The 56,621-nt window shown below is 59.6% G+C and carries 54 protein-coding genes and 1 riboswitch (2 of these 55 only partly in view); of the genes, 14 read left to right on the top strand and 40 right to left on the bottom strand.

The features are described from left to right. The 8 genes from cobT to cobO all read right to left on the bottom strand — a co-directional run. Positions 1-709: the 5' portion of a nicotinate-nucleotide--dimethylbenzimidazole phosphoribosyltransferase gene (cobT, locus tag PSJE_RS05915; protein ID WP_090453924.1), read on the bottom strand. The gene continues 347 nt to the left of window position 1, outside the view; only the first 709 of its 1,056 coding nucleotides appear in the window; the start codon lies at positions 707-709; the stop codon falls past the left edge of the window. Beyond that, complete coding sequence (gene cobU, locus PSJE_RS05910) at positions 706-1,227, bottom strand: bifunctional adenosylcobinamide kinase/adenosylcobinamide-phosphate guanylyltransferase (RefSeq protein WP_090453922.1); 522 nt, start codon at positions 1,225-1,227, stop codon at positions 706-708. Before cobU ends, cobT begins: the two co-directional genes overlap by 4 nt. 148 nt (positions 1,228-1,375) lie before the next feature. Then, a complete protein-coding gene (locus PSJE_RS05905) occupies positions 1,376-2,827 on the bottom strand; it encodes a cobyric acid synthase (RefSeq protein WP_090453920.1) in 1,452 nt (483 codons plus the stop codon). Beyond that, on the bottom strand, positions 2,824-3,816 hold the full coding sequence (gene cobD, locus PSJE_RS05900; RefSeq protein ID WP_090453918.1) for a threonine-phosphate decarboxylase CobD: 993 nt from the start codon (positions 3,814-3,816) through the stop codon (positions 2,824-2,826). Before cobD ends, PSJE_RS05905 begins: the two co-directional genes overlap by 4 nt. After that, the gene (cbiB, locus tag PSJE_RS05895; RefSeq protein WP_090453916.1) at positions 3,809-4,717 is read right to left on the bottom strand and encodes an adenosylcobinamide-phosphate synthase CbiB; all 909 of its coding nucleotides are present in this window, start codon (positions 4,715-4,717) and stop codon (positions 3,809-3,811) included. Before cbiB ends, cobD begins: the two co-directional genes overlap by 8 nt. Beyond that, the gene (bluB, locus tag PSJE_RS05890) at positions 4,714-5,364 is read right to left on the bottom strand and encodes a 5,6-dimethylbenzimidazole synthase (RefSeq protein WP_090453914.1); all 651 of its coding nucleotides are present in this window, start codon (positions 5,362-5,364) and stop codon (positions 4,714-4,716) included. Before bluB ends, cbiB begins: the two co-directional genes overlap by 4 nt. After that, positions 5,361-6,698 carry a cobyrinic acid a,c-diamide synthase CobB gene (locus PSJE_RS05885; protein WP_090453913.1) on the bottom strand — a complete coding sequence of 446 codons (1,338 nt, stop codon included), beginning with the start codon at positions 6,696-6,698 and terminating at the stop codon, positions 5,361-5,363. The genes bluB and PSJE_RS05885 overlap by 4 nt, the downstream gene beginning before the upstream one ends. Beyond that, positions 6,695-7,306: a cob(I)yrinic acid a,c-diamide adenosyltransferase gene (gene cobO, locus PSJE_RS05880; protein WP_057715808.1), complete on the bottom strand. Its 612-nt coding sequence runs from the start codon at positions 7,304-7,306 to the stop codon at positions 6,695-6,697. The genes PSJE_RS05885 and cobO overlap by 4 nt, the downstream gene beginning before the upstream one ends. Positions 7,307-7,388: 82 nt before the next feature. Continuing rightward, positions 7,389-7,622: riboswitch (cobalamin riboswitch) on the bottom strand. Between the two features lie 153 nt (positions 7,623-7,775). Between cobO and PSJE_RS05875 the strand changes: the two genes are divergently transcribed. Together PSJE_RS05875 and PSJE_RS05870 are read left to right on the top strand one after the other, a co-directional pair. After that, positions 7,776-8,360 carry a hypothetical protein gene (locus tag PSJE_RS05875; RefSeq protein ID WP_090453912.1) on the top strand — a complete coding sequence of 195 codons (585 nt, stop codon included), beginning with the start codon at positions 7,776-7,778 and terminating at the stop codon, positions 8,358-8,360. 66 nt (positions 8,361-8,426) lie between these two features. Beyond that, positions 8,427-9,740: a PQQ-dependent sugar dehydrogenase gene (locus tag PSJE_RS05870; protein WP_090453910.1), complete on the top strand. Its 1,314-nt coding sequence runs from the start codon at positions 8,427-8,429 to the stop codon at positions 9,738-9,740. Positions 9,741-9,881: 141 nt separating this feature from the next. Here the strand turns inward: PSJE_RS05870 and PSJE_RS05865 are convergent, their stop codons facing one another. The 6 genes from PSJE_RS05865 to PSJE_RS05840 form a co-directional block, all read right to left on the bottom strand. Next, positions 9,882-10,535 (bottom strand): O-methyltransferase, encoded by a 654-nt coding sequence (locus tag PSJE_RS05865; RefSeq protein ID WP_090453908.1) that lies wholly within the window; start codon positions 10,533-10,535, stop codon positions 9,882-9,884. Between the two features lie 18 nt (positions 10,536-10,553). Then, positions 10,554-11,090 carry a C40 family peptidase gene (locus PSJE_RS05860; protein WP_057715812.1) on the bottom strand — a complete coding sequence of 179 codons (537 nt, stop codon included), beginning with the start codon at positions 11,088-11,090 and terminating at the stop codon, positions 10,554-10,556. A gap of 165 nt (positions 11,091-11,255) precedes the next feature. Next, a complete protein-coding gene (locus tag PSJE_RS05855) occupies positions 11,256-11,888 on the bottom strand; it encodes a C40 family peptidase (RefSeq protein WP_008017885.1) in 633 nt (210 codons plus the stop codon). A gap of 222 nt (positions 11,889-12,110) precedes the next feature. Beyond that, entirely contained in the window at positions 12,111-12,815 is a 705-nt protein-coding gene (hda, locus tag PSJE_RS05850) for a DnaA regulatory inactivator Hda (protein ID WP_007984552.1), read from the bottom strand. Positions 12,816-13,045: 230 nt separating this feature from the next. Next, on the bottom strand, positions 13,046-14,119 hold the full coding sequence (locus tag PSJE_RS05845; RefSeq protein ID WP_090453906.1) for an AI-2E family transporter: 1,074 nt from the start codon (positions 14,117-14,119) through the stop codon (positions 13,046-13,048). Positions 14,120-14,155: 36 nt separating this feature from the next. After that, positions 14,156-15,214 (bottom strand): DUF2066 domain-containing protein, encoded by a 1,059-nt coding sequence (locus PSJE_RS05840; RefSeq protein ID WP_090453905.1) that lies wholly within the window; start codon positions 15,212-15,214, stop codon positions 14,156-14,158. A gap of 384 nt (positions 15,215-15,598) precedes the next feature. Between PSJE_RS05840 and purM the strand changes: the two genes are divergently transcribed. The 5 genes from purM to PSJE_RS05815 all read left to right on the top strand — a co-directional run bounded on the left by purM (position 15,599) and on the right by PSJE_RS05815 (position 19,571). Beyond that, positions 15,599-16,657, top strand: coding sequence for a phosphoribosylformylglycinamidine cyclo-ligase (gene purM / locus PSJE_RS05835; RefSeq protein WP_090457782.1), 1,059 nt, complete (start codon positions 15,599-15,601; stop codon positions 16,655-16,657). Continuing rightward, positions 16,657-17,307, top strand: coding sequence for a phosphoribosylglycinamide formyltransferase (gene purN, locus PSJE_RS05830; RefSeq protein ID WP_090453903.1), 651 nt, complete (start codon positions 16,657-16,659; stop codon positions 17,305-17,307). Before purM ends, purN begins: the two co-directional genes overlap by 1 nt. Before the next feature lie 8 nt (positions 17,308-17,315). Continuing rightward, positions 17,316-18,029 (top strand): DUF3108 domain-containing protein, encoded by a 714-nt coding sequence (locus tag PSJE_RS05825; RefSeq protein WP_057715817.1) that lies wholly within the window; start codon positions 17,316-17,318, stop codon positions 18,027-18,029. A 202-nt stretch (positions 18,030-18,231) separates the two neighbouring features. After that, entirely contained in the window at positions 18,232-18,648 is a 417-nt protein-coding gene (locus PSJE_RS05820) for an OsmC family protein (RefSeq protein WP_057715818.1), read from the top strand. A 62-nt stretch (positions 18,649-18,710) separates the two neighbouring features. Next, positions 18,711-19,571, top strand: coding sequence for a pirin family protein (locus PSJE_RS05815; protein ID WP_057715819.1), 861 nt, complete (start codon positions 18,711-18,713; stop codon positions 19,569-19,571). A 284-nt stretch (positions 19,572-19,855) separates the two neighbouring features. On the opposite strand, the gene PSJE_RS05810 is transcribed toward PSJE_RS05815, so the two are convergent. The 4 genes from PSJE_RS05810 to PSJE_RS05795 all read right to left on the bottom strand — a co-directional run bounded on the left by PSJE_RS05810 (position 19,856) and on the right by PSJE_RS05795 (position 23,563). Further along, positions 19,856-20,584, bottom strand: coding sequence for a dienelactone hydrolase family protein (locus PSJE_RS05810; RefSeq protein ID WP_090453901.1), 729 nt, complete (start codon positions 20,582-20,584; stop codon positions 19,856-19,858). Positions 20,585-20,651: 67 nt separating this feature from the next. Beyond that, positions 20,652-22,556: a molecular chaperone HtpG gene (gene htpG / locus PSJE_RS05805; RefSeq protein ID WP_090457780.1), complete on the bottom strand. Its 1,905-nt coding sequence runs from the start codon at positions 22,554-22,556 to the stop codon at positions 20,652-20,654. 81 nt (positions 22,557-22,637) lie between these two features. Beyond that, positions 22,638-23,090 (bottom strand): PaaI family thioesterase, encoded by a 453-nt coding sequence (locus tag PSJE_RS05800; RefSeq protein WP_090453899.1) that lies wholly within the window; start codon positions 23,088-23,090, stop codon positions 22,638-22,640. Continuing rightward, entirely contained in the window at positions 23,087-23,563 is a 477-nt protein-coding gene (locus tag PSJE_RS05795) for a PaaI family thioesterase (RefSeq protein ID WP_090453897.1), read from the bottom strand. Before PSJE_RS05795 ends, PSJE_RS05800 begins: the two co-directional genes overlap by 4 nt. Positions 23,564-23,721: 158 nt before the next feature. On the opposite strand from PSJE_RS05795, the gene PSJE_RS05790 reads away from it, so the two are divergent. Continuing rightward, positions 23,722-23,985 (top strand): hypothetical protein, encoded by a 264-nt coding sequence (locus tag PSJE_RS05790; RefSeq protein ID WP_090457778.1) that lies wholly within the window; start codon positions 23,722-23,724, stop codon positions 23,983-23,985. A gap of 67 nt (positions 23,986-24,052) precedes the next feature. Here PSJE_RS05790 and PSJE_RS05785 read toward each other — a convergent pair whose 3' ends face one another. The 12 genes from PSJE_RS05785 to sdhC all read right to left on the bottom strand — a co-directional run bounded on the left by PSJE_RS05785 (position 24,053) and on the right by sdhC (position 38,535). Beyond that, positions 24,053-24,454 carry an MAPEG family protein gene (locus PSJE_RS05785; RefSeq protein ID WP_057715823.1) on the bottom strand — a complete coding sequence of 134 codons (402 nt, stop codon included), beginning with the start codon at positions 24,452-24,454 and terminating at the stop codon, positions 24,053-24,055. Beyond that, a complete protein-coding gene (locus PSJE_RS05780; protein ID WP_090453895.1) occupies positions 24,454-25,191 on the bottom strand; it encodes a DUF599 domain-containing protein in 738 nt (245 codons plus the stop codon). The genes PSJE_RS05785 and PSJE_RS05780 overlap by 1 nt, the downstream gene beginning before the upstream one ends. Positions 25,192-25,463: 272 nt before the next feature. Next, positions 25,464-26,777 carry a branched-chain amino acid transport system II carrier protein gene (brnQ, locus tag PSJE_RS05775; RefSeq protein ID WP_057715825.1) on the bottom strand — a complete coding sequence of 438 codons (1,314 nt, stop codon included), beginning with the start codon at positions 26,775-26,777 and terminating at the stop codon, positions 25,464-25,466. 402 nt (positions 26,778-27,179) lie between these two features. Next, positions 27,180-28,061 (bottom strand): succinate--CoA ligase subunit alpha, encoded by an 882-nt coding sequence (gene sucD / locus PSJE_RS05770; protein ID WP_007919877.1) that lies wholly within the window; start codon positions 28,059-28,061, stop codon positions 27,180-27,182. Next, complete coding sequence (gene sucC, locus PSJE_RS05765; protein WP_007919879.1) at positions 28,061-29,227, bottom strand: ADP-forming succinate--CoA ligase subunit beta; 1,167 nt, start codon at positions 29,225-29,227, stop codon at positions 28,061-28,063. Before sucC ends, sucD begins: the two co-directional genes overlap by 1 nt. A gap of 196 nt (positions 29,228-29,423) precedes the next feature. Then, positions 29,424-30,860, bottom strand: coding sequence for a dihydrolipoyl dehydrogenase (lpdA, locus tag PSJE_RS05760; protein ID WP_007998079.1), 1,437 nt, complete (start codon positions 30,858-30,860; stop codon positions 29,424-29,426). Between the two features lie 98 nt (positions 30,861-30,958). After that, a complete protein-coding gene (odhB, locus tag PSJE_RS05755) occupies positions 30,959-32,179 on the bottom strand; it encodes a 2-oxoglutarate dehydrogenase complex dihydrolipoyllysine-residue succinyltransferase (protein WP_056721685.1) in 1,221 nt (406 codons plus the stop codon). A gap of 42 nt (positions 32,180-32,221) precedes the next feature. After that, positions 32,222-35,053: a 2-oxoglutarate dehydrogenase E1 component gene (locus tag PSJE_RS05750; RefSeq protein WP_090453893.1), complete on the bottom strand. Its 2,832-nt coding sequence runs from the start codon at positions 35,051-35,053 to the stop codon at positions 32,222-32,224. A 253-nt stretch (positions 35,054-35,306) separates the two neighbouring features. After that, entirely contained in the window at positions 35,307-36,011 is a 705-nt protein-coding gene (locus tag PSJE_RS05745; protein ID WP_008063297.1) for a succinate dehydrogenase iron-sulfur subunit, read from the bottom strand. 11 nt (positions 36,012-36,022) lie between these two features. Further along, a complete protein-coding gene (sdhA, locus tag PSJE_RS05740) occupies positions 36,023-37,795 on the bottom strand; it encodes a succinate dehydrogenase flavoprotein subunit (protein ID WP_057715828.1) in 1,773 nt (590 codons plus the stop codon). 3 nt (positions 37,796-37,798) lie between these two features. After that, complete coding sequence (sdhD, locus tag PSJE_RS05735; protein WP_008049683.1) at positions 37,799-38,167, bottom strand: succinate dehydrogenase, hydrophobic membrane anchor protein; 369 nt, start codon at positions 38,165-38,167, stop codon at positions 37,799-37,801. After that, positions 38,161-38,535: a succinate dehydrogenase, cytochrome b556 subunit gene (sdhC, locus tag PSJE_RS05730; RefSeq protein WP_057715829.1), complete on the bottom strand. Its 375-nt coding sequence runs from the start codon at positions 38,533-38,535 to the stop codon at positions 38,161-38,163. The genes sdhD and sdhC overlap by 7 nt, the downstream gene beginning before the upstream one ends. Positions 38,536-38,899: 364 nt before the next feature. Here sdhC and gltA point away from each other — a divergent pair, with 364 nt between their 5' ends. Further along, entirely contained in the window at positions 38,900-40,189 is a 1,290-nt protein-coding gene (gene gltA / locus PSJE_RS05725) for a citrate synthase (protein WP_007977501.1), read from the top strand. A 732-nt stretch (positions 40,190-40,921) separates the two neighbouring features. Here gltA and PSJE_RS05715 read toward each other — a convergent pair. The 3 genes from PSJE_RS05715 to PSJE_RS05705 all read right to left on the bottom strand — a co-directional run bounded on the left by PSJE_RS05715 (position 40,922) and on the right by PSJE_RS05705 (position 44,024). After that, positions 40,922-42,580 (bottom strand): cation acetate symporter, encoded by a 1,659-nt coding sequence (locus tag PSJE_RS05715; protein WP_090453889.1) that lies wholly within the window; start codon positions 42,578-42,580, stop codon positions 40,922-40,924. Next, on the bottom strand, positions 42,577-42,888 hold the full coding sequence (locus PSJE_RS05710; protein ID WP_057715832.1) for a DUF485 domain-containing protein: 312 nt from the start codon (positions 42,886-42,888) through the stop codon (positions 42,577-42,579). Before PSJE_RS05710 ends, PSJE_RS05715 begins: the two co-directional genes overlap by 4 nt. A 284-nt stretch (positions 42,889-43,172) precedes the next feature. Continuing rightward, positions 43,173-44,024, bottom strand: coding sequence for a glycine betaine ABC transporter substrate-binding protein (locus PSJE_RS05705; RefSeq protein WP_057715833.1), 852 nt, complete (start codon positions 44,022-44,024; stop codon positions 43,173-43,175). Between the two features lie 287 nt (positions 44,025-44,311). On the opposite strand from PSJE_RS05705, the gene PSJE_RS05695 reads away from it, so the two are divergent. Beyond that, a complete protein-coding gene (locus PSJE_RS05695) occupies positions 44,312-45,907 on the top strand; it encodes a glycoside hydrolase family 17 protein (protein ID WP_090453887.1) in 1,596 nt (531 codons plus the stop codon). 126 nt (positions 45,908-46,033) lie between these two features. Here PSJE_RS05695 and PSJE_RS05690 read toward each other — a convergent pair whose 3' ends face one another. Further along, on the bottom strand, positions 46,034-46,402 hold the full coding sequence (locus tag PSJE_RS05690; RefSeq protein ID WP_057715835.1) for a hypothetical protein: 369 nt from the start codon (positions 46,400-46,402) through the stop codon (positions 46,034-46,036). A gap of 225 nt (positions 46,403-46,627) precedes the next feature. Between PSJE_RS05690 and PSJE_RS05685 the strand changes: the two genes are divergently transcribed. Continuing rightward, complete coding sequence (locus PSJE_RS05685) at positions 46,628-47,926, top strand: serine/threonine protein kinase (protein ID WP_057715836.1); 1,299 nt, start codon at positions 46,628-46,630, stop codon at positions 47,924-47,926. Beyond that, on the top strand, positions 47,919-48,707 hold the full coding sequence (locus PSJE_RS05680) for an MlaA family lipoprotein (RefSeq protein ID WP_057715837.1): 789 nt from the start codon (positions 47,919-47,921) through the stop codon (positions 48,705-48,707). Before PSJE_RS05685 ends, PSJE_RS05680 begins: the two co-directional genes overlap by 8 nt. A gap of 147 nt (positions 48,708-48,854) precedes the next feature. On the opposite strand, the gene PSJE_RS05675 is transcribed toward PSJE_RS05680, so the two are convergent. After that, entirely contained in the window at positions 48,855-49,769 is a 915-nt protein-coding gene (locus tag PSJE_RS05675) for a DUF808 domain-containing protein (RefSeq protein ID WP_057715838.1), read from the bottom strand. Between the two features lie 134 nt (positions 49,770-49,903). Between PSJE_RS05675 and PSJE_RS05670 the strand changes: the two genes are divergently transcribed. Further along, positions 49,904-50,509: a TetR/AcrR family transcriptional regulator gene (locus PSJE_RS05670; protein WP_057715839.1), complete on the top strand. Its 606-nt coding sequence runs from the start codon at positions 49,904-49,906 to the stop codon at positions 50,507-50,509. Between the two features lie 71 nt (positions 50,510-50,580). On the opposite strand, the gene PSJE_RS05665 is transcribed toward PSJE_RS05670, so the two are convergent. The 3 genes from PSJE_RS05665 to kynU form a co-directional block, all read right to left on the bottom strand. Further along, positions 50,581-51,990, bottom strand: coding sequence for an amino acid permease (locus PSJE_RS05665; protein ID WP_090453885.1), 1,410 nt, complete (start codon positions 51,988-51,990; stop codon positions 50,581-50,583). A 74-nt stretch (positions 51,991-52,064) separates the two neighbouring features. After that, a complete protein-coding gene (locus tag PSJE_RS05660; RefSeq protein WP_090453883.1) occupies positions 52,065-53,378 on the bottom strand; it encodes an OprD family porin in 1,314 nt (437 codons plus the stop codon). A gap of 105 nt (positions 53,379-53,483) precedes the next feature. Next, positions 53,484-54,734, bottom strand: a complete 1,251-nt coding sequence (gene kynU / locus PSJE_RS05655; protein WP_090453881.1) for a kynureninase — start codon at positions 54,732-54,734, stop codon at positions 53,484-53,486. Positions 54,735-54,943: 209 nt separating this feature from the next. On the opposite strand from kynU, the gene PSJE_RS05650 reads away from it, so the two are divergent. Next, entirely contained in the window at positions 54,944-55,417 is a 474-nt protein-coding gene (locus tag PSJE_RS05650; RefSeq protein WP_057398413.1) for an Lrp/AsnC family transcriptional regulator, read from the top strand. 102 nt (positions 55,418-55,519) lie between these two features. Here PSJE_RS05650 and PSJE_RS05645 read toward each other — a convergent pair whose 3' ends face one another. After that, positions 55,520-56,533: an AraC family transcriptional regulator gene (locus tag PSJE_RS05645; protein WP_090453879.1), complete on the bottom strand. Its 1,014-nt coding sequence runs from the start codon at positions 56,531-56,533 to the stop codon at positions 55,520-55,522. A 22-nt stretch (positions 56,534-56,555) separates the two neighbouring features. After that, positions 56,556-56,621, bottom strand: partial view of an amino acid permease gene (locus PSJE_RS05640; RefSeq protein WP_090453878.1) — the 3' portion only. Its footprint extends 1,338 nt past the window's final position; only the last 66 of its 1,404 coding nucleotides appear in the window; its start codon lies off the right edge, out of view; it ends in the stop codon at positions 56,556-56,558.

Below are 56,621 nucleotides of genomic sequence, written 5' to 3'. Positions count from 1 at the left end.
TGAACAGGGTCTGCAAGGCATCGCCACGCTGCGCGCCATGCAATGCCAGGGCGCGCTCGATGACCTGGGCCTTGTGGCTGACACCTTCGGCATTGAGCCCGGTGCCAGGCCCGGTCAAATGCACCACCGGGCAATCGAGTAGCGCACACGCCAATGCACTGGCAGCGGTGGTGTTACCGATGCCCATTTCGCCACCGATAAACAACTGCGCACCGGTGGCAATTGCCCGCTGCACGCTGTCACGACCGGCCTGCAAGGCGAGTTGCCCCTGGGCCTGGGTCATGGCCGGTCCCTGTACAAAATTCGCGGTGCCGGGGCCGACATTCAGATGGCGCACGCCCGGCAGGTTTAGCGACGGCGTCACCGTGCCAAGATCCACCACCTCAAGGGAAGCGCCCAGTTGCCGCGCCAGCACGCTGATCGCCGCGCCACCGCTGACGAAGTTGAGCAGCATCTGCCCGGTGACTTCCTGGGGAAACGCCGACACGCCCTCGGCGACGACGCCATGGTCGCCGGCAAAAATCGCGATCCACACCTGCTCCAGGCTTGGCTTGACCCGCCCCTGCAATCCCGCCAGCTGCACCGCCAGCGCTTCCAGCTGACCGAGGGAGCCGGCCGGCTTGGTCAGTTGCTGTTGCCGTGCCTGGGCCTGTTCGACCGCTTGGGTATCGACCGGCTTGCACGGGTTCAGCCACCAGGATTGAGTCATAACGCAGTTCCTTTCAGAGTCAGGGGCAGGCCGGCGACGGTCAGTACGACACGCTGACAACGCTCAGCCAGAGCTTGATGCAGCCAACCGGCTTCATCGACATAGCGGCGAGTCAATTCGCCCAGCGGCACGACACCCATTCCGGTCTCGTTGCTGACAAAAATGATTTCACCCGGCAGCGACGCCAGGCAGTCCAGCAAGGCATCACGCTCGGCGTGCAAGCGCTCGGCATCGTCGAGCATCAGCAGATTGGTCAGCCACAGGGTCAGGCAATCCACCAGTAGGCAACGGTCGACACGGGCGGACTCACGCAGCACCCGGGCCAGTTCCACCGGTTCTTCGATCAAGGCCCATTCGGCAGGACGACGGGCCCGGTGATGGGCCACCCGCTCGCTCATTTCTCCGTCCAGTGGCTGGCTGGTGGCGATGTAGGTCACGGCCAGGGCGCTGTCGATGGCGAGTTTTTCAGCCAGGCGACTCTTGCCGGAACGGGCGCCGCCGAGGATCAGTTGGAGCATTGCTTATTCCTTAAAATCTTCGGGGAGGCGACGGCCCTCATCGCGAGCAAGCTCGCTCCCACAATTGATCCAGGCTGAACATACATTTTGATTACACCTCATAACCTGTGGGAGCGAGCTTGCTCGCGATGGGGCCGCAACAGCCACCTCAGAACCCACAGAGCTGACGCAGCAGAGAAGTATCCAGATGCTTCTCCACCAGATCCGCCAGCCGCTCGATATCACGCTCGCGCAAGGCGTGGTAATCCACCGCCTGCACATCCTGCAACCCGGCCCAGCGCAGCAGTGCACTGCACGCCGCCGGCGATTCGAACAGCCCGTGCAGGTAGGTGCCGAAAATCTGCCCGTCGGCACTTTGCGCACCATCACAGCGGCCGTCATCCAGATGCACGGCGGCATGTTCCAGGGCCGGTCCGGTGGTCACGCCGGCATGAATTTCATAGCCCGCCACCGACGCATCTTCCAGCGCCAGGCGACCACGCACATTGCGCAACTGCTTCTCTTGTTCGAGCTGGGTCTGGAACGCCAGCAGCCCCAAACCGGCACTGGAACCCGGCGCACCTTCGAGGCCCAGCGGGTCATGTACCTGCTCACCGAGCATCTGCAGGCCGCCACAGATCCCCAGCAGTTTCCCGCCGTAACGCAGATGCCGGGCGATGGCGGTGTCCCAGCCGTTGGCTCGCAGGTACGCGAGGTCGCTGCGCACACTTTTCGAGCCGGGAAGGATAATCAGGTCGGCGGGCGGAATCGCCTGGCCGGGGCCGATGAATTGCAGGTCCACTTGCGGATGCAGGCGCAGCGGATCGAAATCGGTGTGATTGCTGATGCGCGGCAGCACCGGCACCACCACCTTGAGCACCTGTTCGGCTTTATCGGTCTGGCGTTGATCGATGCCGTCCTCGGCCTCCAGGTGCAGATCCATCACGTAGGGCAGCACGCCGATCACCGGTTTGCCGGTGCGCTCTTCAAGCCAGTCCAGACCGGGTTGCAGCAACGCGATATCACCACGAAAACGATTGATGATGAAGCCTTTGACCCGCGCCTGTTCGCTCGGCGACAGCAGTTCGAGGGTGCCTACGAGATGGGCAAAAACCCCGCCGCGATTGATATCGGCGATCAGCAGCACCGGGCAATCCACCGCTTCGGCGAAGCCCATGTTGGCGATGTCCCCGGCCCGCAGATTGATTTCCGCCGGCGAGCCCGCACCCTCGACCATCACCAGCGGATACGCCGCGCTCAAGCGCTCGTGGGAGGCCAGCACCGCTTGCATGGCGATGGTTTTGTAGTCGTGATAGGCGACCGCATTCATGGTCGTGACAGCGCGGCCATGGATGATCACCTGGGCACCGGTGTCACTGTTGGGCTTGAGCAACACCGGGTTCATGTCGGTGTGCGGTTCGAGGTGCGCGGCCTGGGCCTGTACCGCCTGGGCGCGGCCGATCTCGCCACCGTCGGCGGTCACCGCGCTGTTGAGGGCCATGTTCTGTGGCTTGAACGGCACCACCCTGACGCCCTGACGCGTGACCCAGCGGCACAACGCGGTTACCAGCGTGCTTTTACCGGCATCCGATGTGGTGCCCTGCACCATCAGCGTGGTCATTGGTTTTCCTTGGCGAAATCGTCGAACGCCAGCGCCAGTCGTACCCAGGCGATTTCGTCACCGGGCAAGCCGAATCGCAGGCTGCTGTTGTGCGTGAACAACCGCAGGAGAATGCCGCGCTGGGCCATGAATTCATGCAGCTCTTCGGCGCGCTCGGTGATCAGCCACTGGAACAGCGCACAACCGCCCTGGGGCTCGAAGCCGTGCTGTTCGAGCAACGACGCAAGGCGCTCGCTGGCCTCTTCGGTGCGCACCCGTTGCCGCGTTTGTCCCTCGGTATCGCGCAGACAGGCCTGGCCCACTACCCGGGTTGCCCCGCTCACGGCCCACGGCCCCACTTGTTCTGCCAGCAACTTGAGCAACTTGCGCTCGGCCAGCACAAACCCCAGGCGCACACCGGCCAGGCCGAAAAACTTGCCGAAGGAACGCAAGACGATCAATCCGACTTGATGGGCAAACGGCGCCAGGCTCAGTTGCGGCGTGTTATCCATGAACGCTTCGTCCACCACCAGCCAGCCACCGCGCTGCGCCAGTCGCGTGTGCCAGTCGAGCAGCCGACTGGGAGTGAGGCTCAGACCCGTGGGGTTATTCGGATTGACCACCACCAGCACGTCGAAACTGTCGATAAAGAAGTCGACTTCCTGCTCCAGCACTTCACGCACGATGTAGCCGTTGCGACGCCACGCTTCGGCGTGCTCGGCATAACACGGCGACAGTACGCCGACCTTGCCCGCCCGACGCAATCGCGGCAGCAGTTGAATCGCCATTTGCGAGCCGGCCACCGGCAATGCCTGCAAGGTGCCGTAGTAATCACAGGCGGCCTGCTCCAGACCGTCGTCCGTCTCCGGCAAACGGGCCCAGGCCCGCAGCGGAATATCCGGCACCGGAAACGGCCAGGGCGCAAGGCCGGTGGACAGGTCCAGCCAGTCGGCTTCATCTATGCCGTATTCGAGCGCCGCCTTGCGCAGTCGCCCACCGTGCTCAAGCATAAAATTCGGCCCCCAGGCAGAGAATCAGCAGCCATAACCATACCCCGCGCTGGACCAATTGCCAGCCCCGGTCAATCGAGTCGGCATCCGCCGGCACACCTTCGCCCAACTGCGGACGCTGATGCAGTTCGCCGTGATAAATCGCCGCCCCACCCAATTCGACACCAAGGGCACCCGCCCCTGCCGCCATCACCGGGCCGGCGTTCGGGCTATCCCAGGTCGGGGCCTGGGTGCGCCAGCATTTCAATGCCAGCCGGGTTTTGCCCAGCAGCGCGTATGTCAGTGCCACCAGGCGCGCAGGAATGTAATTGAGTACGTCGTCGACCTTCGCCGCCGCCCAGCCGAACCGTTCGAAGCGCTCATTGCGATAACCCCACATCGCATCCAGCGTATTGCTCAGGCGGTAGAGCACCACGCCCGGCGCGCCCGCCACGGCAAACCAGAACAACGCTGCGAACACCGCATCGCTTCCGTTTTCCAGTACCGACTCGGTAGCGGCACGGGCAACTTCGGTTTCATCCAGTTCGCTGGTCTGGCGGCTGACCAGATAGCTCACCCGCGTGCGCGCCGCTTCCAGGTCATTACTGCGCAGGGCCTTGGCCACAGGCGTGACGTGCTCACCGAGGCTGCGCATGCCGAGGGCGCAATAGAGCGCGAGAATCTCGACGATCCAGCCGACATAAGGCGCCCAGGAGAATGCCGTGGCCAGTAGCGTCAGTGGCAACACGGCAATCACCCACGCGGTGACGCCATGGCTGCGCCAGCCGCGACCGCCGCCGTTGAAACGTTGCTCGATGCGCTCGGCAAAACGGCCGAACGCCACCAGCGGATGCCAGCGTTTGGGTTCACCCAGCAGCGCATCCAGCGCAACCGCGGCGACACTCAACAACGCCACACTCATTGACTCACTCCCCAATAATTTTCATACAGCAATTCATGTAGCGGACGCGCCTGCGCCCAGCCTTCGAGCACCAGCATCGGCGCCGGATAGAACTCTTTGACCGGCCCCAGGCACAGCACGGCCAACGGCTTGGCACCCGGCGGCAATCTCAACAGGTCCGCCAGTGCCTGTGGTTCGAACAGCGACACCCACCCCATGCCCAGCCCTTCGGCACGGGACGCCAGCCACAGGTTCTGGATCGCGCAGGACAACGAAGCCATGTCCATTTCCGGCAGCGTGCGGCGGCCGAAGATATGCTGCTCGCGGTCATCCATCAGTGCGGCGACCAGCACCTCGGCGCAATCGTTGATGCCTTCCACCTTGAGCTTCATGAACTCATCGCTGCGCTCGCCAAGGGCTTCGGCGGTGCGGATGCGTTCTTCTTCTACCAGGGCCTGGATTTGCCCGCGCAAGGCGCGATCGCTGATGCGGATGAAGCGCCAGGGCTGCATCAGGCCGACACTGGGGGCCTGATGCGCGGCTTCGAGCAGACGACGGAGCAATTCGGGCTCGACGGTGCCGCCGCTGAAGTGGCGCATGTCGCGGCGCTCGGCGATGGCGCGGTACACCGCCGCGCGCTCGGCTTCGGAGAATGCGTTGTCGCTCATGGCCTCTTCGCGAGCAGGCTCGCTCCCACAGGGTTTTGGTCAGGCGCAAACAGCGCGGCAATCGCCGAGGGGTTCGACGGAAAATAAAAGTGCACGTAAGAGGCAGTCATCCGCCCCTCACGGTAGACCGCCTCCGCTCCGCGCCCGCCGTTAGGGCTCAAGCCACGGGCAATCGGCGCCAGTTCAGTGGTGGTCAGCGAATGGTGATAGGTGTGCCCGCGCAGCGAGCCTTCCGGCAGTTCCACCGCTTGCAAAGCCAGCGCTGCCAGGCGCTTTTGCATGACCGCATCACCAGCCAGCAAGCCAACCAGTTCGGCGCGAGTGCCTTCGACATCGGTCAGGGAGTCGAGCAGATACAGCATGCCGCCACACTCGGCGAGCAACGGTTTGCCTGCCCGGTGGTGGGCGCGGATCGCATCGAGCATCGCGGTGTTTTGCGCCAGCGCAACATGGTGCAGTTCCGGGTAGCCGCCCGGCAGATACAGGCTGTCCGCCTGCGGCAACGCACGGTCGCGGATCGGTGAGAAGAATGACAACTCGGCGCCCATCGCCCGCAGCAGATCCAGGCTCGCGCCGTAGGTGAACGCAAAGGCTTCATCGCGGGCGACGGCAATGCGTACACCGGCCAGCAGCGGTTCGGCCGCGATGACATCAGGGGCGGCGAATTCGACTGCCGGTGGCAGCGCGACCTCGCAACTGCTGGCCAGGGCATCGGCTGCCGCGTCGAGGCGCAGGTCGAGATCGTTCAACTCACTGGCCTGCACCAGCCCCAGGTGCCGGCTCGGCAATTCGATCCCGGTTTCCCGGGACAGCGCGCCGTACCAGCGCAACCCCTCAGTCAGGCTGCCTTCGAGCAGTTGCGCGTGGCGCTGCGTGCCGACACGATTGGCCAGCACGCCGGCAAACGGCAAGTCCGGCTGATAACGCGCCAGCCCCAGGGCCAATGCGCCAAAGGTCTGGGCCATGGCGGTGCCATCGATCACCCCCAGCACCGGTACACCGAAATGCCGCGCCAGATCGGCGCTCGACGGCGTACCGTCGAACAACCCCATGACGCCTTCGATCAGGATCAGGTCGGCTTCAGCGGCGGCTTCCCACAGCAACCGGCGACTCTCCTGCTCGCCGACCATCCACATGTCCAGCTGATACACCGGCGCACCGCTGGCGCGCTCGAGGATCATCGGATCGAGAAAGTCGGGCCCGCACTTGAACACTCGGACCTTACGCCCCTGATTGCGATGCAATCGGGCCAGTGCCGCGGTGACGGTGGTCTTGCCCTGGCCAGAGGCCGGCGCGGCAATCAGTACCGCCGGACAGTGCCGAGGCTGACTCACAATTCGACGCCTTTCTGCGCTTTGATCCCGGCTTGAAAGGCGTGCTTGATCACGCCCATTTCGGTGACGGTGTCAGCCATCTCGATCATCTCCGGCTTGGCGGCACGACCGGTGACCACCACGTGTTGCATCGGCGGCCGGGCCTGCAAGTCGCTGAGCACTTGATCGAGATCGAGGTAGCCGTGCTTGAGAGCGATGTTCAGCTCATCGAGCACCACCAGACCGATGGACGGATCGCGCAGCAGTTGCTGCGACACTGCCCAGGCCGCTTCGGCGGCGGCGATGTCGCGCTGGCGGTCCTGGGTTTCCCAGGTAAAGCCTTCGCCCATCACATGAAAACGCACCTGCTCGGGAAAGCGCCGGAAGAACAACTCCTCCCCCGTACTGTTGCGGCCCTTGATGAACTGCACCACGCCGCATTGCATGCCGTGCCCCATGGCGCGGGCAAGCATGCCGAAGGCCGAACTGCTCTTGCCCTTGCCGTTGCCGGTCAGCACCAGTAGCAGGCCACACTCGTTCGGGGAATTGGCGATGCGCTCGTCGATCACGGCTTTTTTGCGCTGCATGCGCGCCAGGTGGCGTTCGTCACGATCGGGGGTATCAGTCATGGGGGAGCTCTCCGTTGAGGCAGGAATAACGGCGGGCAGGCACAAGAATAGAAGGCAACAAGCCTGGCATCGCCCACCGTGATGCCGCTGGATGAATCAGGCCGGTCTCCGGGCTCATGAGTGGCCGCGGGGCCAGACCGTGCGCCTTCCCGCATCAAATCGACACAGTGGCATCACACACAGTTTTCACTCATTTACCGTTGCGGGGGCAGCGCCGGAATTGCGGGCCTTCGACCAACAGAAGGACTCACTCACCGGCTTCCCTGTTTCACTCTGTCGACCCAAGCCACAGAGCACCTGAAACAAGCCGCGAAGGTTAGAGGGTTGGGGGTGGAGCGTCAATTAAAGCCGGGAGGCCATCGACCGAATAACTGCCATCAATCAATAAACTGACGTCAATCTTGTGCCACGCTCCCAGCAGTGATATCAAAGAGCCACAAACTCACAACACAACAACAAGGGTGAGCCCATGCAAGGCATGATCATCAGCAATCCAAAGCTGGAATTCCTGCGCCCGGTGCTCGAACGCTGGTTCGAATGCATCGACCGTTACAACGCCGTCCGCGGTGATGGCGACACACCGTACTGGCACGACGAGAAGGCCAACCTCGGACTGCTGTCTGCCGCCGCCTGGATGGCCGAGATGGTCACGCTGCAACAGACGCCCACCCGCAAGCAGACCGAAGAAGGCGAACGCAACAGCCGCGCCGACCTGCTCCTGGCTTCACCCGAAACCCGCGCCTACATCCAGACCAGCCAGCGCTGGCCACGGGTCAACAGCCTCAATCTGACCCAGGCCCTGCTCGACATCGCCAGCGATGCCAAGCGCCTGAGCCACGCCAGCGACCTGAAACTCGGCTGCCTGTTCGTCGCCCCGCAAAAAGCTCAGCAGGGCGCCACACCGGAAGAACTCCAGGACATGGTCGACGACCTGCAAAAGGAACACACCTGCGCCGTTGCCTGGTATTTCCCTTATGCCTACCGCAAGTTGCGCAACGAAGCCGGCAACTATCACCCCGGCATAGCAGTGCTGTTCAAGGAGGCACGTGGCTAAGGGTTGAACCATCGGACGACAACGCGCCTCTATGATTAGAACAAGGCACTCATAGGGAAGACCCGCATGCGCACGCCCCCGCTCGTTCTCGTTATCGCGTTCTGCGGAGGGCTCGCCGCTTGTGGCGGGACCGCCCGCCTGCAAGTCTCCGACGGCACCGGTCCTTCGCCTCAACTGCCAGAACCCGACAAAACCCTGATCCCGATCGTGAACATCGCCCCGGCCATCGGCTGGCCGCAGGGTGCGAAGCCCATCGCCGCCAATGGCACCCAAGTGGCCGCTTTTGCCGAAGACCTGGATCACCCGCGCTGGCTTTATGTACTGCCCAATGGCGATGTGCTGGTGGCGGAAACCAATGCCCCTCCCAAACCCGAAGACGGCAAAGGCATTCGCGGCTGGATCATGAAGAAATTCATGGGGCGTGCCGGAGCCAGGGTGCCCAGCGCCAACCGCATCACCTTGCTGCGCGACAAGGACCACGATGGGGTCGCGGAAACCCGCACGGTGTTTCTGCAAAACCTCAACTCGCCCTTCGGCATGACCCTGGTCGGCAATGACCTGTATGTGGCCGACACTGATCGCCTGCTGCGCTTTCACTATGAAAGTGGCGATACGCAGATCAAGTCACCGCCGGCAAAAGTGGTCGACCTGCCGGGCGGCCTGCTGAATCACCACTGGACCAAAAACGTCATCGCCAGCAAGGACGGCAGCAAGCTGTACGTCACCGTGGGTTCCAACAGCAACGTTGCGGAACACGGCATGGACAAGGAAGAAGGTCGCGCGGCGATCTGGGAAGTGGATCGCGCCACCGGCCAGCAGCGGATCTTCGCGTCCGGCCTGCGCAACCCCAACGGCATGGCCTGGGAACCGCACAGTGGCGCGCTGTGGACCGCGGTCAACGAACGGGATGAAATCGGCAGCGACCTGGTACCGGACTACATCACCTCGGTGAAAGACGGCGCATTCTATGGCTGGCCGTACAGTTACTACGGCCAGCATGTCGATATTCGCGTCGAGCCGCAAAACCCGGACCTGGTGGCCAAGGCTATCGCTCCGGACTACGCCGTCGGCCCGCACACGGCATCACTGGGCCTGACCTTCGCTGAAAACAGCAAACTGCCGCCGCCCTTCACCCAAGGGGCATTCATCGGGCAGCACGGCTCGTGGAACCGCAAGCCGTACAGCGGCTACAAAGTGATTTTCGTGCCCTTCCGCGCCGGCAAGCCGGTCGGGAATCCGGTTGATGTGCTCAGCGGGTTTCTCAATGGCAAGGAAGAAGCCATGGGCCGCCCGGTGGGCGTGGTGATCGACCGACAGGGTGACCTGTTGGTGGCCGATGATGTGGGGAACAAGGTGTGGCGGGTGTCGGCTGCCAGATAACACCATCCCGGATGAACTCAGAACCCTGTGGGAGCGAGCTTGCTCGCGATGAGGCCGGCACATTCAACATCGATGCTGACTGACCTACCGCTATCGTCGGAACGCCGCCCGGAGCAAGCTCGCTCCCACAGGATTTCCAGCTCAGCGTTTGCGGCAGAGAGTCAACCCATCCCCCAACGGCAACAACGACAGATCCACCCGCGCATCGTCCTTCAACGCCCGGTTGAGCGCCTGGATCGCCCGGGTGTCCGCGCTCTCGGGACTGGTCTCGAGCACGCGCCCGCTCCATAGCGTGTTATCGAACACCGCCAGCCCGCCGACCCGCAGCAATCGCAGGGCGTGCTCCAGATAAGCCGGGTAGTTGGCCTTGTCGGCATCGACGAAAATCAGATCGAACTGGCCTGGCTGGTCCAGCTTGCCGAGGGTTTCCAGCGCAGGTGCCAGACGCAGATCGATGCGTCCGGCCAGCCCGGCTTCCTGCCAGTAACGCAGGGCCGTGGCGTTGTAGTCGCCGGGGATATCACAGCAAATCAGCGAACCCTCAGCGGGCAATGCCGCCGCCATGCACAGTGCGCTGTAACCGGTAAAGGTGCCGACTTCGAGCAAACGCCTGGCCCCCGTCAGTTTCACCAGCAAAGCAAGAAACTGCCCCTGCTCAGGAGCCACCTGCCAGCGTGCCATCGGCAGCGCCTGGGTCTCATCGCGCAAGCGCTTGAGCAGAGGCGTTTCGCGCAGGGAAACATCGAGCAGGTATTGGTACAGGGCGTCGTCGAGATTGAGCGTGCGAGCAGTCATGACCACCAGCTCCGGAGGTTATGGATTGCGCGCCAAATGTTCAGGCTGCAGAACACGCTTGGCGCTCAGGTAAGCTTTTTGCCAATACGCCTTGGACAGGCTGTCGAGCTTCACGGTGCCGCCGGTGGCCGGCGCATGGACGAAACGCCCCTCTCCCACATAGATGCCAGCATGACTGACCTGGGAACCGCCATTGGTGGCAAAGAAAAGCAGGTCGCCGGTCTGCAAGCCGTCCTTGCCCACATTCGCCGCTTGCATGGAGATCATCTCGCGCGTGGTACGCGGCAAGGCAATACCGGCGACATCGCGGTACACATAAGCGATCAGGCCGCTGCAATCAAATCCGGAATCCGGCGTATTGCCGCCCCAGCGATAAGGCGTGCCCACCAGACCGAGCGCGCGAAACAGCACGTCTTCCGCTTCGGGCGAAAAAGCTTGTGAGGAACCAAATACGATGGGAGCGCGAACCACCGGCGCAGGAGGCGGTGTGCGGCTGGCGCAGGCACTGAGCAGCGCTGCGAAGAACATGATTGCGAGGCGGGCCGACGTCGTCATAAGCAGAACATCCTGATCTGGCTGCGGCTTTTTCTGCGGGGAGCGCAGAAAAGAAAACCGCCTGCGTGGGACGCAGGCGGTTTGCCATCATTTGTAGATCAAGATTCTAGCGGCTACACGACAAACTTCAAGTAAGACTTTAAGTTCGCCTTACAAATTGTCCGCTTATTTGCGTGCAGTGACGATTGGCGACGCGTTAGGTGCCATTGCCAGGGCGCGCTTGGCTTCGATGAAGGTCTTGCTCCAGTAGCTGTCGCCCAGGCTATCGATGCGCACACCGCCGCTGCGGCGGCTGCTGGAGTGGATGAACTGATTGTCACCCAGGTAGATCCCGGCGTGACTGACGCGACCACGACGACCGTTGGTTGCGAAGAACAGCAGGTCGCCCGGCTCAAGCTTGCTGCGCGAGACCAGCGGAGCGTCCACGTTGATCATTTCGCGGGTGGAGCGCGGCAGGTTCATGCCCGCTTCTTCGCGGAACAGGTAACCGATGAAACCACTGCAATCGAAGCCGGCTTCAGAAGTACCGCCGAAACGGTAGCGGGTACCGATCAGGGACATGCCACGTTCGAGGATGCTGTCGGCCAGGACCGGAAGCTGGTAGGACTTGCCGCCAGCGAAGTCTGCGAGTTCTTTTTCGGTAGCCAGCTCTTCCTGAAAGAGAGCGGAAGACTGGGCGGTGACCGAGTTTTGAACCTGTTGTTGCGGAGCTTGCTGGGCCACTGGAGTGTGGGCAGCGCAACCGAACAACAGGGTAACGAGTGCGAGAGGCACGAGGGGTGCGAAGCGATTTAGCATGGGCACGACCGTGGCTGAAAGTTGTAAAGAAGCCGAGACTATGCCCGCTATCAACCTCATTTGCAAATTCAATCGATCTTTTTGTGACTTATCCGTTTCTCGTTTACATCTAAGCGCTTAAGCCCATTTTAAACACACACGCGGCCTGCAACCTTGCAGGAAAGCGGGATTTCTGGCGCCTGAAATATGCCGAAACGGCTAAACGCCCCGGTTTCAGCGGGTTTACCAGCCGAGGGTTTCTTTCAAAAACGGGATTGTCAGCTTGCGCTGAGCCTGGAGGGAGGCTTGGTCGAGGCGCTCGAGCAACTCGAACAGCGCACTCATGCTGCGGGTACCGCGAGTCAGAATGAAATGCCCGACTTCATCGGTCAGATGCAGACCGCGACGGGATGCGCGCAATTGCAGGGCACGCAGTTTGTCCTCATCGGACAGCGGACGCATCTGGAAGATCAAGGCCAGGGTCAGGCGGGATTTGAGATCCGCCAGCTTCACCGGCAGCTCCCGAGGGGATGTCGACGCGGCAATCAGCAAGCGCCGACCGCTGTCGCGCAAGCGATTGAACAGATGAAACAGCGCCTCTTCCCAATCTGCTCGTCCGGCGACCACCTGCAAATCATCCAGGCAGACCAGCTCGTACTGTTCGAGGTTGTCGAGGATTTCAATGCCGCGATCGAGCAGCTCGGCCAACGGCAGATACACCGCCGGCTCGCCCAATTGCTCGAAGCGCAGGCAGGCGGCCTGCAACAGGTGCGTACGCCCTACCCCGTCCTTGCCCCAAAGGTAGATCAGGCTTTCGGTCCAGCCGGCGTCGGCTTCGCACAGCCGCTCGACATAGCCGAGTGCAGCGGCATTGGCGCCTGGGTAGTAGTTGATAAAGGTGGCGTCGTCACGCAGACGCACACCTAGGGGCAGCTGAATCGGTTTCATGCTGACTGAACAGTTCCAAAGGAACCGTTAGTGGCCTCTGTGTAAAGTTTGCGAAGTTTATACCCGTGAAGCGGACCGCACAATGCGACAGACCACAAGCAAAATCAAAGGTTTGCGTTAATGCATTGGTTTTGTGACAGATTCTTTGGCGGTGCATGTGACAGTCGGGCGACGCCGGCAGGCTGATCCGGTACGAACCCGGGCAGCCCGCCATCGGCTATCGCCGGCCCTTACACCTGCGGCTCGTCGGCCCTCCCGTAGATATCAGAATCCTTATACAAATCATGCACATGGCGCACCAGCACCATGATCACCGCAGCGACCGGCAATGCCAGCAGCACACCGGTAAAGCCAAACAGTTCACCACCGGCCAGGATCGAGAAAATCACCGCCACCGGGTGCAGACCAATCCGGTCACCGACCAGCAACGGCGTCAGCACCATACCCTCCAGCGCCTGGCCGACCATGAACACCGCGACAATTCCGAGCATTGGATAAAGATCACCACCGAACTGGAACAGCCCCGCAAGCAGCGCCGCGCCAATGCCGATGATAAACCCCATGTACGGCACGATCGCCGCCAGACCGGCAATCAGGCCAATCAGCAGACCCAGTTCCAACCCGACCAGCATCAGGCCGGCTGCATAGATCACACCCAAGGCCACCATCACCAGCAACTGTCCGCGCACGAACGCTCCGAGCACTTCATGGCATTCACCCGCCAGCGACACCGCGCGCGCTTCACGATCACGGGGCAGCAGGCTGCGGACCTTGGCCATCATCAGGTCCCAATCCCGCAACAAGTAGAAGCTCACCACCGGAATCAACACCAGGTTCGCCAGCCAGCCGATCAACGCCAGTCCCGAGGCCGTGGCATGACTCAGCACCACACCGACAACATCAGTGGTCTGACTCATATGCTCGCTGATGGCGGCCTTGAGCTTGTCAAACTTCCAGAAACCGTCCGACAGGCCGAACTTCGATTGCGCCCAGGGCAACGCCGTGTGCTGCAGCCAGTCGAGCATTTGCGGGGCCAGCTCATACAAACGAAACAACTGCCTGGCGAGCAAGGGCACCAACACCAGCAGCAGCGCGGTGAAGATCAATGTAAACAGGGTAAACACCGCCACGACACCCCAGGTTCTGGACAGGCCTGCCTTCTCCAGCCGATCCACCAGCGGGTCGAACAGGTAGGCCAACAGCAGCGCCACCAGGAACGGCGTCAGGATCGGATGCAACAACCAGACAAACACACACAGCAGGACCACCCCGCCGAGCCAGAACCAACGCCGCGTATCGGCCATGAACCACTCCATTGCTTCTATATAAAGAAAGAAAAACTACCAGCGAAAACGTAGCTGCGGGATCGGGGCCGGCGCGGCGGCTGGCACCGGGCTGCCGGTGGTTGGCTGAACGGGCGCTACCGGGGCCGGGACCGGAGCCTGACCCGCCGGCGCCTCCTGCAGTCTCGCCAGCGACAGTTGCGCACGCAACTGATCGACGCTGCCATTGACCCGATAAAGAATCCGGTCACCGTCGACACTGCGCACACGCCCGCCAAACGGTTCCAGCAATCGTCCGAGCGACGCGTAGCGCTCAAGATTCATGCCTTGCACTTCCAGCAATTGCTCGCTCGAAGCACCCGGCCTGGCGACAAACCGCGGCGCCAGGCGCTCGTTGACCGCCAGCATTACCGCATCGGCCACGGCGGCCTGATCGGCGCCCTGCACACTGCCGGCCTCTTTTTTATCCCCCAGCCACAATTGCCACTTGGCTTGCCATTGCCCGCCCTCTTCCATGGCGTGTACGGCAAGCAGGGCGTCGGCATTGTAGCGTTCCGATGCCGCATGCAAAGGTGCGGGATCTGCGCCCTCCAGGTTCGGCGCGGTTGCGACGATCTGTTCGTTCAGATCCGCCAATGGCAAGCGCAATGGCAAGCCCCGATGCTGGGCAGCCCGACGCAGCGGCGCCGCGCTGGCCTGGCCGTCGCCCACCAGGCTTGAACCCTCGGTGGAATCATTCAACCACCAGCCGAGGATCGACGGCCGATTGGCCCCCCACATGGCCAGGCCGGCGCGGCGCAAGGCCTGCTCGGTGGTACCCGGATCGAAATCGACCTTCAGGACTTCCGGGGGCCCGGCCTCAAAGCCGTATTGGCTGATGATCTGTTGCGGGTCTTTGCGAATCGCTGCCAACCCCGGACTTTGGGCGGCCTTGGGGTCGCCGGTCAGGCGCAGTACCAACGTGTCCAACGCACGCTGAGTCGCCTGGTCGCGCTCCTCGGGCGACTGACCATTCACCGGCTCGCGCACCAGGTAAAGGCCTTTGACGGTTTCGGCTTGACTGACCAGGCTGACCACTGACAAACAACTCACAAGCAAGAATTTACAAAAACGCATGGAGGATTCCTGACGACAAGAGCGGCTGGAACAGACCGCATGAAGACGATCGAGCAAGACTGTGACCGTTGCCCGACGCAAAACATTCACACGTTCCGGGTAAGTTTTCGCACTGTCATAACGATAGACGGTTAATGCGATACCTTATACAGCCATGCAGGATGCCACCGACACCGCGCATTAACGGTTTTTTTGAACGGATATGGCCCTGCTGTCGGCCTGAGGATGGCCGCTGCGGCTCAAGCCTGATAAAATCGCGCGCCTTCGCAGACCGGCAACAGCCGGGCACCCTGAAATTCGTGCATGGCCCTCGCCTTCGCCTGTTTCGGCGGTCCCGATGGACTCGGTCGTTACCCAGAAATCCCCCCCCTAAAGGCCTGGATCATGAGCAAGCAACCCTCCCTGAGCTACAAGGACGCCGGTGTAGACATCGACGCCGGTGAAGCATTGGTCGAACGCATCAAGAGCGTCGCCAAGCGCACTGCGCGCCCGGAAGTCATGGGCGGCCTGGGCGGTTTCGGCGCCCTCTGCGAAATCCCGGCCGGCTACAAGCAGCCTGTGCTGGTTTCCGGTACTGACGGCGTCGGCACCAAGCTGCGCCTGGCACTGAATCTGAACAAGCACGACAGCATCGGCATCGACCTGGTTGCCATGTGCGTCAACGACCTGGTGGTGTGCGGCGCCGAGCCGCTGTTCTTCCTGGACTACTACGCTACCGGCAAACTGAACGTCGACACCGCTGCCCAGGTTGTGACCGGCATCGGCGCAGGCTGCGAACTGTCGGGCTGCTCGCTGGTTGGCGGCGAAACCGCTGAAATGCCGGGCATGTACGAAGGTGAAGACTACGACCTGGCCGGTTTCTGCGTCGGCGTCGTGGAAAAATCCGAAATCATCGACGGTTCCAAGGTTGCTGCCGGCGATGCCCTGCTCGCCCTGCCGTCTTCCGGCCCGCACTCCAACGGCTACTCGCTGATCCGCAAGATCATCGAAGTATCCGGCGCCGACATCGAGAACATCCAGCTCGACGGCAAGCCGCTGACCGACCTGCTGATGGCCCCGACCCGTATCTACGTGAAGCCGCTGCTCAAGCTGATCAAGGAAACCGGCGCTGTCAAAGCCATGGCCCACATCACTGGCGGCGGTCTGCTGGACAACATCCCGCGCGTTCTGCCAAAAGGCGCTCAAGCCGTGGTTGACGTGGCAAGCTGGAACCGCCCGGCAGTGTTCGACTGGCTGCAAGAGAAAGGCAACGTTGACGAGAACGAAATGCACCGCGTGCTGAACTGCGGCGTGGGCATGGTCATCTGCGTGGCTCAGGAGCACGTTGAAGCCGCCCTGAACGTTCTGCGCGAAGCGGGCGAGCAGCCTTGGGTCATCGGCCAGATCTCCACCGCTGCCGAAGGCGCAGCTCAGGTTGAACTGAAGAACCTCAAGGCTCACTGATGCCTAAGACCTGTGATGTCGTGGTGCTGTTGTCCGGCACCGGCAGTAACTTGCAGGCCCTGATCGACAGCACGCGGACCGGCGACAGCTCGGTCCGCATCGCTGCGGTGATTTCCAACCGCGCCGACGCCTACGGCCTGCAACGCGCCAGGGACGCGGGTATCGACACCCGCGCCCTGGATCACAAGGCTTTCGAAGGTCGCGAGGCCTTCGACGCCGCGCTGATCGAACTGATCGACGCCTTCAATCCCAAACTCGTGGTACTCGCCGGATTCATGCGCATTCTCAGCGCTGGTTTCGTACGCCACTATCAGGGGCGCCTGCTCAATATCCATCCCTCGCTGCTACCCAAACACAAAGGGTTACACACCCATGAGCGTGCGCTGGAGGCTGGCGACACCGAGCACGGCTGCTCCGTGCACTTCGTCACCGAGGAACTCGATGGCGGACCACTGGTCGTACAAGCTGTAATACCGGTAGAGTTACAGGATTCGCCGCAGAGTCTGGCGCAGCGGGTCCATGTTCAGGAACACCTGATCTACCCGATGGCCGTACGCTGGTTTGCCGAAGGTCGTCTAGCCCTCGGCGAGCAAGGTGCTTTACTGGATGGACAGTTACTCGCGGCCAGCGGCCACTTGATTCGAAACTAGGAGATTTTATGCGTCGCGCCCTGCTCTTCGCTTGCGCTCTGCTCGCCTTGCCCTTCGCCCAGGCGGCAGACCTTCAACCTTTCTCCGCCAGCTACACCGCCGACTGGAAACAGCTGCCCATGAGTGGCACTGCCGAGCGCAGCCTGACCAAGGAAGCCAACGGCGTCTGGAAGCTCAGCTTCAAGGCTTCGATGATGATCGCCAGCCTGTCCGAAGAAAGCACCCTGACCGTGGACAAGGATACCTTGCTGCCCCAGTCCTACCACTTCGAGCGTGGCGGCCTGGGCAAAGCCAAGAAAGCCGACCTGGATTTCGACTGGGCCGCGAAAAAGGTCACCGGCACCGATCGTGGTGACGCGGTCGATATTCCGCTGAACCGCGGCATGGTCGACAAATCCACCTATCAACTGGCGCTGCAACATGACGTGGCTGCCGGCAAAAAGAGCATGAGCTATCAGGTTGTCGATGATGGCGAAGTCGATACCTATGACTTCCGTGTGCTGGGCTCGGAAAAAGTCGACACCAAGGCTGGCCAGATCGATGCGATCAAGGTCGAGCGCGTACGCGATCCGACGCAAAGCAAGCGCATCACCGTGCTGTGGTTCGCCAAGGATTGGGACTACCTGCTGGTCCGCCTGCAACAGGTCGAAACCGACGGCAAGGAATACAACATCATGCTCCTGGACGGCACGGTCAACGGCAAGCCAGTCAAAGGCAGCTGATCCGGATCGAGACCAGTAGGAGCGAGCTTGCTCGCGATGGACTTTAACGATGACTCGCCCTGGCGGATACACACAGTGCCAGTGAGATCATCGCGAGCAAGCTCACTCCTACAGATTGGAACACCCGACAAACGCGATGGCTCTATACCCTCAAGGTCATTTTTTGATCGAATGAGTTTTCCTGTCGCCTGCGAGGTTTGCCATGACTGTTACCGTCAACACCGTTTCTGCCGAAGGTTTGCGCCACAGCGTCCAGATCGATGACCACGAACTCTTCGCCGACGCGCCCGCCACGGCTGGCGGAGAGGGTTCGGCGCCGGAGCCACACGATTATTTCGATGCCGCGCTGGGTGCCTGCAAAGCCCTGACCCTGAAGCTGTATGCCAGGAAGAAAGACATCCCGCTGACCGGTGTCGGCGTCGAGGTCAAGCGCGACAACAGCCTGGAACAGAAAGGCCAGTACGCCCTGCACGTCAAACTGACCCTCAAGGGCGTACTCACCGACGCCCAGCGCGATGAACTGCACCGTGTGGCCGATCGCTGCCCGATCCACAAGCTGATGACCACGTCTGAAGTCAGCATCGAAACGCATTTGTCCGAAGGCGCGTTCAGCCAATAGCGGCAAGGGCTGCCCAAGCGGGTTATGCTCGAACGCATTACCCGCTCAGCCTGGAACGCACCATGAACACTCCGCTCGTGATCCGCCCCCGCACCGAAGATGTCGAGGGCCAGCCGATTCTCCGCCCGCTGCCTTCGGCCAAGTGCCGCAGCGTCGGGCCATTCGTGTTTTTCGACCACATGCTGGAAACCCGTTATCCACCGGGCAAAGGCATGAACATTCGCCAGCATCCACACATTGGCCTGTCCACCCTCACCTATTTGTTCCAGGGGCAGATCCAGCACAAGGACAGCCTTGGTTCCGATCAAGTGGTCGGGACTGGCGACGTCAGCTGGATGACGGCCGGCAGCGCCATCGCCCACGTCGAACGCACGCCCGAGGCCCTGAAGGAAAGCGGCTTCACGATGCACGGCCTGCAGATCTGGCTGGCTTCACCCAAGGATAAAGAACAAGGTCCGGGGCATTACAGCCACCATCCAGCGTCCACATTGCCAGTCAGCGAAAACCTGGGGGTGAAGATTCGCATGATTGCCGGGTCAGGCTTTTGCCTGGAATCGCCAGTGCCAGTGCTTTCTCCTACGCTGTACGCGGAGTTACACCTGCAAACGGCGACGACATTGCTGATTCCCACCGAGCATGAAGAACGTGCCCTGTATGTGTTGAGCGGCGAAGTGCAACTCGATGGCGAGCCAATAGAGCCGTACTCGCTGGTGGTACTGCCTGCGGGGGAAGAGATGACACTGTTTGCCGAAAGCGACAGTCACGCCGTGTTGTTCGGCGGTGCTCCGCTGGACGGGCCACGGCGGATCAACTGGAATTTTGTCGCGAGCGATCCGGCGGCGATTGATGAAGCACGCCGGCGTTGGGCGGCCGGGGATTGGCCGACGGTGCCCGGGGAAGTTGAGCGAATCGAACTGCCCTGAAACTTTCAGCACCCGTTATGCCGCCATCGCGAGCAAGCTCGCTCCCACAGTTGACCGTGCCGGCCGCAAGAATTGTGTACGACACATTTCCCCTGTGGGAGTGAGAGGTTCGAATTGCCCTGAAAACTTCAGCGCCAGTTATGCCGCCATCGCGAGCAAGCTCGCTCCCACAGTTGACCGTGTCGGCCGCAAGAGTTGTGTACGACACCATTCCCCTGTGGGAGCGAGCTTGCTCGCGATGGGGCCGGCGAAGACACCGGCCCAATCCAGGCTGAAAACAGCTATCAGCCCTTGAACACTTCATCCAGCAAGTTATGCATCGACGTAAACGCCCGGGCAGCCACCTTGGCGTCATACATCATCATGCCCGGCACATTGGCGTGCGGGTCGGTGAACGAGTGGAACGCACCGCCGTAGCTCAGCAACTGCCAGTCCACACCCGCCGCGTTCATTTCGTCTTCGAACGCCGGCAACTGCTCCTTCGGCACCAATGGATCGGATGCGCCATGCAGCACCAGGACCTTACCCTTGATGTTTTTCGCATCAGCCGGATTCGGTGTGTCCAGCGTGCCGTGGAACGACACCGCGGCCTTCACCGGCGCGCCGGTACGGGCAAACTCCAGGGCACAGCAACCGCCGAAGCAGAAACCGAAAGTGGCCAGTTTCGAAGTATCGACAGCCACTTCACCCTGGCTTTGCAGCTGCTCGAACGCCACCTGCATGCGCTTGCACAACAATGCGCGATCATTCTTCAACGGCATCATGGCCGCGCCGGCCTCGTCATTGTTCGTCGGTCGAACCGATTGACCGTAAAGGTCTGCGATCAGTACCACATAGCCCTTGGATGCCACCGACTTGGCGATCTCCTCGGCACCGGCGCTGACGCCCATCCAGTTCGGCGCCATCAACAAGCCCGGGCGCGGGCCTTTATGGTCGGCATCGAAGGCCAGACGGCTTTCGTAAGCCTGGCCGTCAATCTGATAGGCAACGGAACGTACAGTGATTTGGCTCATTTCTGACTCCTGATGTTTTAGCACCGAAATGAAAAAACCCGCCGAAGCGGGTTTTTCTACAACACCGTCAGGCCGATAGCTCGACCAACAGCTTGTTCAGACGGCGCACATAGGCCGCCGGGTCTTTCAAGCTGTCGCCGGCCGCCAGGGCCGCCTGATCGAAGAGGATGTGCGACAGGTCGCCGAAGCGCTCGTCGCTCTGCTCGTTGTCGAGCTTCTCGATCAGCGGGTGAGCCGGGTTGAATTCGAAGATCGGCTTCGAATCCGGAACCTTCTGACCGCTGGCTTCCAGGATCTGGCGCATCTGCAAGCCCAGGTCCTGCTCACCGATGGCCAGGATTGCCGGGGAGTCGGTCAGGCGATGGGAAACCCGCACTTCAGCAACGGACTCGCCCAATGCGGTTTTCAGACGCTCGACCAGACCTTCTTTGGCCTTGGCGACTTCTTCCGCGGCCTTCTTGTCCTCTTCCGAGTCCAGGTTGCCCAGGTCCAGGTCACCGCGCGCTACGTCGACAAAGCTCTTGCCGTCGAAGTCGCTGAGGTAGCTCATCAGCCACTCGTCGATACGGTCGGTCAGCAGCAGCACTTCGATGCCTTTCTTGCGGAAGACTTCCAGGTGCGGGCTGTTCTTGACCTGGGCGTAGGTTTCGCCGGTCAGGTAGTAGATCTTTTCCTGACCTTCCTTGGCGCGCGCCAGGTACTCGGCCAGGCCGACAACCTGCTCGCCATCGTCGCCGTGGGTCGATGCGAAACGCAGCAGACCGGCGATTTTTTCCTTGTTGGCGAAATCTTCTGCCGGGCCTTCTTTCATGACCTGACCGAAGTTTTTCCAGAAGCCCTTGTATTGCTCAGGCTCGTTCTTCGCCAGTTTTTCCAGCATGTCCAAGACGCGCTTGGTCAGCGCCGACTTCATCGAGTCGATGATCGGGTCTTTCTGCAGGATTTCCCGCGACACGTTCAGCGACAGGTCGTTGGAGTCGACCACGCCCTTGATGAAGCGCAGGTACAGCGGCAGGAAGGACTCGGCCTGATCCATGACGAACACGCGCTGCACGTACAGCTTCAGGCCTTTCGGCGCCTCACGCTGGTACAGGTCGAACGGCGCACGGGTCGGCACGTACAGCAATGAGCTGTATTCGAGCTTGCCTTCGACCTTGTTGTGGCTCCAGCTCAGCGGATTTTCGAAATCGTGAGCGATGTGCTTGTAGAACTCCTGGTATTCCTCGTCCTTGATATCGGTACGCGGACGGGTCCACAGGGCGCTGGCGCGGTTGACGGTTTCCCACTCAACGGCCGGCTGCTCTTCACCTTCGGCAGCGGCCACTTCTTTCGGCAGCTCGATCGGCAAGGCGATGTGATCGGAGTACTTCTTGATGATGTTGCGCAGACGCCAGCCATCGGCGAACTCGTCTTCACCGGACTTCAGGTGCAGGACGATGCGAGTGCCGCGCTCAGCCTTGTCGACGGTTGCGACTTCGAAATCGCCTTCGCCTTTGGACGACCAATGCACGCCTTCGCTGGACGGGCTGCCGGCGCGACGGCTGAACACATCGACTTTGTCGGCGACGATGAAGGCGGAGTAGAAACCAACGCCAAACTGGCCGATCAGGTGCGAGTCTTTTTTCTGGTCGCCGGTCAGGTGCTTCATGAAATCGGCGGTGCCGGACTTGGCGATGGTACCCAGGTGGGTGATCGCGTCTTCGCGGCTCATGCCAATACCGTTGTCTTCGAGGGTGACGGTTTTAGCGTCCTTGTCGAAGCTCACGCGAATTTTCAGTTCGGCGCCACCTTCCAGCAGCTCTGGCTTGGCCAGGGCTTCGAAACGTAACTTGTCGACAGCGTCAGAGGCGTTCGAGATCAATTCGCGAAGGAAAATTTCCTTGTTGGAATACAGCGAATGGATCATGAGATGCAGCAGCTGCTTCACCTCGGTCTGGAAGCCCAGGGTTTCCTTTTGAGTTTCCACACTCATGGTCATCAAACTCCAATCAGATGGCATAAGCCGCGACCTTGAGGATCGACGGCGGGTTGTCCTCAGAGTTTGGGGCTGAGTTCAGGATTTCAAGGGCTCTTCGAGTTTGAAATGTGCACGGGCCGTGGCAATGGGCTCGGCTTCGGTGCTTTGCCAGGCGGTAATCGCCACATTGGCGACCCGGCGCCCCTGGCGCCAAACCTGGCATCGGGCCCAGGTATCGCGAAACTGCCCGGCCCGCAGGTAATCCAGGGAGAAGTCGATGATCTTCGGCACCCCGGGCGTTCCGGTAAACACCAACAGGTGCAGCGCCGCGGCCAATTCCATGAAACCGGCGATCACACCGCCATGAATCGCCGGCAACAAGGGGTTACCGATGTTGTCCTGGTTCGCTGGCAGCTTGAACAACAACTCATCTCCCACCCGGGAACATTCGACGCCGATCAGCCGGGCATAGGGAATCAAATCCAGCAACGAGGCGTAATCGCCCTGCTCATGGGCCTTTTGCAATTGCTCTTTCAGCGACTCGCTCATTGCGCACCTCCGGCAACCGCGCCACCAAAGCCCTTGGTGCCTTTGATGTTCTTTCCCATGCGCATGAAAGTGCCCATCACATGGGCAATGGGTTGCCCGGGGTCATCCTGATAGGCGAAGCCACGGGCAAAAATCACGTCGGTGGTGACCCGATAGCACTGGGCAAAGCCGTAGACATCCTTATGTGGTTCGGCGGCGTGCATGTAGTCGATGCGCAGGTCCAGGGTCGGGCAGACTTCGAATTCCGGGAGCACGCAGAGGGTCGCCATGCCACAGGCGGTGTCCATCAGCGAAGTCAGCGCTCCGCCATGAATCACGCCGGTTTCGGGATTGCCGACGATCTGCGGGCTGTACGGCAGCACAATCGTCAGCCCTTCGTTGCTGGCGCTGTGAACGCTTAGTCCAAGTACCTGGCAATGTCGCAGCGCCGACAGAAAGCGCGTTGCACGCTCAAAAACGGGGTTTTCAGTCATTTGATAAAAACTCTTGTTTATGTCTGTACAGTGCAGTGGCGGTCCGGGTAAAAGTTCCGCACTAGAACAAACTTATATATCTGAAAAAATTAAGGAACTTAACCCTGATGCGTGGGCTCTTAATGCCAGTAGATGCTTTTCATCAGGAGAAACACCCCATGCGTAAGACTTTAGCTATTGCCTTGATGTTGACCGCTTCCCTCGGTCTCGCTGCCTGCGATAAAAAATCCGAGGACAAAGCTCAAGATGCGACCAAACATGCCGAGCAAGCTCAGCAGGACATGAACAAAGCTCAGGATAAAGTGAACGACGCTGCGAAAGAAAACGCCGAAGCTGCCAAAGCTCAGGCCGAATCGAACGCAGAAGCGGCAAAAGAGGCCGCTCCAGCCGCTCCGGCCGCTCCAGAAGCACCTAAGAACTAATACGGTTTTTAGAGTGGCAAAAGAAAACCCGCCAAGTGCGGGTTTTCTTTTGCCTTGAAAAAAATGGTTAGAGCAAAATCGTTCGAAAAGTCGGACTAATCATCAACAACAGCGAACAGATCAATCCCACCAGCCAAACCAAACTGCGCTGCCAGGCCAGATCCTTCCAGTAACACACCAGGTAAATAACCCGCGTGATCACGAATATGATCGCCAGGCAGTCGATCAGCCAGCCCGCCGTCTGCGTGGTATGCGCCATCAGCACACCCACCGCGAACAATATGAACGCTTCGAAACTGTTCTGATGCGCCGCCACCGCCCGAGCTCCCAGACCTGTGAGTTGCATCTGCTGTTGGCGCGGCAGGTGGTTATCGTAACCACCCTGCTCTTTCATGGCCCTGGTCACGGGCATTCGCGCCAGATAAATCAACACCGCACTGATAAACACGCACCAGAATGGAATACTCATCAAGCTGCCTCTTTAATTGCCTCCGGCAACGGTGCCTCTGTAGGGGTATAGACCATCACGTCAAGAACGTCGGAATGAAACTCGCGGCGGTACAAAACAAACACGACGCCGGCACTCATCAACATGAACAGCCACGGGCTGACAAACCAGGCCAGCATGGTCATGCCGAAGTAGTAGGAACGCAGCCCGAAGTTGAACTGGTTGGCAGCCATGGAGATGACGCGAGCGGCGCGTGAAGCGAATGCTTTGCGCTCTTGCTCCGATACATGGCGCTCACCGACCATCGGCGCCGAACCCACCAGTACCGCCGCAAAGTTGTACTGGCGCATGCACCAGCTGAACGTAAAGAACGCATAGACAAACACCAGCGCCAGGCACAGCAACTTGATTTCCGACATGCCCTGGGACGCCTGTTGCACCATCGGAATATCCGCCAGCAAGGATACCGCCCGTTCCGAAGCCCCCAATACCGTGAGAATACCGGCCAGGATAATCAATGTACTGGAGGCGAAGAACGACGCATTGCGCTCCAGATTGCCGATCACGCTGGCATCGGCGATGCGGTTGTCGCGCAGCAGCATGCGGCGCATCCAGTCTTCACGATACAGGTGCAGCACACTGGCCAGGCACGCGGTGTCACGGCCTTTCCATGTGGCATAGCGGGTGTACCCGCCCCAGCAGATAACGAACCAGACGGCGGCAAGAATGTGGATCAGGTTGGCTTGGATGAACGACATGCAGGTCCTTGTGAAGTATTTGCGGTGTACATAAACCCTGTAGGAGCGAGCTTGCTCGCGAAGAACCTGAGAGCAACGCGTTTATCCAGAAATCACGCGCTATAGTTCACGACCTTCGCGAGCAAGCTCGCTCCTACAAGGGCCATGGCAGTATTTCGACGTTAGCGCAGAAGAAAAGACACCGCATCACCCCATAAAAAAATGCCCCGTATCGATTGATACGGGGCATTTCTGTTTTGTTCACAGGCCCGTTTGTGACGGGCCGGTAAAGCTTAAGCCAGCGCTTCTTCGCGCTTGCCCAGCATACGGTCACAGACCACGGCGACAACAAGAGTCATAACCGATGGCACCAGCCAGGCCAGGCCCTGCTCGCTAAGCGGCAGGTGGGCCATTTGTGTCGGCATCCAGTCCGCCAGGCCGGCCCCCTTCAGGGCATCGATCAGGCCGAAGATGAACGACACCAGCATCACCGGGCCGAGGATACGACCCTGCTCATGCCAGAAGTCCTTGCAGAAGCTCAACGCCACCAGAACGATGCACGGCGGGTAGATCGCGGTCAGTACCGGGATCGAGAAGGCGATCAGCTTGGTCAGGCCCAGGTTGGACACCAGCAGCGAGAACGCCGCCAGGATGATCACCAGTGTCTTGTAAGACAACGGCACCACACGGCTGAAGTACTCGGCGCAGGCACAGGTCAGGCCGACCGCGGTCACCAGGCACGCCAGGGAGATCAGCACGGCAAGGAAACCACTGCCCAGCGAACCGAAGGTGTGCTGCACGTAAGCGTGCAATACCGCCGCGCCATTGGTAGCGCCCGCGGCCACTTCATGGCTGCCCGAACCGAGACGGAACAGGCTGACATACACCAGCGCCAGACCCACGCCAGCGATGAGCCCGGCGATGATCGCATAACGGGTGATCAGTGCTGGCGACTCGACGCCGCGGGAACGGATGGCGTTGACGATGACGATGCCGAACACCAGGGCGCCCAGGGTATCCATGGTCAGGTAACCATTGATGAAGCCTTGGGAAAACGGTGCTGCAACGTATTCAGGGGTTGCATGGCCAATGTCACCGGCCGGCAAGGCGAATGCTGCAATGCCCAGCACGGCCAGGGCGATGATCTTCAACGGCGCGAGGAAGCGCCCTACGGTATCCAGCAAACGGCCCGGATACAGCGAGATGAAGAACACCAGCAGGAAGTAAACCGAGCTGTAGAGGAACAGTGCCAGCGGGCTCTCGCCGGTCAGGGGCGCCAGGCCCACCTCGAAGGATACCGTCGCGGTACGTGGCGTCGCGAACAGCGGGCCAACAGCGAGGTAGCAAGCCGCTGCCAGCAGGCCACCGGCCACTTTACCGATCGGGCTGCTCAAGGCATCCATTGCTCCGCCGACCTTGGCCAGCGCCACGACGGTGATCACCGGCAGACCAACTGCGGTGACCAGGAAACCCAGCGCCGCCATCCAGACATTGGGCCCGGACTGTAAACCGACGATAGGTGGGAAGATGATGTTGCCAGCCCCGACGAACAGGGCAAACGTCATAAAACCAAGTGCCAGGATGTCCTGGCCTTTCAACACTTTCATTAAGGAAATACCACACTACTGAATCGGAATTTAGAGAGGGATTTCCCTATGGGTGAGGGAAATGCTGTCAGTCCGTATAAGACCGACCCTTTTAGCGCGTTGCGCGCCTTGTGGGCCGCAGACGCAAAAATGGCGCATAGACTAACGAATTTGACCGATAAACGCACTGTTAGAGGGCGAACTATCCGATATACGACATCTTTGTGTCGCGTTTCTGCATGTTGATAGATGTCGCCTGTCAGTCCGCCATCGCGAGCAAGCTCGCTCCCACAGTTGACCGCGTTCCAATGTGGGAGCGAGCTTGCTCGCGATGGCGTCCGCACTGTCAACGCAAACCCCGGAAACGACAAAGGCCACCCGAAGGTGGCCTTTGTTTGGTGAAGCGTCAGCTAAGCGCGAGGCTTACTTGACAGCCCAACCAGTCAGCTCGGCCAGGGCCTTGCCGATGTCTGCCAGCGAACGCACGGTTTTAACGCCTGCGTCTTGCAGAGCAGCGAATTTCTCGTCTGCAGTGCCTTTGCCGCCAGAGATGATTGCGCCAGCATGGCCCATGCGCTTGCCCGGAGGAGCAGTCACACCAGCGATGTAGGATACAACCGGCTTGGTCACGTGTGCCTTGATGTAGGCAGCCGCTTCTTCTTCAGCCGAACCGCCGATCTCACCGATCATCACGATCGCTTCGGTCTTCGGGTCTTCCTGGAACAGCTTCAGGATGTCGATGAAGTTCGAACCCGGGATCGGGTCACCACCGATGCCGACGCAAGTCGACTGACCGAAACCGGCGTCAGTAGTCTGCTTCACAGCTTCGTAGGTCAGGGTGCCGGAACGGGAAACGATACCGACCTTGCCTGGCAAGTGAATGTGACCTGGCATGATGCCGATCTTGCATTCGCCTGGGGTGATCACGCCTGGGCAGTTAGGGCCGATCAGGACTACGCCCAGCTCGTCGCACTTAACTTTAGCGTCCAGCATGTCCAGGGTAGGAATGCCTTCGGTGATGCACACGATCAGCTTGATGCCGCCGAAAGCAGCTTCCAGGATCGAATCTTTGCAGAATGGAGCCGGAACGTAGATCACGCTGGCGGTGGCGCCAGTGGCAGCTACAGCGTCTTTAACGGTGTTGAACACTGGCAGGCCCAGGTGCTCGGTGCCGCCTTTGCCTGGAGTTACACCACCAACCATCTTGGTGCCGTACTCGATGGCTTGCTGGGTGTGGAAACTACCTTGCGAACCGGTAATACCCTGGCAGATAACTTTGGTGTCTTTATTGATCAGGACGCTCATTATTTGCCCTCCGCAGCTTTGACAACTTGTTGAGCAGCGTCGGTCAGGCTGGTAGCAGCGATGATGTTCAAACCGCTTTCTGCCAGTACTTTAGCGCCCAGCTCAGCGTTGTTGCCTTCAAGGCGAACAACAACCGGGATTTTCACGCCGACTTCTTTCACTGCACCGATGATGCCTTCGGCAATCATGTCGCAGCGAACGATGCCGCCGAAGATGTTGACCAGTACTGCAGCGACGTTGGTGTCGGACAGGATGATCTTGAACGCTTCGGTAACGCGTTCCTTGGTAGCACCACCGCCCACGTCGAGGAAGTTGGCTGGTTTGCCGCCATGCAGGTTGACGATGTCCATGGTACCCATGGCCAGGCCAGCACCGTTGACCATGCAACCGATGTTGCCTTCCAGCGCTACGTAGTTCAGTTCGAACTTGGCAGCGTGCGCTTCGCGCGGATCGTCTTGCGACGGATCGTGGAAAGTCTTCAGCTTAGGCTGACGGTACATGGCGTTGGCGTCGATGTTGATCTTGGCGTCCAGGCAGTGCAGATCGCCGTCAGCCTTGATCACCAGAGGGTTCACTTCCAGCAGGGCCAGGTCGTGATCCTTGAACAGCTTGGCCAGACCTACGAAGATCTTGGCGAACTGGGCAACTTGCTTGCCTTCCAGACCCAACTGGAATGCCAGCTCGCGACCCTGGAATGGCTGAGCACCAACCAGTGGATCGATAGTGGCTTTCAGAATTTTTTCTGGAGTGTCGTGAGCGATTTTCTCGATGTCCACGCCACCTTCGGTGGAAGCCATGAACACGATACGACGGCTCGAACGGTCAACGACAGCGCCCAGGTACAGCTCTTTAGCGATATCAGTGCACGATTCAACCAGGATCTTGGTGACTGGCTGACCATTGGCGTCAGTCTGGTAAGTCACCAGACGCTTGCCCAGCCACTGCTGTGCGAAGGCTTTGGCGTCTTCTTTGCTGCGAACCAGCTTTACGCCGCCCGCTTTACCGCGACCACCGGCGTGGACCTGGGCTTTGACAACCCACTCGCTGCCGCCGATTTTGTCGCAAGCTTCTGCTGCTGCTTCCGGGGTGTCTACCGCGTAACCGGTGGAAACTGGCAGGCCGTACTCAGCGAACAGCTGCTTACCCTGATACTCGTGAAGATTCATGCTTATTACCGTCTTCGTTAGGTACTGCGCATTCGGTGCTGCACTCATTCAAGTGCCGCACCACCTGTGACTGCTGCTTGCATAGCCTTTCCGGATACCCGGTGCAGCTATGCAAGACTGCGTCCAGCGGATATTCCGCGGTGAGTCTTGCATGCAAGGCTCACGACGGGCCATTCCGCCGTGGTTTCTTATTGTCTTAACGCTTCTTGCGGTTGGCGATGTGGATGGCGCCGCCATTCACTGCCAAAGCAGCTTCGTGCAAGGCTTCAGACAGGGTCGGATGGGAGAAAACCATCATGCCCAGGTCTTCAGCGCTGGTGCCGAATTCCATACCGATCGCGCCCTGCTGAACCAGTTCTGCAGCGCTCGGGCCAATCACGTGGACGCCCAATACGCGGTCTGTCTTGGCATCTGCGATGACCTTGACGAAACCACCGGTGTCGTTGGCAGCCATGGCACGGCCAGAGGCTGCGAACGGGAAGGTGCCGACGTTAACTTCAACGCCTTCAGCTTTCAAGGCCTGCTCGGTTTTACCGACCCACGCGATTTCCGGGTGAGTATAAATAACCGAAGGGATCAGATCATAGTTCATCTGGGCCTTGTGGCCCTTGATGCGCTCGACAACCATGATGCCCTCTTCCGAGGCCTTGTGCGCCAGCATCATGCCGCGAACCACGTCGCCGATGGCGTAAACGCCCGGTACGGTGGTGGCGCAGTGATCGTCAACGTGCACGAAACCGCGCTCGTCCAGGGTCACGCCGCAGTCGGCAGCCAACAGATCAGTGGTCACCGGACGGCGACCAACGGCTACGATCAGCTTGTCGAAAGTGATGTTCTGTTCGCCCTTGGCATCGGTGTAGTTCACCACGACTTCGTCGCCGTTCACTTTGGAACCGGTGACGCGAGCGCCCAGCTTGATGTCCAGACCCTGTTTGGTCAGGGTTTTCAGCGCTTCCTTGGAAACAGCGGTGTCCGCTGCCATCAGGAAGGTGTCCAGGGCTTCCAGGACAGTCACTTCTGCACCCAGACGCGACCAGACCGAACCCAGTTCCAGACCGATCACGCCAGCGCCGATCACGCCCAGACGCTTGGGTACGGATTGGAATTCCAGAGCGCCAGTCGAATCGACGATCACATTCTGGTCAACCGGAGCTGGCGGAATGTCGATCGGACGCGAACCTGGAGCCAGGATGACGTTTTCGGCTTCGATGATTTCTACCGAGCCATCAGGCTTGGTGACTTCAACTTTCTTGCCGGCCAGAAGCTTGCCGTGACCCTGGATCGAGGTCACACCGTTGGCTTTGAACAGGGTCGCAACGCCGGAGGTCAGGCCTTTGACGATGTTGGCTTTACGGCCGACCATCGCTGGCACGTCCATGGTCACGCCAGCGTGATTGATACCGTGGATCGCGAAACCGTCCTGGGCTTCGTGGAATTTCCACGAACTGTCCAGCAGGGCCTTGGATGGAATGCAGCCGACGTTCAGGCAGGTACCGCCCAGAGCCAGTTTGCCTTCCTTGTCGGTGTACTTCTCGATGCAGGCAGTCGAAAGACCAAGCTGAGCGGCCTTGATGGCAGCCACATAGCCGCCAGGGCCAGCGCCGATCACTACTACGTCAAATTTCTGCGACATTCAAAAAATCCTCTTTAGCGAAAAGCTTCAAGCCGCGAGCGGCAAGCCAGGCTGCGGGTTTTCCGACAGCCCGGGCTTGCAGTTCATGGCTGCTTCTATCAGATATCCAGCAACAGACGAGCCGGATCTTCCAGCAGGTTCTTGATGGTCACCAGGAAGGTCACAGCTTCTTTGCCATCGATCAGACGGTGATCGTAGGACAGTGCCAGGTACATCATCGGACGGATAACGACCTGGCCGTTGATGGCCATCGGACGCTGGATGATGTTGTGCATGCCCAGGATGGCTGCTTGTGGCGGGTTGACGATCGGGGTCGACATCATCGAACCGAAAGTACCACCGTTGGTGATGGTGAAAGTACCACCGGTCATTTCGTCCATCGACAGTTTGCCGTCGCGGGCTTTCTTGCCGAAGGTGGCGATGCCGCCTTCGATTTCAGCCAGGCTCATCAGTTCGGCGTTACGCAGAACCGGTACAACCAGGCCGCGATCGCTGGAAACTGCAACGCCGACGTCAGCGTAGCCGTGGTAAACGATGTCGCCGCCGTCGATCGACGCGTTGACAGCCGGGAAGCGTTTCAGCGCTTCGGTGGCTGCTTTCACGAAGAACGACATGAAGCCCAGGCGCACGCCGTTGTGGGACTTCTCGAACAGGTCCTTGTACTTCGAACGCAGCGCCATGACTTCGGTCATGTCGACTTCGTTGAAGGTGGTCAGCATCGCCATGTTCGATTGAGCTTCAACCAGACGCTTGGCCACGGTGGCACGTACGCGGGTCATCGGTACGCGCTTCTCGATGCGATCGCCAGCAGCGAATACCGGAGCGGCGGCGGCAGGTGCAGCAGCCTTGGCAGGCGCGGCAGCCGGAGCGGCTTTCTTGGCTTCGACAGCGGCAACCACGTCTTCCTTGGTTACACGACCATCTTTGCCGGTGCCTTTGACGGAAGCCAGGTTGATGCCGTTTTCTTCGGCCAGCTTGCGAGCAGCTGGAGCCGCGATAGCGTCTTCGTCAGCGCCGGCAGCTGGAGCAGCGGCAGCAGCGGCCGGAGCAGCAGCGGCAGCCGGAGCGGCAGCAGCAGCGCCGCCTTCAACGATGGAGCCCAGAACTTCGTCGGACAGAACGGTTTCGCCTTCGTTCTTGACGATAGCGCCCAGCACGCCGTCAGCGGTAGCCAGCACTTCCAGCACGACTTTGTCGGTTTCGATGTCGACGATCAGTTCGTCGCGCTTGACCGCGTCGCCCGGTTGTTTGTGCCAGGTGGCAACGGTGCCATCGGCAACCGATTCCGGGAAAGTGGGGGCTTTGATCTCGATAGCCATTGTCTGTGGTTCCTTAAATTCGGTTTCAGGTGCGCGAAGGCGTTAAACAGTAAAGGCGTCTTGCAGCAGTTGTTCCTGCTGTTCGGCGTGCATCGATGCGTAACCGCATGCAGGTGCAGCAGAAGCCTCACGGCCCGCGTACTCGAGTACGAGAGACTTGTTGAGGTTGCTGATGCTGCGACGCATGTGGTGTTGGCTGCAGTACCACGCACCCTGGTTCATCGGCTCTTCCTGACACCAGACGGCATGCTTGACGTTGGTATAAGGAGCCAGGACTTCTTTCAAGTCGTCCTCAGGGAATGGGTACAGCTGCTCGATACGCACGACAGCGATGTCGTCACGACCTTCGGCACGGCGTTTTTCCAGCAGGTCGTAGTAGACCTTGCCGCTACACAGAACAACGCGCTCGACCTTTTTCGGGTCTTGGGCATCGATTTCCGGGATAACGGTCTGGAACGAACCTTCGGCCAGATCTTCCAGCGTCGAGATGGCCAGCTTGTGGCGCAACAGCGACTTCGGAGTCAGGACTACCAGTGGCTTGCGCAGCGGGCGGATCACCTGACGGCGCAGCAAGTGGTAGATCTGAGCCGGCGTCGTCGGCATGCACACCTGAATGTTGTGCTCGGCGCACAACTGCAGGTAACGCTCCAGACGAGCCGAGGAGTGCTCCGGACCCTGACCTTCATAACCGTGCGGCAGCAGCATGGTCAGACCGCACAGGCGGCCCCACTTGTGCTCGCCACTGGTGATGAACTGGTCGATAACTACCTGGGCGCCGTTGGCGAAGTCGCCGAACTGGGCTTCCCAGATAACCAGGGCATTCGGCGTGGTGGTCGAGTAACCGTACTCGAACGCCAATACCGCTTCTTCGGACAGGAACGAGTCGTACAGGTCGAAGCGTGGCTGACCGTCGTACAGGTTCTGCAGCGGGATGTAGGTGCCCGCGTCCTTCTGGTTGTGCAGGACAGCATGGCGGTGCGAGAACGTGCCGCGGCCGATGTCCTGGCCAGTCATGCGAATCGGGTGACCTTCGAACGCCAGGGTCGCGTACGCCATGGTTTCGGCGTAACCCCAGTTGATCGGCAGGCCGCCGGCTTGCATCTTCTGGCGGTCTTCGTAGATCTTGGCAACCTGGCGCTGAACCACGAAGCCTTCCGGGATTTCCAGCAGCTTGGCGGACAGTTCCTGCAAGGTCTTGAGGTCGAAGCGAGTGTCGTGACGCGCGGTCCAGGCGTGGCCCAGATACGGACGCCAGTCCACGAACAACTCTTTGTTCGGCTCTTTGACCAGGCTTTTGACCACGTGCAGACCGTTGTCCAGCGCGTTGCGGTACTCGTCGACTTTCGCCTTGACACGCTCAGCATCCAGCACACCGGCCTGAGTCAGACGATCGGCATACAGCTCACGGGTGGTGCGCTGCTTGGTGATCTGCTGATACATCAGAGGCTGGGTGCCGCTTGGCTCGTCGGCCTCGTTGTGGCCGCGACGACGGTAGCAGACCAGGTCGATCACCACGTCACGCTTGAACTGCATGCGGTAGTCGATGGCCAGCTGGGTCACGAACAATACGGCTTCCGGATCATCACCATTCACATGGAGGATCGGCGCCTGGATCATTTTCGCAACGTCGGTCGCGTACTCGGTGGAACGCGAGTCCAGCGGGTTGCTGATGGTGAAACCGACCTGGTTGTTGATCACGATGTGCACGGTACCGCCGGTCTTGAAACCGCGGGTCTGCGACATCTGGAAGGTTTCCATGACCACGCCTTGACCTGCGAATGCAGCGTCACCGTGGATGGAGATCGGCAGAACCTTCTCACCGGTCGGGTCGTTGCGACGATCCTGACGGGCGCGAACCGAACCCTCGACCACCGGGGAAACGATTTCCAGGTGGGACGGGTTGAACGCCATGGCCAGGTGAACTTCACCGCCGGTGGTCATCACGTTGGACGAGAAGCCCTGGTGGTATTTCACGTCACCGGAACCCAGCTCGACCTTCTTCTTGCCTTCGAACTCGTCGAACAGCTCGCGCGGGTTCTTGCCGAAGGTGTTGACCAGCACGTTCAGACGGCCACGGTGGGCCATGCCGATGACGATTTCCTTGGTGCCGTAGGAACCGGAACGCTGGATCAGCTCGTCGAGCATCGGAATCAGGCTTTCGCCGCCTTCCAGACCGAAACGCTTGGTACCCGGGTATTTGGTGCCCAGGTATTTTTCCAGGCCTTCGCCGGCGGTCACGCGCTCGAGCAGGTGGCTCTTGATGTCGGCGGAGTACGTCGGACGACCGCGCACGCTTTCCAGACGCTGCTGGAACCACTGGCGCTGCTCGGAATCGGTGATGTGCGTGAATTCAGCGCCGATGGTGCGGCAATATGTCTGCTGCAACGCTTCGTGAATTTCGCGTAGGCTCGCTTCCTCTTTGCCGATGAACAGGTCGCCGGCACGGAAGGTCGTATCAAGATCGGCATTGGTCAAGCCGTAATGATTGATCGACAGGTCTGCAGGTGCAGGACGCTGCCACAGCCCCAGCGGGTCAAGCTGGGCTGCCTGGTGGCCACGCATACGGTAGGCCTGGATCAATCGCAGCACTTCAACTTGCTTCTTCTCGTGCTCACTGCTCACGCTGCCGGCGGAAACCGGTTGGGCGCGGCGCTGGTTCTTTGCCAGCAAGACGAAATGATCGCGAATTGTGGAGTGCGAAACATCGGTGGCAGAGTTGCCGTCAGCAGGCAACTTCTGGAAGTAGGTGCGCCACTCTTCTGGCACAGCGTTAGGGTCGTGCAGGTAGAGCTCGTAAAGCTCTTCCACATAGGCAGCGTTACTACCGGATAGGTAGGCGCTGTTCCACATGCGCTGCATCACGCTTTCTTGCATGCTTGGTCACCCTCGGTTAGGGGAACACCATCGATGTCGACACCGAGCAAACTTGCAGAAGTCCGAATGCAGCGACCAAAACAAGCCACTAGGATCACACTGATAGTCCGGGTACCAGCCCGGATGCCCCTGCTTGTCTCATTTCTTCAAAATAAGAGCCGCAGCCTTTTAAGCTGCTGCTCAGGTTAAAACTACGGCGCCGGTTGAAGCCTGCGCCGTAGCATCTACGGGTACAGCGGGTACAGCAGCTGAATCACACGCCGCTTGAGAGCAACATGTTACGGATGTGACCGATGGCCTTAGTCGGGTTCAGGCCTTTCGGACATACGTTGACGCAGTTCATGATCCCGCGGCAGCGGAATACGCTGAACGGGTCATCCAGCGAAGCCAGGCGCTCGGACGTCTTGGTGTCACGGCTGTCTGCCAGGAAGCGGTACGCTTGCAGCAGGGCAGCTGGACCCAGGAACTTGTCCGGGTTCCACCAGAAGGACGGGCAGGAAGTCGAGCAGCAAGCGCACAGGATGCACTCGTACAGACCGTCCAGCTTTTCACGTTCTTCAGGGGACTGCAGGCGCTCGATGGCCGGAGCCGGCGTGTCGTTCTGCAGGTATGGCTTAACCTTTTCGTATTGCTTGTAGAAGATGCTCATATCGACGACCAGGTCACGGATAACCGGCAAACCTGGCAGAGGACGAACGATCAACTTGTTACCTTTTACGACAGCAGACAGCGGCGTGACGCACGCCAGGCCGTTTTTGCCGTTGATGTTCATGCCGTCGGAACCGCAAACACCTTCACGGCAAGAGCGACGATAGGAGAAACCCTCGTCCTGCTCTTTGATCAGGGCCAGCACGTCCAGCACCATCAGGTCTTTACCACCGGTATCAACCTGGAATTCCTGCATGAACGGCGCGGCGTCCTGATCAGGGTTGTAACGATAAACGCTGACTTGCAACATGGCGGCCACCCTTAATAAGTCCGAATCTTAGGTTCAAAAGTCGGAACAGTCTTCGGCGAGAAGTTCACGGCACGCTTGGTCACGCGCTTGTCACCCGGGAAGTAAAGGGTGTGGCACAGCCAGTTTTCGTCGTCACGATCTTCGAAGTCTTCACGGGCGTGAGCACCACGGGACTCTTTACGTACTTCTGCAGCGATGGCGGTGGCTTCGGCCACTTCCAGCAGGTTCTGCAGTTCCAGAGCTTCGATACGTGCAGTGTTGAACGCCTGCGACTTATCGTTGATCTTCACGTTGGCGATGCGCTTGCGCAGGTCAGCCAGCTGGGCAATACCCTTCTGCATGTATTCGCCGGTACGGAATACACCGAAGTAGTTCTGCATGCAGTTTTGCAGCTCGCGACGCAGGGTTGCCACGTCTTCGCCTTCGGTACGCTCGTTCAGGGCGGACAGGCGCGCCAGGGCAGCCTGGATGTCGGCGTCGGTGGCTTCGTCGTATTCGATACCGTCGGTCAGCGCCTTTTCCAGGTGCAGGCCGGCAGCACGGCCGAATACCACCAGGTCGAGCAGCGAGTTGCCGCCCAGACGGTTGGCACCGTGAACCGATACGCAAGCCACTTCACCTACAGCGAACAGACCAGGAATGATCTCGTCCACGCCTTCGGCGTTCTGGGTGATTGCCTGGCCATGAATGTTGGTGGCAACGCCACCCATCATATAGTGGCAGGTCGGAACAACCGGAACCGGAGCAACAACCGGGTCAACGTGCGCAAAAGTCTTCGACAGTTCGCAGATGCCTGGCAGACGGCTGTGCAGCACTTCTTCGCCCAGGTGGTCGAGCTTGAGCATCACGTGGTCGCCGTTCGGACCGCAACCGTTGCCGGCGATGATCTCTTTAACCATCGAACGGGCAACAACGTCACGACCGGCAAGGTCTTTGGCGTTCGGAGCATAACGCTCCATGAAACGCTCGCCGTGCTTGTTGATCAGGTATCCACCTTCACCACGGCAACCTTCTGTAACCAGTACACCAGCGCCGGCGATACCGGTCGGGTGGAACTGCCACATTTCGATGTCTTGTACCGGTACGCCAGCACGCAGCGCCATGCCAACGCCGTCACCGGTGTTGATCAGGGCGTTGGTGGTCGAAGCGTAGATACGACCTGCACCGCCGGTAGCCAGTACGGTGGCCTTGGCGCGGATGTAGGTGGTTTCGCCGGTTTCGATGCAGATGGCGATCACGCCGACGAACTCGCCTTCGCCGTTCTTCACCAGATCGACAGCGTAGTACTCGTTCAGGAACACGGTACCGGCTTTCAGGTTGCCCTGATAAAGGGTGTGCAGCAGAGCGTGACCGGTACGGTCGGACGCAGCGCAAGTACGCGCAGCCTGGCCGCCTTTACCGTAGTCCTTGGACTGACCGCCGAATGGACGCTGGTAGATACGACCTTGCTCGGTACGCGAGAATGGCATACCCATGTGGTCCAGCTCGTAAACGGCAGCCGGGCCTTCCTGACACATGTATTCGATAGCGTCCTGGTCACCGATGTAGTCGGAACCCTTGACGGTATCGTACATGTGCCAGCGCCAGTCATCGTTCGGGTCAGCGGACGCGATCGCGCAGGTGATGCCGCCCTGGGCGGATACAGTGTGCGAACGGGTCGGGAAAACCTTGGTGATCACGGCAGTCTTGTGACCGCCCTGTGCCAGTTGCAGCGCTGCGCGCATGCCGGCACCGCCACCACCAATAATGATGGCGTCGAAAGAAATCGTTGGAATGTTAGCCATGACTCAGATACCCCAGAGAATCTGCACGCCCCAGACAAAGTAAGCGAACATCGCAACGCCGCAGACTGCCTGGAAAAGGAAACGTATAGCGGTCGCGGACTTGCCGAACGCCATTGGCGTCAGGTAGTCGGTCGCGATGGTCCACATGCCAACCCAGGCGTGAGCGCCGAGGGCAACAAGGGCCAGGAGGCTGAAAATACGCATTCCGTTATGGGCGAACAGTTCATGCCACTGGGCGTACTCGAGGCCAGGGTTGGCCACGATGTATCCGATCAGGAAGATGAAGTAAGCCGCGAGAACGACCGCAGACACACGTTGCGCCATCCAGTCATAGAGGCCCGAACGCGACAGGTTCGTGACGTTAGTTACCATATCCAAACTCCTGCCAGAACGATTACCACCACGGAAACGGCGATAACGATTTTCGAGCCCAGCTTGCCGCCTTCCAGCGTCTCACCGATGCCCATGTCCATCATCAAATGGCGCACACCGGCTACCAGGTGATAAAGCAGAGCGGACAGGATGCCCCATGTCACTAGCTTGGCTAGCGGACTGGTCAGACACGCTTTCACCTGACCGAAGCCTTCCTCGGAGCTCAGCGACTTGTCCAATGCGTAAAGCATGATGGCAAGGCACACGAAGAGGATGACACCGGAGATTCGGTGAAGGATGGACGTGTAAGCAGTGACTGGGAGTTTGATGGTCCTTAGGTCTAGGTTTACAGGTCGTTGGCTTTTCACGGCTTTTTTTTCACACTGAAGAGCCCCTAACAATCAGGGCAAAGTTGTTGGGGAGTGCACTGGTCAGGTAACCACCACCCAGGGATGCGACCCCCAATGAAAGCAAGCCCAAAAGCCCTTGGCGGTCGGTGGCCGAGTATAGACAGTTAGGCTACTAATGACAACGCAAACACCTAACCCAAACAGCTGATTGCGCAACTGACATAAAAGGCGTAAATGGCAGCCAATTTCGAGAAAAAAGTCCGGTTAAAGCCTTCTGGAGCAAGACTTTAGGCAAATTGACATTCGAATTTATCTCACTATAGTGGTGCGGGCCCTGCGTGGGGGGTCTGTCTGATGATTTCAAGCATAAATAGGAGGCCACATGGCTGACAAAAAAGCGCAGTTGATCATCGAGGGCGCAGCCCCCGTCGAGCTGCCCATTTTAACCGGCACCGTTGGTCCCGATGTTATCGATGTTCGGGGCCTGACGGCCACGGGCCGTTTCACCTTTGACCCTGGTTTCATGTCGACCGCCTCGTGCGAGTCGAAGATCACCTATATCGACGGCGACAACGGCATTCTGCTGCACCGCGGCTACCCGATCGAACAGCTGGCTGAAAAGTCGGACTACCTGGAAACCTGCTATCTGCTGCTCAACGGCGAACTGCCGACCGCAGAACAGAAGGCCCAGTTCGTCAGCACCGTGAAGAACCACACCATGGTTCACGAGCAGCTGAAGACCTTCTTCAACGGCTTCCGTCGCGACGCCCACCCGATGGCCGTCATGTGCGGCGTAGTCGGCGCCCTCTCGGCGTTCTACCACGACTCCCTGGACATCAATAACCCGCAGCATCGCGAAATCTCCGCGATCCGCCTGGTTGCCAAGATGCCGACCCTGGCCGCGATGGTTTACAAGTACTCCATGGGCCAACCCATGATGTACCCGCGCAACGACCTGTCGTACGCGGAAAACTTCCTGCACATGATGTTCAACACCCCGTGCGAGATCAAACCGATCAGCCCGGTACTCGCCAAGGCCATGGACCGGATCTTCATCCTCCATGCCGACCACGAGCAGAACGCCTCGACGTCCACCGTGCGCCTGGCGGGTTCTTCGGGCGCCAACCCGTTCGCCTGTATCGCCGCCGGTATCGCTGCACTGTGGGGCCCTGCCCACGGCGGTGCGAACGAAGCCGTACTGACCATGCTCGATGAAATCGGCGATGTTTCGAACATCGACAAGTTCATCGCCAAGGCCAAGGACAAGAACGATCCGTTCAAACTGATGGGCTTCGGTCACCGCGTTTACAAAAACCGCGACCCGCGCGCCACGGTCATGAAGCAGACCTGCGACGAAGTATTGAAGGAACTGGGCATCCAGAACGATCCGCAACTCGAACTGGCCATGCGCCTGGAAGAGATCGCCCTGACCGACCCGTACTTCATCGAACGCTCGCTGTACCCGAACGTCGATTTCTACTCGGGGATCATCCTCAAGGCGATTGGCATTCCAACCAGCATGTTCACCGTGATCTTCGCCCTGGCGCGGACCGTCGGCTGGATCTCCCACTGGAAAGAGATGCTCTCCAGCCCGTACAAGATCGGCCGTCCGCGCCAGTTGTACACCGGCTACGAGTCGCGTGACATCACCAAGCTGGAAGACCGCAAGTAAGATCTGTCTTGCTGTAGCGTGTTGAGTTGTACCGGGAACGGCCTCTGCTTTTTATATAAAGAGCAGGAGGCCGTTTTTGTTTGTGCGCTTTGGTCGGGTACGTATCCATTATTTAGGTAACGGCGGCTTATGGTTCCGCTCTTACAGCGGGTCACTTTGAAAAGCGCAAAGTAACCAAACGCTCTTGCCCCTGACATTCGGCCTCACGGGGGGCGTACACCGCAACAGCGGTAGGAGCGAGCTTGCTCGCGATGGACGTCAACAATAACGCGTGCTGCCTGATTGATCGTGTTGTCCAGACGTTTTTCGCGAGCAAGCTCGCTCCTACAGGGCCGAGCGTTAGCTCGCCTGCAGCTCTTGATCTTGATCCACCCGCCCCCTCGGGAGGCTGAGCGGAGGTGTTTATCCGGGGATTGGCGCGCAGCGCCGTTCGACGCAGTCGAACTCATTGCATGTAGGTCGAAGCGAAGCCGACCGGAGGGCAATGCCCCCGGATGAATGCCGGAGCGAAGGAACCCCGAGCCTTAGCGAGGGGCCGTACTGAAGGAATGGATATGTACACCCTCAAAAAACACTCCAACTGACACAAAGTCTTCGCGAGCAGGCTCGCTCCTACAGTAAAACGGGCAAATCCAAAAAAACCGGGTCGATTACCGCCCAATAAAAAAATGCCCCGATCTCTCGACCGGGGCATTTCCATTCAACACAACTTAAACAGTCAAACCCAAACGCTTAGTGCGAAACAGCACCACTTGCACCCAGGCCAGTCTGCGAACGAACAAACTGCGGGAAGAACAACGCCCGCTCATTGTCAGCCGCAGTGGACTTGTCGGTAACCGAGAAGAACCAGATCCCGACAAAGGCAATCATCATCGAGAACAGCGCCGGGTACTCATACGGGAAGATAGCTTTCTCGTGATGCAGGATCTGCACCCAGATGGTCGGACCAAGCACCATCAGGCCCACGGCACTGACCAGCCCCATCCAGCCACCGATCATCGCACCGCGAGTGGTCAGCTTTTTCCAGTACATGGAAAGCAACAGCACCGGGAAGTTACAGCTCGCTGCGATGGAGAACGCCAGGCCCACCATGAACGCGATGTTCTGGCTTTCGAACAGAATACCCAGACCGATCGCCAACACCGCCAGCGCGATGGTGGTGATTTTCGAGACGCGAATCTCGTCCTTCTCGTTGGCCTTACCCTTCTTGATCACGCTGGCATACAGGTCGTGGGACACCGCCGAAGCACCGGCCAGGGTCAGACCGGCAACCACTGCCAGAATGGTCGCAAACGCTACTGCCGAGATGAAGCCCAGGAAGACACTGCCGCCAACCGCGTTGGCCAGGTGCACCGCCGCCATGTTGTTACCGCCCAGCAAGGCGCCAGCAGCGTCTTTGAAGGCCGGGTTGGTGCTGACCAGCAGGATCGCGCCGAAGCCGATGATGAAGGTCAGGATGTAGAAGTAGCCAATGAAACCGGTTGCGTACAACACGCTCTTGCGAGCTTCCTTTGCGTCACTCACGGTGAAGAAGCGCATCAGGATGTGTGGCAGGCCAGCGGTACCGAACATCAGCGCCAGACCGAGGGAGAACGCCGAGATCGGATCTTTCACCAGGCCGCCAGGGCTCATGATCGCATCAGCTTTCGGGTGGACCTTGATCGCCTCGGAGAACAGCATGTTGAAGTCGAAGTTGACGTGCTTCATCACCATCAGCGCCATGAAGGAAGCGCCGGACAGCAGCAGGACAGCCTTGATGATTTGCACCCAGGTGGTCGCCAGCATGCCGCCGAACAACACGTAAAGGCACATCAGAATACCGACCAGGATCACCGCAACGTGGTAATCGAGACCGAACAGCAGTTGGATCAGCTTGCCGGCACCGACCATTTGCGCGATCAGGTAAAACGCCACCACCACCAGCGAACCGCAAGCGGACAGCGAGCGGATCTGGGTTTGCCCCAGGCGATAGGACGCCACGTCGGCAAAGGTGTATTTGCCCAGGTTACGCAGACGCTCGGCGATCAGGAACAGAATGATCGGCCAGCCCACCAGGAAGCCGATCGAGTAGATCAGGCCGTCGTAGCCAGAGGTGAACACCAGCGCGGAAATACCCAGGAAGGACGCAGCCGACATGTAGTCACCGGCAATCGCCAGACCGTTCTGGAAACCGGTGATCTTGCCGCCAGCGGCGTAGTAGTCGGCTGCCGAATTATTACGCTTGGAAGCCCAGTAGGTGATGCACAGGGTGGCACCGACGAAGGCGACAAACATCACGATCGCGGACACATTAAGCGGTTGCTTCTGCACGGCACCGGTCAGGGCGTCAGCCGCCCAGACGCCAGGTGCGAAAGCTGCGATGCTCAAAAGAGCCATTAGACGGCGGATCATTGCTGAGCCTCCTTGAGAATCGCATTGTTCAGGTCGTCGAACTCGCCGTTGGCGCGTCGTACGTAGATACCGGTCAGGATGAAAGCCGAAATGATCAGCCCGATACCGATCGGTATGCCCCAGGTAATCGAGGACTCAGGGCTGATTTTCGCCCCCAGCACCTGCGGCCCGTAGGCAATCAGAAGGATGAATCCGGAGTAAAGCCCTAGCATGATCGCCGAAAGAATCCAGGCGAATCGTTCCCTCTTGCTAACCAGCTCCTTGAAGCGCGGGCTGTTTTGAATCGAGAGGTAAATGCTGTCGTTCATTGTTTTTATCCTCGCAGCACAGATTTAGTTGGAACGGTATCCACTCTATGCGGCTGCGGGGTAGGTTCCAGACGACCTTAGTCTTAGAACCCCATGACGTATTCGCCAATTGCAGGAGCGAGCTTGCTCGCGATGAATTTGAAGGCGCCGCACTTTTTCAGACAGCACGCGTTAACGTTCACGCCCATCGTGAGCAAGCTCACTCCTACAGAAAAGCAAAGGGCCGCTTGGCATAAGTTTGCCAAGCGACCCTGGAAGATGCTGACCAGACGCGTCAGCTCAAATTACTTGGTCCAGTCAGCCACACGCTCAGGGTGTTTGGCGATCCAATCCTTCGCCGCGGCTTCAGGTTTGGCACCATCCTGAATCGCCAACATCACCTGGCCGATTTCATCCTTGGATTCCCACTGGAAGTTCTTCAGGAACTTGGCCACTTCCGGCGCCTTGGCTTCCAGGCCCTTGCTGCCGATGCTGTTCACGGTTTCAGCCGCGCCGTACACGCCTTTCGGGTCTTCGAGGAAGCGCAGTTTCCACTTGGCGAACATCCAGTGCGGTACCCAGCCGGTGACCGCGATGGATTCGTTCTTCTTCTCGGCACGGGTCAGCTCGGCGATCATGCCGGCGCCGGAACTGGCCTTGAGTTGATAACCGGTCAGGTCGTAGTCCTTGATCGCCTGATCGGTCTTGAGCATCACGCCTGAACCGGCGTCGATGCCGACGATGCGGTTCTTGAAGGTGTCGTCGGTCTTGAGGTCGTCAATGGACTTGGCCTTGACGTACTCCGGCACGATCAGGCCGATTTTCGCGTCCTTGAAGTTCGGGCCGTAGTCGACGACCTGATCCTTGTTCTTCGTCCAGTACTCACCGTGGGTCACCGGCAGCCAGGCCGACAGCATGGCGTCGAGTTTGCCGGTGGCCACGCCCTGCCACATGATCCCGGTAGCGACGGCTTGCAGCTTCACGTCATAACCGAGTTTCTGCCTGATCACTTCAGCCGCCACGTTGGTCGTGGCGACACTGTCCGACCAACCGTCGACATAACCGAGCGTCACGTCCTTGCCGGCGGCGCTCGCCACGGCCGAACTGATCGCCAGCACCAAAGCCGCACCTGCGCCCAAGAGTCGTCGCATCTTCATCGTTACTTCCCCGAAAGTGCTGCGCTCGACGGATGCCGAGTCGCTTAAACGTATTGTTATGGTGCACAGCGCCCCCATCACGCCCACCGCAAACTCGTTCGAACATCAGCGGAGTACTGACACTTGCGATAATCAACCTGACGCTCACGGCGACCTGCTCTGCCAGCGACCTCAAGGCATCGAGAAACGACATCAGAAAGCCATTAATCCTCAGCGCAACAGCCCCCCCTGCCAATCCGCTCGAACTTTGCATGTCAAAATCATGCAGGCCACCAAGCACGCGGTAAATGCAGGTAACATGCGCCGCTTTGCTCCCACACGGCCTGACCATGTCCGCGACATCCCGTTTTCCTTTTGCTGCTTATCTATTCGCTTGCCTGCTGGGGCTGTTTGCCCTCGGTGGCTTCTGGTACGGCCTCGGCAAACCGGTGGCTTTACCGGACGTCGCCAGCGCGACACACAAGCTGCAATGCGCCTCCTACACCCCGTTCGACAAGGATCAATCGCCGTTTGACGTGCCATTCAACTTGCGCCCCGAGCGCATGGATGCCGACCTCGCGCTGCTGTCCAAAAGCTTCGAATGCATCCGCACCTATTCCATGACCGGCCTCGAAGCCCTGCCGGATCTGGCGCGCAAGCATGGCTTGAAGCTGATGATCGGCGCCTGGGTCAACAGCAACCCGGTGGACACCGAGAAAGAAGTCGACCTGCTGATCGCCTCGGCCAATGCCAACCCGGATGTGGTGAGCGCAGTGATCGTCGGTAACGAAACCCTGCTGCGCAAGGAAATCACTGGCGCGCAATTGGCGAAGCTGATCAACAAGGTCAAGAGCCAGGTCAAACAACCTGTCACCTACGCCGACGTCTGGGAGTTCTGGCTCAAGCATCCGGAAATTGCCCCCGCCGTGGACTTCCTGACCATTCACTTGCTGCCCTACTGGGAAGATGATCCGTCGAACATCGACGCAGCCCTGCAGCATGTGGCCGATGTACGCCAGGTGTTCGGCAACAAATTCGCGCCCAAGGATGTGCTGATCGGCGAAACCGGCTGGCCAAGCGAAGGTCGCCAGCGCGAAACGGCCCTGCCGAGTCGGGTCAACGAAGCCAAGTTCATTCGCGGCTTTGTCGCCATGGCCGAGCAACAGGGTTGGCACTACAACCTGATCGAAGCCTTCGACCAGCCCTGGAAACGCGCCAGTGAAGGTGCGGTCGGTGGATATTGGGGCTTGTTCGACGCCGATCGCCAGGACAAGGGCGTGCTGGCGGGGCCCGTGACAAACGTACCGTACTGGTCGCAGTGGCTGGCGGTGGGCGGCTTGATCTTCATCGGCACCTTGCTGCTCGGCGGTCGGGTCCGCACGACGCGGTCGGCACTGGTGCTGCCCCTGCTCGGTGCCTTGGCTGCGTGTTCGATTGGCGCCTGGGGCGACCTGGCACGGGTGACCACGCGCTTTACCAGTGAATGGCTATGGGTCGGATTGCTGACCGCCCTGAATCTGCTGGTGCTGGCTCATGCTGCGCTGACATTGAGCCCTCGCAACGGTTGGCGCGGGCGGGCTTTCAACCTGCTTGAGCGCCGTGCTGGCTGGCTGGTTGCAACGACAGGTTTCGCGGCAGCCGTGATGATGCTGGAACTGGTGCTCGATCCGCGTTATCGCAGCTTCCCGAGTGTCGCGTTCATCGTGCCGGCACTGGTCTATCTGTGCCGCCCGGTGAACGTGCCGCGCCGCGAGATTGCGTTGCTGACCTTCATCATCGGTGCCGGCATTGCGCCGCAGCTGTACCGTGAAGGTTTGCAGAACCCGCAGGCCTGGGGTTGGGCGCTGGTGAGTGTGTTGATGGTGGCTGCGTTGTGGCGCTGCTTGCGGGTTCGCAAGGTTTAACTCTTTAGCGACCTGACTGACCTCATCGCGAGCAAGCTCGCTCCCACAGTAGATCCTCAGTGCACACAATGTTTGCGTGCGATAAAGATCAAATGTGGGAGCGGGCTTGCTCGCGAAGACGGACTTTTAAGCGCTACGGGAAGCCCTGACCAACCGCAACCCCGCAATCACCACCGCAAACACTGCCAGCGTGGTGTTGTACAACGCCAGTGCCGGAAAACCGAACACCAGCGCCAGCACCGCCAGCCACCAGCCTGCCCGCCCCGGCACGACAAAGCCGATGATCGCCGCACCCAGCGCAGCCCAGCCCAACACCCCGAAATGGATCATCAGCCCCAGGTTCGAACGTACCAGGCATTCCCAACGATTCGCTTCATCCACGCAAATGCCAACCCACTGCGCATCCTCCATGAAGCCATAGCGCGCGCCATAACTGGCGGCCAGCCATAAAGGCAGCAAAACAAGCAGCAGAATCACGGGCAAGCGGCGAGACATGAAACACTCCAATTGGCGAAAAGCGGCGGCCAGCTTAATCGCCCTTAAGCGTTTCGCAAGCGATAACAACTGTTAACTGGTCTTTCAATCGCTGCAAAGTGTATCGTCCAGCTACTATTACTTCGAAATTAAGCCTGTTTGGTGCCGAGGGTTGGCACTTTGGCGCAAATCTGGTGGTCATAGCCTGCGAAATTCATTCGGCACCTTCCTCTAAGGGATTTAGTCATGCTCCGTTCCTTGCGCTTCGCTGCCCTGTTTGGCGGCCTTATATTGAGTGCGTCCGCACTGGCGGCCGACATTGACGCCGCCAGCTATGGCTACCCCCTGACCAACCCGTTCGAGGCGACCATCGCGACCACACCGCCGGACCTGCGTCCGGAGTTACCTCTGGACGAAGACATCGATCAGACGGTGCGCAGTGTCACCTTGCGTCCGGAACGGGCGTTCGAATTGCCGAACAACTTCTGGGCGGTCAAGACGCTCGACTACCGCATTGCCACACAGGATCACGCCGCACCGCTGATGTTCCTGATCGCCGGCACCGGCGCGCGCTATGACAGCACCCTGAACGAATACCTGAAGAAGCTCTATTACAAAGCCGGCTACCACGTGGTGCAGTTGTCATCGCCCACCAGCTATGACTTCATGAGCGCCGCCTCACGCTTCGCCACGCCGGGTGTTTCCAAGGAAGACGCCGAAGATCTGTACCGGGTGATGCAGGCCGTACGGGCACAGAATCCGAAAGTGCCGGTCACCGATTACTACCTGACCGGGTATAGCCTGGGTGCACTGGATGCAGCTTTCGTCTCTCACCTGGACGAAACCCGCCGCAGCTTCAACTTCAAGAAAGTCCTGCTGCTCAACCCGCCGGTCAACCTCTACACCTCGATCACCAACCTCGACAAGCTGGTCCAGACCGAGGTCAAGGGCATCAACACCAGCACCACATTCTATGAACTGGTACTGGACAAGCTGACCCGCTACTTCCAGCAAAAGGGCTACATCGACCTCAATGACGCCCTGCTCTACGACTTCCAGCAGTCCAAGCAGCACCTGACCAACGAGCAGATGGCCATGTTGATCGGCACCTCGTTCCGCTTTTCGGCGGCCGATATCGCCTTCACTTCGGACCTGGTCAACCGTCGTGGCCTGATCACCCCACCCAAGTTCCCGATCACCGAGGGCACCAGCCTCACGCCATTCCTCAAGCGTGCGCTGCAATGCGACTTCGACTGCTACATCACCGAACAAGTGATCCCGATGTGGCGCGCCCGCACCGACGGCGGCAGCCTGCTGCAACTGATCGACCAGGTGAGCCTGTATGCACTGAAGGACTACCTGCACGAAAGCCCGAAAATCGCGGTCATGCACAACGCCGATGACGTAATCCTCGGTCCTGGCGACCTGGGCTTCCTGCGCAAGACCTTCGGTGATCGCCTGACCGTTTACCCGTATGGCGGCCACTGCGGCAACATTAACTACCGCGTCAACAGCGACGCCATGCTGGAGTTTTTCCGTGGCTAAATATCTCCTGCTTTTCGCAGCGTTACTCTGTGCAGGCGTCGCCAATGCCGACAACAGCAAAGCCAATGCCCCCGTGGTCGTCGACAGCGATGGCTTCAAGGAGCCGCTGAGCAAACTCAAATTCAACCCGGGCCTGGATCAGCGCGAGTTCGAGCGTTCGACGCTCAACGCGCTGGCCGTCTACGATCCGCTGGAAGAGTGGAACCGGCGCGTCTATCACTTCAACTACCGCTTCGACCAATGGGTGTTCCTGCCGGTGGTCAATGGTTACCGCTACGTTACCCCGAGCTTCCTGCGCACCGGTGTCAGCAACTTCTTCAACAACCTCGGCGACGTGCCGAACCTGATGAACAGCCTGCTGCAACTCAAGGGCCAGCGCTCACTGGAAACCACCGGGCGACTGCTGCTCAACACCACCATCGGCATCGCCGGCCTGTGGGACCCGGCCACCGCCATGGGCCTGCCGCGTCAGAGCGAAGACTTCGGCCAGACTTTAGGCTTCTACGGCGTGCCGGGCGGCGCTTATTTCGTCCTGCCGATCCTCGGTCCGTCGAACCTGCGTGACACCGGCGGCCTGCTGGTGGATTACTCGGCCGAGAATGCGATCAACTTCCTCAACGTGGCCGAAGTCAGCTCCAACCATCCGGAAGTCGTGATCCTGCGCGGCATCGACAAGCGCCACCAGACCGGCTTCCGCTATGGTCAGATGAACTCGCCATTCGAGTACGAAAAAGTGCGTTACGTGTACACCGAAGCGCGTAAGTTGCAGGTTGCCGAGTAAACAAGCCCCCCAAAAAACACTGTGGGAGCGAGCTTGCTCGCGATGAGGCCGTTACATTCAACATTGATGTTGACTGTTACACCGCCATCGCGAGCAAGCTCGCTCCCACAGTTGTTATGTACTGCAGATAAATCCTCTATTCGCGCTTCAGCCTTTCAGGACTTTCCAGATCTTGCCGGCAGCCATCACCCCAACCAACACCACCGCCCCCGCCACAATCCCCGCTACCCCATTGAGCAACGTCGGTACAATAAACCCGGCACCACCCGCCCCCGCGCTGACACTTTCGATCCAGTGATGCACCACCGGCACGCCGTGGGTCAGGATGCCGCCGCCGACCAGGAACATCGCCGCGGTGCCGATCACCGACAGGCTTTTCATCATGTACGGAGCCGCACGCAAAATCCCGCCACCGATGCTCTTGGCCATCTGACCAGGCTTCTGGGTCAGCCAGAGCCCCAGATCATCGAGTTTGACGATACCCGCTACCAACCCGTAGACACCGACAGTCATGACGATGGCGATCCCCGACAGCACGACGACTTGCTGGGTCAGCGCCGACTCGGCGACGACGCCGAGGGTGATGGCGATGATTTCGGCCGAGAGAATGAAGTCGGTACGGATCGCGCCCTTGATCTTGTCCTTTTCAAACGCCACCAGATCCACCGCCGGGTCTGCCACAGCTTCGACCAATTCGGCATGTTCAGCCTGATCTTCAGCCTTGCTGTGCAGGAACTTGTGGGCGAGCTTCTCAAACCCTTCAAAGCACAGATAGGCACCGCCGACCATCAACAGCGGTGTGACCAGCCACGGAATGAACGCACTGATCGCCAGCGCCGACGGCACCAGGATCAGTTTATTGATGAACGAACCCTTGGCGACCGCCCAGACCACCGGGATTTCCCGTTCGGCACGCACGCCACTGACTTGCTGAGCATTGAGCGCCAGGTCGTCACCGAGTACGCCGGCCGTTTTCTTGGCGGCCATTTGGGTCATCAAGGACACGTCATCCAGCACGGTCGCGATGTCGTCGATCAGCACCAGCAAACTGCTTCCTGCCATGAATCAGGTTTCCTTCTGCAATGAATGCGCAGCAGCATAGCGCGACATAAGAGCCTACGGTGCATTCTTGAGCGCCGCGCGAGGCCGGTGATACCATGCGCAACCGCCAGAACAGGCAAGGAATCACCCGGTTTATGAGCACTATCCGCGAGCGCAACAAACAACTGATCCTGCGTGCCGCCAGTGAGGAATTCGCCGACAAAGGCTTCGCTGCGACCAAAACCAGCGACATCGCAGCCAAGGCGGGATTGCCAAAGCCCAACGTCTACTACTACTTCAAGTCCAAGGAAAACCTCTACCGCGAGGTTCTGGAAAGCATCATCGAGCCCATCCTGCAGGCCTCGACACCGTTCAATCCGGACGGCGAGCCCGGTGAAGTGCTCAGCGGCTACATTCGCTCGAAAATCCGCATCTCCCGCGACCTGCCTTTCGCCTCCAAAGTGTTCGCCAGCGAAATCATGCACGGCGCCCCCCACCTGAGCAGCGATCTGGTCGAGCAGCTCAATGGCCAGGCCAAACACAACATCGAGTGCATCCAGACCTGGATCGACCGCGGGCAAATCGCCCCCATCGATCCCAACCACCTGATGTTCAGCATCTGGGCCGCGACCCAGACCTACGCCGACTTCGACTGGCAAATCACCGCCATCACCGGCAAGACCAAGCTGGATGACGTGGACTATGAAGCGGCGGCGCAGACGATTATCCGGTTGGTGCTCAAAGGGTGTGAGCCGGACTGATAGCGGCCCTGGATCAATGCCGACTCGGCAGTCCATGAAAACTGCCGGTCGGGATTGCATGTTTGCGCCCTCTAAACCTTCGGCAGCGGATTCAACGCCACGGCTGCCTTGGGTTTTCTGAAGAAGATCCAGTAGACAACCGTGAGGATCAGCAGGAAAGGCACACCGAATACCAAGGTCATTTTGAATGCATCGGTGAAGTAGGTGGTGATCATCACCGCGCCCATCAGCAGCAGCCCCAACAGCGTGGTGTACGGGAACAGGCGCATGCGGAAGGACAGTTTCCGTTCGCCGTTGCGCTCGTGGTAGCGACGGAAGCAGTAATGGGTCAGGAAGATCATGAACCAGGTGAAGATCGCGCCGAACATCGAGATCGCCATCATCAAGGTGAAGGAGCTTTCCGGGTACAACACGTTGAGCAAGGTCGCCAGGGCAATGCCGGAGCTCGACAGCAACAAGGCATTCAGCGGGATTCCGGTCTTGCTCAACACCCCCATGGACTTGGGTGCATAACCGCCGCGGGACAGGCTGAACATCATGCGGGTGGTGATGTAGAGCTGACTGTTCATCGCCGACAACGCCGCAATCAGGATCACGAAGTTCATCACGCCGGTTGCGCCGGGAATACCAATGGTCTGCATGACGGTGACGAACGGGCTCTGCGCTTGACCGGCCTGGACCCACGGCACAATCGCCAGCATCAGGGCCAGGGTCAGCAGGTAGAACACCACCAGCCGCACGATGGTCGCGCGAAAGGCCTTCTTCACCGCCCGCTCCGGGTCCTGCGCCTCACCGGCGGCCACCGCGATCATTTCCACGCTCAGATAGCTGAAGATCGAGACGATCACCGCAATCCACATACCTTGCAGACCATTGGGAAAGAAGCCGCCGTGGGCCGTGTAGTTGTGCACGCCGTAATCCGGGTTGCCGGAACCGTACACCACATACACCGCGAGGATGATGAAGCCGACAATCGCACCGATCTTGATGGTCGAGAACCAGTACTCGAAGGTGCCGAAGGTTTTCACGCTGATGGCATTGAGCACGATCAGCATGCTCGAGAACGAAACAATCCAGATCCATTCAGGCACGTTGGCGAACCAGTACTTCATGTACATCGCCACCGCCGTCACTTCCGTGCCCACTGCCAGCACAATCGCCGCCCAATAGGCATAGCGCACCAGGAACCCGGCCAATGGGCTGACATAGAATTCGGCATAGGCGCCGAACGAGCCTGAGGTCGAATGGGCCACGGTCATTTCCGCCAGACAGCCCATCAACAGCAGGGTGATGATCGCGCCAATGGCGTAGCTGAGCAGCACGCTCGGCCCGGCATAACCGATGGCGTAGGCACTGCCCATGAACAGCCCGGTGCCAATCGCGCCGCCAATGGCGATCATGCTCATCTGACCCGAGGTGAGCTGGCGCCTGAGGCCCTGCTCACGCTTGGAGATGTTTTCAAAACCGGTGTTATCGGTCATTTATCTGTCCTCTGAATATTGTCTTTCTTGAAGAGAGCAAGTCGTTGGGATTGCCGTTGGGGATCAGCCACGAATCAGAAGATATTCAGCGGATACTCGACGATCACCCGGACTTCATTGTTGTCGGTGGTGTCCGCCCGGGCGACCTGGCCGGTGGAACGCACACTGGCCTGACGCACACGTATCGACAGGTCCCTGGCCTTGCCCTCCTGCACCACGTAGCGCGCTTCAAGGTCGCGCTCCCAGCGCTTGCCATCGCTGCCGTAACGTCCATAGGCACCATTGGGGCCGCCGTCATAGTGGCTGTCGTCGATATGGTCACCGCTCACATAGCGCGACACGAAACTCAGGCCCGGCACGCCGAAAGGCGCCATGTCCAGGTCATAACGCAGCTGCCAGGAACGTTCATTGGGCGCGTTGAAGTCGAGGATCTGTACCGAGTTGGCAAGGAATATCGAGGTGCCCGGCTGTTGATCGAAGCCGAGATAATCGAACGGCTCATCGCCATCGACCTGTTGGTAGGCCAGGGTCACGCGGTGCGCACCCACCTTGTAAGCGGCGGCCAGCGACCAGGTGGTGTTGTCGATCTTGCCGGCCAGGCTCTGGCCAGAGTCGTTGGTGCGATAGAGGTTGAAATCCAGGTTCAGCGACTGGTTTTCGCTCAGGGCATAGCTGTAGTTGGCATTGGCGTAGTACTGCCGCCAGATATCAGCGAACTGCGAACCGTACAGGCTGACGCTCAACTGATCGTTCAGGGCATAGCTGCCGCCCAGATAATCGACACTACGGGTTTCCACCCCGGCATACAGCGCCTTGAGGGCGCCATCGTCGTTGGTCGACGCACTGTCATTGCCCGAGGTGAAGTGCCCGGCATCGAGTTGCAGTCCTTTCAACTCGCTGCTGGTCAGCTGGAAACCATTGGCGTAGGTGGTGAACAGGCGCGCCGAGCCGGTGCCGAACACCGGGTTGAGCGGTGTCAGGTTGCCGTATTTGAGTTCGGTCTTCGAGATCCGCGCCTTGAGTGCACCACCCGCTTCGGAATACTCATCCTCGGCGCGTCCATCGGAATCGACCGGCAATAAACCGGTGCCGGTACGGCCCCTGCCGCTGTCGAGCTTGAGTCCCAACTGCGCGTAGGCGTCGACTCCGAAGCCCACAGTGCCCTGGGTATAGCCGGAACGGTAATCGAGCATGAGCCCGTGGGCCCACTCCTCCCGATAGTTCTGACCGCCGGGGTTGTTAAGGTTGTTTCGGTAAAAATAGAAATTGCGATTGGTCAGGGTCAGGCTGCTGTCTTCAACGAATCCATTGTCGGGTGCGGCATAGGCCACTTGGCCGAGACAGCTGGTAATGGCGAGCGGCAAGGCGGGCCAAAGGGACGGTTTCATTCTGCGTGCTCCTTATTATTGTGTTTTCACAGAACTGCTTATCGGAGGCGACCGAAGCCCTGCTGCCGGGAAATTCGCGGCAGCAAGACAAAGGCTTCGGGGGTATCAGGTGACGCTGTGGCGGATCTGGAATTGCTCTTGCGACCAGGTTTTCTGATCGAGTATTTCGCCGAGAATCTGCACCGCATCCCAGACCTCGGTAAAGCTGGTGTACAGCGGGGTGAAGCCGAACCGCATGATCCGCGGCTCGCGGTAATCGCCGATCACGCCACGGGCGATCAAGGCCTGGATCACCGCATAACCTTGAGGATGTTCGAAGCTGACATGGCTGCCACGTTTGGCGTGTTCGCGTGGAGTGACCAAGGTCAGTTCGTGAGCGGCGCAGCGCTGCTCGACCAACTGGATGAACAGGTCCGTCAGGGCCAAGGACTTGCTGCGCAGGCTGGCCATGTCGGTCTGGGCGAAAACATCCAGACCACACTCGACCATCGCCAATGAAGTGATGGGCTGGGTGCCGCACAAATAGCGGGCGATTCCGCTGCTCGGCTGGTAATGCGACTCCATGGCGAACTGCCGCGAATGACCGAACCAGCCGGACAGCGGTTGCGCCACCAGATCGCACAGCTCAGGGGAAACCCAGACGAAAGCTTGCGAGCCCGGACCGCCATTGAGGTACTTGTAGGTGCAACCGATGGCGTAGTCGGCGCGCGCCTGATGCAGATCGACCGGCACCGCCCCGGCGGAATGCGCCAGGTCCCAGATGGCCAGCGCGCCACACTCATGGGTCAGCGTGGTCAGGGCCTGCATGTCGTGCATGTAGCCGGTCTTGTAGTTGACGTGGGTGAGCATGACCACCGCAGTGTCCTGGTCAATCGCTTGCGGCAGCTCTTGCGGGCTGTCGACCAGACGCAGGGTGTAGCCCTGCTGCAGCATGTCCGCCAGACCTTCGGCGATATACAGGTCAGTCGGGAAGTTGCCGGTCTCGGTGACGATCACCCGCCGCGTCGGCGCCCGCGTGGCCTGCACGCGCAGGGCGGCGCTGAGCACCTTGAACAGGTTGATCGAGGTGGTGTCGGTCACCACCACTTCGCCGTCACCGGCGCCAATCAGCCCTCCCAGTCGATTGCCCAGACGTTCAGGCAGGTCGCGCCAGCCAGCGCTGTTCCAACTGCGGATCAGGCCATTGCCCCATTCATCGGCGATCACTGCCTGAGCACGCGCCAGCGCTGCGACCGGGCGCGCGCCCAGGGAGTTGCCGTCGAGATAGATCACCCCTTCAGGGAGCGCAAACTGCTGACGCAGAGGGGCCAGAGCGTCCTGCGCATCGAGCGCCAGACAATCGTTTCTTGTAGTCATTGGGTGTCCTGCTTTTTGAAAGAAGTGCCGTCCGGGCAAATCGCGATAGTCGGGTGTGAGTGTCGTGTTTCAGGCGTTGTTTGCGCCTTCACGATGAGGAAATAATGAACGAAGCATTAGAGAATTTTCGTGCAAAGTAAGCGGCCATCTTGTATTTATCTCGAAGAAAATTCGAATCCAACTCCAAATATCGCGGATTTATTCTAGCCATGACTCTCGACTCGACAGACCTGCGGATCCTGCATCTCTTGCAACGGGACGGCCGCATCAGCAATCACGAAATGGCAGAGAAGGTCGCACTGTCGCCGTCGGCCTGTTTGCGCCGTTTACGCTTGCTGGAAAGTGAAGGAATCATCACCGGCTATCGCGCGATGCTGAACGCCGAAAAGCTGGGAGTCGAACTGGAAGCCATCGTCCATGTGTCATTGCGACAGGACGTCGAGGATTGGCACGAGACCTTCATCAAGAAGGTCCAGTTGTGGCCGGAGGTGGTCACCGCCTACGTGATTACCGGGGCGAGCAACTATGTGCTGCGGGTCCAGGCGCGCAACATCAAACACTTCTCCGACTTCATCGTCAACCAACTGAACCGCACGGCGGGGGTGACTGATATCCGCTCGGAAATCGTGTTGCAGAAAATCAAGGAGCAGGAGACGTTGCTTGATTTGGTAGTGCGTAAGTGAGCGCCAGTTAATGGATATCGATGGTCAGGTGATGAATTGTGGCGAGGGCGCTTGCTCCCGCTGGTGCACGAAGCGGTCCTGAAATTCTGGGCGGCGGAATACTCAGACACCGCGCATGCGTCGGGCTTCGTTACGCTGCAAGGTCATGCTGGGGGACTCGTCGAACAACTTGCGGTATTCGGCACAAAAACGTCCGAGATGCGTAAAGCCCCAGCCCATGGCGATCGCGGAAATATTACGCGACGAGCCGTGTTCGAGGATTTCCTGGCGCACAGCGTTCAACCGGTACTTTTTCAGGTAGGCCATCGGCGACAGGGCGAAGTACTTCTTGAACGCCTCGAACAGCTTGAAACGCGAGACCCCGGCCGCGACCTCGATGTCCTCCAGGTGCAAAGCTTCGCGAGCATTGTCGTGAATGTATTGCTTGGCCTTGATCAGGTAGTGCGGCAGTTTCACGCCGAGCACGTTGCGCAATTCTTCGGAGTAGTTGTTCGGCTGGGCGAGGATCAAGCCTTTGATCAATGAGCTTTCGATGTCCCGAGTGAAGGCCACCTGTTCGTACAGTTCACTGCTGCGTTCCAGCTCCTCGATGAAATAACGCGCCATGCGCCACCACGAGGCCGACGCGCCGTCCACCGCATCCATCACCGGCTCGAAACACAGCGGCGTATCCAACGGTCGCTGCAGCATGCCTTCCAGCGACTCGCTCATGGCGACGCGGGTGATCACCACCTGAACTTTGCGACAGTCCCCGGAGATCGCCAGCATCTGGTTCTCATTCGGGGAAATGATCACCCCTTGATCGCGGTTCGATTTCAACACGCTGCCGTTCTTGCTCAGCTCCTGCTCGCCCACCAAAGGCAAACTCAGGCTGTAACTGCTGAAGTGCTCGGCGTCTTCGATATCGATGGTGACATCGGTACCGTATGAGAGAGTGCCCAGGGTCGTGGCCATCGACTTGAACACATTGGCGCTGTGATGAAAGCGGATCCGCTCGGGCGTCGAAGTCTGGAGGCGGTGCGGCCCGCAGATACCCGACATCCAGTTCCTCGCACCCTCGAGGTCATAGTGATCGATACGAATGTCGCGAAACTGCGGATCAACGTTGCTACTCATCACGGCGCCCCCACGGCAAAGGCTATTGAACCACCGGCAAGGCCCGATCCTTGGCCATACGCATCCGGTAAAAGCCGAAGATGATCAA

The organism is Pseudomonas jessenii, from assembly GCF_002236115.1.
Lineage (GTDB): Bacteria > Pseudomonadota > Gammaproteobacteria > Pseudomonadales > Pseudomonadaceae > Aquipseudomonas > Aquipseudomonas jessenii.
This window is presented reverse-complemented; position numbering and strand designations above follow the sequence as displayed.

Bases quoted from the DNA above. Each gene is read 5' to 3' on its own strand.
- cobU (WP_090453922.1), bottom strand. From the start codon at position 1,227: ATGCTCCAACTGATCCTCGGCGGCGCCCGTTCCGGCAAGAGTCGCCTG.
- PSJE_RS05905 (WP_090453920.1), bottom strand. From the start codon at position 2,827: ATGACCACGCTGATGGTGCAGGGCACCACATCGGATGCCGGTAAAAGC.
- cobD (WP_090453918.1), bottom strand. From the start codon at position 3,816: ATGCTTGAGCACGGTGGGCGACTGCGCAAGGCGGCGCTCGAATACGGC.
- cbiB (WP_090453916.1), bottom strand. From the start codon at position 4,717: ATGAGTGTGGCGTTGTTGAGTGTCGCCGCGGTTGCGCTGGATGCGCTG.
- bluB (WP_090453914.1), bottom strand. From the start codon at position 5,364: ATGAGCGACAACGCATTCTCCGAAGCCGAGCGCGCGGCGGTGTACCGC.
- cobO (WP_057715808.1), bottom strand. From the start codon at position 7,306: ATGACTGATACCCCCGATCGTGACGAACGCCACCTGGCGCGCATGCAG.
- PSJE_RS05875 (WP_090453912.1), top strand. From the start codon at position 7,776: ATGCAAGGCATGATCATCAGCAATCCAAAGCTGGAATTCCTGCGCCCG.
- PSJE_RS05870 (WP_090453910.1), top strand. From the start codon at position 8,427: ATGCGCACGCCCCCGCTCGTTCTCGTTATCGCGTTCTGCGGAGGGCTC.
- PSJE_RS05865 (WP_090453908.1), bottom strand. From the start codon at position 10,535: ATGACTGCTCGCACGCTCAATCTCGACGACGCCCTGTACCAATACCTG.
- PSJE_RS05860 (WP_057715812.1), bottom strand. From the start codon at position 11,090: ATGACGACGTCGGCCCGCCTCGCAATCATGTTCTTCGCAGCGCTGCTC.
- PSJE_RS05855 (WP_008017885.1), bottom strand. From the start codon at position 11,888: ATGCTAAATCGCTTCGCACCCCTCGTGCCTCTCGCACTCGTTACCCTG.
- hda (WP_007984552.1), bottom strand. From the start codon at position 12,815: ATGAAACCGATTCAGCTGCCCCTAGGTGTGCGTCTGCGTGACGACGCC.
- PSJE_RS05845 (WP_090453906.1), bottom strand. From the start codon at position 14,119: ATGGCCGATACGCGGCGTTGGTTCTGGCTCGGCGGGGTGGTCCTGCTG.
- PSJE_RS05840 (WP_090453905.1), bottom strand. From the start codon at position 15,214: ATGCGTTTTTGTAAATTCTTGCTTGTGAGTTGTTTGTCAGTGGTCAGC.
- purM (WP_090457782.1), top strand. From the start codon at position 15,599: ATGAGCAAGCAACCCTCCCTGAGCTACAAGGACGCCGGTGTAGACATC.
- purN (WP_090453903.1), top strand. From the start codon at position 16,657: ATGCCTAAGACCTGTGATGTCGTGGTGCTGTTGTCCGGCACCGGCAGT.
- PSJE_RS05825 (WP_057715817.1), top strand. From the start codon at position 17,316: ATGCGTCGCGCCCTGCTCTTCGCTTGCGCTCTGCTCGCCTTGCCCTTC.
- PSJE_RS05820 (WP_057715818.1), top strand. From the start codon at position 18,232: ATGACTGTTACCGTCAACACCGTTTCTGCCGAAGGTTTGCGCCACAGC.
- PSJE_RS05815 (WP_057715819.1), top strand. From the start codon at position 18,711: ATGAACACTCCGCTCGTGATCCGCCCCCGCACCGAAGATGTCGAGGGC.
- PSJE_RS05810 (WP_090453901.1), bottom strand. From the start codon at position 20,584: ATGAGCCAAATCACTGTACGTTCCGTTGCCTATCAGATTGACGGCCAG.
- htpG (WP_090457780.1), bottom strand. From the start codon at position 22,556: ATGAGTGTGGAAACTCAAAAGGAAACCCTGGGCTTCCAGACCGAGGTG.
- PSJE_RS05800 (WP_090453899.1), bottom strand. From the start codon at position 23,090: ATGAGCGAGTCGCTGAAAGAGCAATTGCAAAAGGCCCATGAGCAGGGC.
- PSJE_RS05795 (WP_090453897.1), bottom strand. From the start codon at position 23,563: ATGACTGAAAACCCCGTTTTTGAGCGTGCAACGCGCTTTCTGTCGGCG.
- PSJE_RS05790 (WP_090457778.1), top strand. From the start codon at position 23,722: ATGCGTAAGACTTTAGCTATTGCCTTGATGTTGACCGCTTCCCTCGGT.
- PSJE_RS05785 (WP_057715823.1), bottom strand. From the start codon at position 24,454: ATGAGTATTCCATTCTGGTGCGTGTTTATCAGTGCGGTGTTGATTTAT.
- PSJE_RS05780 (WP_090453895.1), bottom strand. From the start codon at position 25,191: ATGTCGTTCATCCAAGCCAACCTGATCCACATTCTTGCCGCCGTCTGG.
- brnQ (WP_057715825.1), bottom strand. From the start codon at position 26,777: ATGAAAGTGTTGAAAGGCCAGGACATCCTGGCACTTGGTTTTATGACG.
- sucD (WP_007919877.1), bottom strand. From the start codon at position 28,061: ATGAGCGTCCTGATCAATAAAGACACCAAAGTTATCTGCCAGGGTATT.
- sucC (WP_007919879.1), bottom strand. From the start codon at position 29,227: ATGAATCTTCACGAGTATCAGGGTAAGCAGCTGTTCGCTGAGTACGGC.
- lpdA (WP_007998079.1), bottom strand. From the start codon at position 30,860: ATGTCGCAGAAATTTGACGTAGTAGTGATCGGCGCTGGCCCTGGCGGC.
- odhB (WP_056721685.1), bottom strand. From the start codon at position 32,179: ATGGCTATCGAGATCAAAGCCCCCACTTTCCCGGAATCGGTTGCCGAT.
- PSJE_RS05750 (WP_090453893.1), bottom strand. From the start codon at position 35,053: ATGCAAGAAAGCGTGATGCAGCGCATGTGGAACAGCGCCTACCTATCC.
- PSJE_RS05745 (WP_008063297.1), bottom strand. From the start codon at position 36,011: ATGTTGCAAGTCAGCGTTTATCGTTACAACCCTGATCAGGACGCCGCG.
- sdhA (WP_057715828.1), bottom strand. From the start codon at position 37,795: ATGGCTAACATTCCAACGATTTCTTTCGACGCCATCATTATTGGTGGT.
- sdhD (WP_008049683.1), bottom strand. From the start codon at position 38,167: ATGGTAACTAACGTCACGAACCTGTCGCGTTCGGGCCTCTATGACTGG.
- gltA (WP_007977501.1), top strand. From the start codon at position 38,900: ATGGCTGACAAAAAAGCGCAGTTGATCATCGAGGGCGCAGCCCCCGTC.
- PSJE_RS05715 (WP_090453889.1), bottom strand. From the start codon at position 42,580: ATGATCCGCCGTCTAATGGCTCTTTTGAGCATCGCAGCTTTCGCACCT.
- PSJE_RS05710 (WP_057715832.1), bottom strand. From the start codon at position 42,888: ATGAACGACAGCATTTACCTCTCGATTCAAAACAGCCCGCGCTTCAAG.
- PSJE_RS05705 (WP_057715833.1), bottom strand. From the start codon at position 44,024: ATGAAGATGCGACGACTCTTGGGCGCAGGTGCGGCTTTGGTGCTGGCG.
- PSJE_RS05695 (WP_090453887.1), top strand. From the start codon at position 44,312: ATGCAGGTAACATGCGCCGCTTTGCTCCCACACGGCCTGACCATGTCC.
- PSJE_RS05690 (WP_057715835.1), bottom strand. From the start codon at position 46,402: ATGTCTCGCCGCTTGCCCGTGATTCTGCTGCTTGTTTTGCTGCCTTTA.
- PSJE_RS05685 (WP_057715836.1), top strand. From the start codon at position 46,628: ATGCTCCGTTCCTTGCGCTTCGCTGCCCTGTTTGGCGGCCTTATATTG.
- PSJE_RS05675 (WP_057715838.1), bottom strand. From the start codon at position 49,769: ATGGCAGGAAGCAGTTTGCTGGTGCTGATCGACGACATCGCGACCGTG.
- PSJE_RS05670 (WP_057715839.1), top strand. From the start codon at position 49,904: ATGAGCACTATCCGCGAGCGCAACAAACAACTGATCCTGCGTGCCGCC.
- PSJE_RS05665 (WP_090453885.1), bottom strand. From the start codon at position 51,990: ATGACCGATAACACCGGTTTTGAAAACATCTCCAAGCGTGAGCAGGGC.
- PSJE_RS05660 (WP_090453883.1), bottom strand. From the start codon at position 53,378: ATGAAACCGTCCCTTTGGCCCGCCTTGCCGCTCGCCATTACCAGCTGT.
- kynU (WP_090453881.1), bottom strand. From the start codon at position 54,734: ATGACTACAAGAAACGATTGTCTGGCGCTCGATGCGCAGGACGCTCTG.
- PSJE_RS05650 (WP_057398413.1), top strand. From the start codon at position 54,944: ATGACTCTCGACTCGACAGACCTGCGGATCCTGCATCTCTTGCAACGG.
- PSJE_RS05645 (WP_090453879.1), bottom strand. From the start codon at position 56,533: ATGAGTAGCAACGTTGATCCGCAGTTTCGCGACATTCGTATCGATCAC.